The 57,671-nt window shown below is 62.5% G+C and carries 48 protein-coding genes and 2 riboswitches (2 of these 50 cut by a window edge); of the genes, 30 read left to right on the top strand and 18 right to left on the bottom strand.

The features are described 5' to 3' along the window. On the bottom strand, positions 1-986 hold the 5' portion of the coding sequence (locus LQK83_RS09050) for an efflux RND transporter periplasmic adaptor subunit (RefSeq protein WP_230837073.1). 109 nt of this gene lie to the left of the window's left edge; 986 of the gene's 1,095 nt are visible here — the first part of the coding sequence; it begins with the start codon at positions 984-986; its stop codon lies off the left edge, out of view. Between the two features lie 272 nt (positions 987-1,258). Next, a riboswitch (TPP riboswitch) is annotated at positions 1,259-1,389 on the top strand. Positions 1,390-1,479: 90 nt separating this feature from the next. On the opposite strand from LQK83_RS09050, the gene thiC reads away from it, so the two are divergent. From thiC to LQK83_RS09020, 6 genes are all read left to right on the top strand, one after another. Next, positions 1,480-3,288 carry a phosphomethylpyrimidine synthase ThiC gene (gene thiC, locus LQK83_RS09045; protein ID WP_230837072.1) on the top strand — a complete coding sequence of 603 codons (1,809 nt, stop codon included), beginning with the start codon at positions 1,480-1,482 and terminating at the stop codon, positions 3,286-3,288. 193 nt (positions 3,289-3,481) lie between these two features. Beyond that, on the top strand, positions 3,482-4,450 hold the full coding sequence (gene thiO, locus LQK83_RS09040; RefSeq protein ID WP_230837071.1) for a glycine oxidase ThiO: 969 nt from the start codon (positions 3,482-3,484) through the stop codon (positions 4,448-4,450). Beyond that, positions 4,447-4,644 (top strand): sulfur carrier protein ThiS, encoded by a 198-nt coding sequence (gene thiS / locus LQK83_RS09035; RefSeq protein WP_230837070.1) that lies wholly within the window; start codon positions 4,447-4,449, stop codon positions 4,642-4,644. Before thiO ends, thiS begins: the two co-directional genes overlap by 4 nt. 1 nt (position 4,645) lies before the next feature. Beyond that, complete coding sequence (locus LQK83_RS09030; protein ID WP_230837069.1) at positions 4,646-5,419, top strand: thiazole synthase; 774 nt, start codon at positions 4,646-4,648, stop codon at positions 5,417-5,419. Beyond that, entirely contained in the window at positions 5,416-6,021 is a 606-nt protein-coding gene (locus LQK83_RS09025) for a thiamine phosphate synthase (RefSeq protein ID WP_230837068.1), read from the top strand. Before LQK83_RS09030 ends, LQK83_RS09025 begins: the two co-directional genes overlap by 4 nt. Continuing rightward, positions 6,018-6,836, top strand: a complete 819-nt coding sequence (locus LQK83_RS09020; RefSeq protein ID WP_330166271.1) for a hydroxymethylpyrimidine/phosphomethylpyrimidine kinase — start codon at positions 6,018-6,020, stop codon at positions 6,834-6,836. The genes LQK83_RS09025 and LQK83_RS09020 overlap by 4 nt, the downstream gene beginning before the upstream one ends. On the opposite strand, the gene LQK83_RS09015 is transcribed toward LQK83_RS09020, so the two are convergent. Next, a complete protein-coding gene (locus tag LQK83_RS09015; RefSeq protein WP_230837067.1) occupies positions 6,791-7,291 on the bottom strand; it encodes a gluconokinase in 501 nt (166 codons plus the stop codon). The genes LQK83_RS09020 and LQK83_RS09015 overlap by 46 nt on opposite strands. Before the next feature lies 1 nt (position 7,292). Continuing rightward, positions 7,293-8,057 carry an SDR family oxidoreductase gene (locus tag LQK83_RS09010; RefSeq protein WP_230837066.1) on the bottom strand — a complete coding sequence of 255 codons (765 nt, stop codon included), beginning with the start codon at positions 8,055-8,057 and terminating at the stop codon, positions 7,293-7,295. Between the two features lie 154 nt (positions 8,058-8,211). Between LQK83_RS09010 and LQK83_RS09005 the strand changes: the two genes are divergently transcribed. The 5 genes from LQK83_RS09005 (at position 8,212) to LQK83_RS08985 (ending at position 13,800) form a co-directional block, all read left to right on the top strand. Continuing rightward, positions 8,212-9,138, top strand: a complete 927-nt coding sequence (locus LQK83_RS09005; protein ID WP_230837065.1) for an SMP-30/gluconolactonase/LRE family protein — start codon at positions 8,212-8,214, stop codon at positions 9,136-9,138. A 146-nt stretch (positions 9,139-9,284) separates the two neighbouring features. Continuing rightward, the gene (locus LQK83_RS09000; RefSeq protein ID WP_230837064.1) at positions 9,285-11,036 is read left to right on the top strand and encodes an alkaline phosphatase; all 1,752 of its coding nucleotides are present in this window, start codon (positions 9,285-9,287) and stop codon (positions 11,034-11,036) included. Between the two features lie 285 nt (positions 11,037-11,321). Further along, a complete protein-coding gene (locus LQK83_RS08995) occupies positions 11,322-11,789 on the top strand; it encodes a hypothetical protein (protein WP_442966726.1) in 468 nt (155 codons plus the stop codon). A gap of 8 nt (positions 11,790-11,797) precedes the next feature. Next, a complete protein-coding gene (locus LQK83_RS08990) occupies positions 11,798-12,481 on the top strand; it encodes an ABC transporter ATP-binding protein (RefSeq protein WP_230837063.1) in 684 nt (227 codons plus the stop codon). Then, the gene (locus LQK83_RS08985; RefSeq protein ID WP_230837062.1) at positions 12,478-13,800 is read left to right on the top strand and encodes an ABC transporter permease; all 1,323 of its coding nucleotides are present in this window, start codon (positions 12,478-12,480) and stop codon (positions 13,798-13,800) included. Before LQK83_RS08990 ends, LQK83_RS08985 begins: the two co-directional genes overlap by 4 nt. Positions 13,801-13,815: 15 nt before the next feature. Here LQK83_RS08985 and LQK83_RS08980 read toward each other — a convergent pair whose 3' ends face one another. The 4 genes from LQK83_RS08980 to amaB form a co-directional block, all read right to left on the bottom strand. Further along, positions 13,816-15,342 (bottom strand): bifunctional aminoglycoside phosphotransferase/ATP-binding protein, encoded by a 1,527-nt coding sequence (locus LQK83_RS08980; RefSeq protein WP_230837061.1) that lies wholly within the window; start codon positions 15,340-15,342, stop codon positions 13,816-13,818. Positions 15,343-15,478: 136 nt separating this feature from the next. Next, the gene (gene ribB / locus LQK83_RS08975) at positions 15,479-16,135 is read right to left on the bottom strand and encodes a 3,4-dihydroxy-2-butanone-4-phosphate synthase (RefSeq protein ID WP_230837060.1); all 657 of its coding nucleotides are present in this window, start codon (positions 16,133-16,135) and stop codon (positions 15,479-15,481) included. A 129-nt stretch (positions 16,136-16,264) separates the two neighbouring features. Continuing rightward, positions 16,265-16,416: riboswitch (FMN riboswitch) on the bottom strand. A gap of 117 nt (positions 16,417-16,533) precedes the next feature. Further along, complete coding sequence (locus LQK83_RS08970) at positions 16,534-17,820, bottom strand: NAD(P)/FAD-dependent oxidoreductase (RefSeq protein ID WP_230837059.1); 1,287 nt, start codon at positions 17,818-17,820, stop codon at positions 16,534-16,536. Next, a complete protein-coding gene (gene amaB, locus LQK83_RS08965; protein ID WP_230837058.1) occupies positions 17,810-19,309 on the bottom strand; it encodes an L-piperidine-6-carboxylate dehydrogenase in 1,500 nt (499 codons plus the stop codon). Before amaB ends, LQK83_RS08970 begins: the two co-directional genes overlap by 11 nt. A gap of 142 nt (positions 19,310-19,451) precedes the next feature. Here amaB and LQK83_RS08960 point away from each other — a divergent pair, with 142 nt between their 5' ends. Beyond that, the gene (locus LQK83_RS08960; RefSeq protein WP_230837057.1) at positions 19,452-20,336 is read left to right on the top strand and encodes a LysR substrate-binding domain-containing protein; all 885 of its coding nucleotides are present in this window, start codon (positions 19,452-19,454) and stop codon (positions 20,334-20,336) included. A 6-nt stretch (positions 20,337-20,342) separates the two neighbouring features. Here LQK83_RS08960 and LQK83_RS08955 read toward each other — a convergent pair whose 3' ends face one another. Next, entirely contained in the window at positions 20,343-20,780 is a 438-nt protein-coding gene (locus LQK83_RS08955; RefSeq protein WP_230837056.1) for a response regulator, read from the bottom strand. Further along, positions 20,777-22,267 (bottom strand): sensor histidine kinase, encoded by a 1,491-nt coding sequence (locus tag LQK83_RS08950; RefSeq protein WP_230837055.1) that lies wholly within the window; start codon positions 22,265-22,267, stop codon positions 20,777-20,779. The genes LQK83_RS08955 and LQK83_RS08950 overlap by 4 nt, the downstream gene beginning before the upstream one ends. Positions 22,268-22,617: 350 nt before the next feature. On the opposite strand from LQK83_RS08950, the gene LQK83_RS08945 reads away from it, so the two are divergent. The 8 genes from LQK83_RS08945 to LQK83_RS08910 all read left to right on the top strand — a co-directional run bounded on the left by LQK83_RS08945 (position 22,618) and on the right by LQK83_RS08910 (position 29,424). Beyond that, the gene (locus LQK83_RS08945; protein WP_230837054.1) at positions 22,618-22,956 is read left to right on the top strand and encodes a DUF883 family protein; all 339 of its coding nucleotides are present in this window, start codon (positions 22,618-22,620) and stop codon (positions 22,954-22,956) included. Positions 22,957-22,960: 4 nt separating this feature from the next. Then, positions 22,961-23,389, top strand: a complete 429-nt coding sequence (locus tag LQK83_RS08940) for a hypothetical protein (protein ID WP_230837053.1) — start codon at positions 22,961-22,963, stop codon at positions 23,387-23,389. A gap of 143 nt (positions 23,390-23,532) precedes the next feature. Beyond that, positions 23,533-24,330 carry a response regulator gene (locus LQK83_RS08935; RefSeq protein WP_230837052.1) on the top strand — a complete coding sequence of 266 codons (798 nt, stop codon included), beginning with the start codon at positions 23,533-23,535 and terminating at the stop codon, positions 24,328-24,330. A gap of 92 nt (positions 24,331-24,422) precedes the next feature. Further along, complete coding sequence (locus LQK83_RS08930) at positions 24,423-25,412, top strand: sensor histidine kinase (protein ID WP_230837051.1); 990 nt, start codon at positions 24,423-24,425, stop codon at positions 25,410-25,412. Positions 25,413-25,510: 98 nt separating this feature from the next. Beyond that, on the top strand, positions 25,511-26,509 hold the full coding sequence (locus LQK83_RS08925; RefSeq protein WP_230837050.1) for a zinc-binding metallopeptidase family protein: 999 nt from the start codon (positions 25,511-25,513) through the stop codon (positions 26,507-26,509). A 174-nt stretch (positions 26,510-26,683) separates the two neighbouring features. Then, positions 26,684-26,869: a hypothetical protein gene (locus LQK83_RS08920; RefSeq protein ID WP_230837049.1), complete on the top strand. Its 186-nt coding sequence runs from the start codon at positions 26,684-26,686 to the stop codon at positions 26,867-26,869. Beyond that, positions 26,866-27,087, top strand: coding sequence for a hypothetical protein (locus tag LQK83_RS08915; RefSeq protein ID WP_230837048.1), 222 nt, complete (start codon positions 26,866-26,868; stop codon positions 27,085-27,087). Before LQK83_RS08920 ends, LQK83_RS08915 begins: the two co-directional genes overlap by 4 nt. A 117-nt stretch (positions 27,088-27,204) precedes the next feature. After that, positions 27,205-29,424: a cation:proton antiporter domain-containing protein gene (locus LQK83_RS08910; protein WP_230837047.1), complete on the top strand. Its 2,220-nt coding sequence runs from the start codon at positions 27,205-27,207 to the stop codon at positions 29,422-29,424. Between the two features lie 70 nt (positions 29,425-29,494). Here LQK83_RS08910 and LQK83_RS08905 read toward each other — a convergent pair whose 3' ends face one another. Continuing rightward, positions 29,495-29,662, bottom strand: coding sequence for a DUF1328 domain-containing protein (locus LQK83_RS08905; protein WP_230837046.1), 168 nt, complete (start codon positions 29,660-29,662; stop codon positions 29,495-29,497). A 167-nt stretch (positions 29,663-29,829) separates the two neighbouring features. Here LQK83_RS08905 and LQK83_RS08900 point away from each other — a divergent pair, with 167 nt between their 5' ends. Further along, positions 29,830-30,042 (top strand): NepR family anti-sigma factor, encoded by a 213-nt coding sequence (locus LQK83_RS08900; RefSeq protein WP_230837045.1) that lies wholly within the window; start codon positions 29,830-29,832, stop codon positions 30,040-30,042. A 3-nt stretch (positions 30,043-30,045) separates the two neighbouring features. Beyond that, positions 30,046-30,609, top strand: a complete 564-nt coding sequence (locus tag LQK83_RS08895; RefSeq protein ID WP_230837044.1) for a sigma-70 family RNA polymerase sigma factor — start codon at positions 30,046-30,048, stop codon at positions 30,607-30,609. Positions 30,610-30,612: 3 nt separating this feature from the next. Here LQK83_RS08895 and LQK83_RS08890 read toward each other — a convergent pair whose 3' ends face one another. Continuing rightward, a complete protein-coding gene (locus LQK83_RS08890) occupies positions 30,613-31,020 on the bottom strand; it encodes a hypothetical protein (RefSeq protein ID WP_230837043.1) in 408 nt (135 codons plus the stop codon). Between the two features lie 176 nt (positions 31,021-31,196). Between LQK83_RS08890 and LQK83_RS08885 the strand changes: the two genes are divergently transcribed. Further along, the gene (locus LQK83_RS08885) at positions 31,197-31,946 is read left to right on the top strand and encodes a Crp/Fnr family transcriptional regulator (protein ID WP_442966725.1); all 750 of its coding nucleotides are present in this window, start codon (positions 31,197-31,199) and stop codon (positions 31,944-31,946) included. Positions 31,947-32,073: 127 nt separating this feature from the next. Further along, complete coding sequence (locus tag LQK83_RS08880) at positions 32,074-32,625, top strand: PRC-barrel domain-containing protein (protein WP_230837041.1); 552 nt, start codon at positions 32,074-32,076, stop codon at positions 32,623-32,625. Positions 32,626-32,694: 69 nt separating this feature from the next. Here LQK83_RS08880 and LQK83_RS08875 read toward each other — a convergent pair whose 3' ends face one another. After that, positions 32,695-33,741 (bottom strand): sensor histidine kinase, encoded by a 1,047-nt coding sequence (locus LQK83_RS08875; protein WP_230837040.1) that lies wholly within the window; start codon positions 33,739-33,741, stop codon positions 32,695-32,697. A gap of 300 nt (positions 33,742-34,041) precedes the next feature. On the opposite strand from LQK83_RS08875, the gene LQK83_RS08870 reads away from it, so the two are divergent. After that, the gene (locus tag LQK83_RS08870; protein WP_230837039.1) at positions 34,042-41,775 is read left to right on the top strand and encodes a hypothetical protein; all 7,734 of its coding nucleotides are present in this window, start codon (positions 34,042-34,044) and stop codon (positions 41,773-41,775) included. A 297-nt stretch (positions 41,776-42,072) separates the two neighbouring features. Here the strand turns inward: LQK83_RS08870 and putA are convergent, their stop codons facing one another. Next, positions 42,073-45,744 carry a trifunctional transcriptional regulator/proline dehydrogenase/L-glutamate gamma-semialdehyde dehydrogenase gene (putA, locus tag LQK83_RS08865; protein ID WP_230837038.1) on the bottom strand — a complete coding sequence of 1,224 codons (3,672 nt, stop codon included), beginning with the start codon at positions 45,742-45,744 and terminating at the stop codon, positions 42,073-42,075. 203 nt (positions 45,745-45,947) lie between these two features. On the opposite strand from putA, the gene LQK83_RS08860 reads away from it, so the two are divergent. Together LQK83_RS08860 and LQK83_RS08855 are read left to right on the top strand one after the other, a co-directional pair. Then, positions 45,948-46,421 (top strand): Lrp/AsnC family transcriptional regulator, encoded by a 474-nt coding sequence (locus LQK83_RS08860; protein WP_230837037.1) that lies wholly within the window; start codon positions 45,948-45,950, stop codon positions 46,419-46,421. Between the two features lie 354 nt (positions 46,422-46,775). Beyond that, positions 46,776-47,798: an LLM class flavin-dependent oxidoreductase gene (locus tag LQK83_RS08855; protein ID WP_230837036.1), complete on the top strand. Its 1,023-nt coding sequence runs from the start codon at positions 46,776-46,778 to the stop codon at positions 47,796-47,798. A 66-nt stretch (positions 47,799-47,864) separates the two neighbouring features. On the opposite strand, the gene LQK83_RS08850 is transcribed toward LQK83_RS08855, so the two are convergent. The 3 genes from LQK83_RS08850 to LQK83_RS08840 form a co-directional block, all read right to left on the bottom strand. Then, positions 47,865-48,344: an SRPBCC family protein gene (locus LQK83_RS08850; RefSeq protein ID WP_230837035.1), complete on the bottom strand. Its 480-nt coding sequence runs from the start codon at positions 48,342-48,344 to the stop codon at positions 47,865-47,867. 1 nt (position 48,345) lies between these two features. Further along, positions 48,346-48,684, bottom strand: coding sequence for an ArsR/SmtB family transcription factor (locus tag LQK83_RS08845; RefSeq protein WP_230837034.1), 339 nt, complete (start codon positions 48,682-48,684; stop codon positions 48,346-48,348). 81 nt (positions 48,685-48,765) lie between these two features. After that, on the bottom strand, positions 48,766-49,746 hold the full coding sequence (locus LQK83_RS08840; protein WP_230837033.1) for a LysR family transcriptional regulator: 981 nt from the start codon (positions 49,744-49,746) through the stop codon (positions 48,766-48,768). Between the two features lie 281 nt (positions 49,747-50,027). On the opposite strand from LQK83_RS08840, the gene speB reads away from it, so the two are divergent. Continuing rightward, on the top strand, positions 50,028-51,068 hold the full coding sequence (gene speB / locus LQK83_RS08835) for an agmatinase (protein ID WP_230837032.1): 1,041 nt from the start codon (positions 50,028-50,030) through the stop codon (positions 51,066-51,068). 78 nt (positions 51,069-51,146) lie between these two features. Here speB and LQK83_RS08830 read toward each other — a convergent pair whose 3' ends face one another. Further along, a complete protein-coding gene (locus LQK83_RS08830) occupies positions 51,147-53,564 on the bottom strand; it encodes an aminotransferase class III-fold pyridoxal phosphate-dependent enzyme (protein ID WP_230837031.1) in 2,418 nt (805 codons plus the stop codon). Between the two features lie 441 nt (positions 53,565-54,005). On the opposite strand from LQK83_RS08830, the gene LQK83_RS08825 reads away from it, so the two are divergent. Continuing rightward, positions 54,006-55,760 (top strand): type I secretion system permease/ATPase, encoded by a 1,755-nt coding sequence (locus LQK83_RS08825; RefSeq protein WP_230837313.1) that lies wholly within the window; start codon positions 54,006-54,008, stop codon positions 55,758-55,760. Further along, positions 55,757-57,085, top strand: coding sequence for an HlyD family type I secretion periplasmic adaptor subunit (locus LQK83_RS08820; RefSeq protein ID WP_230837030.1), 1,329 nt, complete (start codon positions 55,757-55,759; stop codon positions 57,083-57,085). Before LQK83_RS08825 ends, LQK83_RS08820 begins: the two co-directional genes overlap by 4 nt. Before the next feature lie 79 nt (positions 57,086-57,164). Here the strand turns inward: LQK83_RS08820 and LQK83_RS08815 are convergent, their stop codons facing one another. Continuing rightward, on the bottom strand, positions 57,165-57,671 hold the 3' end of the coding sequence (locus LQK83_RS08815; protein ID WP_230837029.1) for an SfnB family sulfur acquisition oxidoreductase. It continues 741 nt past the right edge of the window; the window shows 507 of its 1,248 coding nt (coding positions 742-1,248); its start codon lies beyond the right edge, outside the window; it ends in the stop codon at positions 57,165-57,167.

The raw sequence follows: 57,671 nt of genomic DNA, 5'->3' as shown, positions 1-57,671 counted from the left end.
TGACCGATATACTGAACAAGCCTAACCTTCCGCGGAAGTGTCTGGTTTGTGGCCGGATCGACAACCCAGACAACCGGCGCGTCATCCGCGCGCCCGAGCGCGCTGTAAGGCAGAAGGAACCCCGATACCGGAAGCGTACTGCCCGACCCTGCGACCACGGCCCCGAGCGTCATGGCCGGTGGCGGATCAATGATATCGGCCTTGATGGTCACCGTGCCCGTCGGGACATTCACCGTCGGCGATATTTCCGCAACCTGGACTTTGGCCTTCACCGAAGGTTCGGCCACCAGAAAGATTTCCGCCCTCTTGATCTCGCCGGTCTCCATCAGGGCGTCGGAAACGTCGAACACGGCCTGCTTGGCTGTCCCAACAGCAAGCGTTACGACAGCCTGACCCGGCTGGACAACCTGGCCTATCTCCATATTGACCGCCGTTATCACCCCGTCGGAGCCTGCCTTGAGTTCCGCATAGGAGAGATTGTCCTGCGCGACCTGCAACTGGCTTTGCGCGATGTTCAATTGAGCCTTTGCCACATCCACAGACTTGGTCGCCTGATCATAGGTCGAGCGTGTGGTAAAGCCCTTGTCGAGCAATGATTTCTGCCGCGCGAGATCGGATGTCGCGAGATCGAGCGTCGCCTTGGCCGAGGCAACGCCGGCATTTGCGGCGGTAATGTTGGCTTCCAGTTCCGCCGTACCGAGCCGCGCGAGAACCTGCCCCGCCTTGACCGTGTCTCCCGTTTGAACCAGACGATCAACCACCGTGCCGCCAACCCTGAAGGCCAGATCACTGCTGGTAGCGGCGGCAATATTGCCGGTAACGTGAAGCGGACGCGATACATCCTGCCTGTGCACCCGCTGAACGACGACCTGCTGGACGAAATCGGCTCCGTCCGCGGCCATGGCGGGTGCTCCCTCCACGACGGAAGACAGGAGCAACACCAAACCGAGCGCATAAGCGGAACTGTTTCTGGCTTTCTTATCCATCAAGACTTCTCCGGCGCGAGGCATCGAATCGCGTTTTACCCTTGTTAGCGTATTTCTATATCGACGGTTTGAAGACACACACTCGAAATTGCAACCGGACCGCCCAAAGGCAATTCCAGCGGCTAAGTATAGCTAAAACTACATAGAAGCAAGTCCGCATCGCCAAAGCTCCGCTGCGTCTACTGCGGCAGGTATTCCCTCGGTCTCGCACCCTCCGCGCCTGCCTCTGCAGAAGCCGCTTGACGCCTTCCGTCAAACCACCCTAACATAAACGCATTCACCAGGGGGGTCCCGCAAGGGGCTGAGATTCTGCTGGGCAATTCCTTCTAAGGAAAAGCAGCGCAGTGACCCGTTGAACCTGATCCAGTTCATACTGGCGTAGGGACGGTGCAAGCGCTGCGATAGACGGATTCCATCCCGGATTCCGCTTTGCGTCTTTACATCATTCCGGCTTCGAACTGGGTCTCCAATGTCAAACCTTGGAGCCTCAAGAATGAATATTGCCGCAACCAATCTCACCCCCGTCGTCACGCAAGGGGCGCTCCCCGCCTCGCAAAAGGTCTTCCACGCGGGTGAAATCCACCCCTGCGTCCAGGTGCCGATGCGCGAAATCTCAGTTCATCCGACCGCCGGCGAGCCGCCGGTAACGGTCTACGATTCTTCCGGTGCCTATACCGATCCCGCGCAGGTGATCGACATCGAGAAAGGTCTCCCGCGTCTGCGCGAAACCTGGATTGCCGCGCGCGGCGATACGGAAAGCTATGACGGTCGCGTCGTGAAGCCTGAGGATAACGGCTTTGCGCAAGGCGAACGGTTGACGCCGGAATTTCCGAACCTGCCGAAGCCACGCCGGGCGCTCGCCGGCAAGGCCGTCACGCAGATGGCCTATGCGCGCGCCGGCATCGTCACGCCGGAAATGGAATTCGCCGCCATCCGCGAGAACCTGGGCCGCAAGGCGGCCATTGCGTCTCACGGCGGCGAGAATTTCGGCGCGGCGATCCCGGATTTCGTCACACCCGAATTCGTTCGCGAGGAGATCGCGCGCGGACGCGCCATCATCCCCTCCAACATCAACCACCCGGAAGCCGAGCCGATGATCATCGGCCGCAATTTCCTGGTCAAGATCAACGCCAATATCGGCAATTCCGCCGTCACCTCCTCCATGGCGGAGGAAGTCGAGAAAATGGTCTGGGCGACGCGCTGGGGTGCCGACACGGTCATGGACCTCTCCACCGGCCGCAACATCCACAATATCCGCGAATGGATCATCCGCAATTCGCCCGTGCCGATCGGCACCGTGCCGCTCTATCAGGCGCTGGAAAAGGTGAACGGCATCGCCGAGGACCTCTCCTGGGAGGTCTTCCGCGACACGCTGATCGAACAGGCCGAACAGGGTGTGGACTATTTCACCATTCATGCCGGCGTGCGGCTCGCCTATATCCCGCTGACCGTGCAGCGGGTGACGGGCATCGTCTCGCGCGGCGGCTCGATCATGGCCAAGTGGTGTCTGGCGCATCATCGCGAAAGCTTCCTCTATGAGCATTTCGAGGAAATCTGCGACATCTGCAGAGCCTACGATGTCTCCTTCTCGCTCGGCGACGGTCTGCGCCCCGGCTCGCTGGCCGATGCCAATGACGCGGCGCAGTTCGCCGAACTGGAAACGCTGGGCGAGCTGACGCAGATCGCTTGGGGCCGGGATTGCCAGGTGATGATCGAAGGCCCCGGCCATGTGCCGATGCACAAGATCAAGGAGAATATGGACAAGCAGCTTGAGCATTGCGGCGAGGCCCCGTTCTACACGCTCGGGCCGCTGACAACCGATATCGCCCCGGGCTACGACCATATCACCTCGGCCATCGGCGCCGCGATGATCGGCTGGTTCGGCACGGCGATGCTCTGCTACGTCACGCCGAAGGAGCATCTCGGCCTCCCCGACCGCAACGACGTGAAGACCGGCGTCATCACCTACAAGATCGCAGCGCATGCCGCCGATCTTGCCAAGGGCCATCCGGGCGCAAGGCTGCGGGACGACGCGCTGTCGCGCGCACGCTTCGAGTTCCGCTGGGAGGACCAGTTCAACCTCTCGCTTGACCCAGAAACCGCGCGCTCCATGCATGACGAAACGCTTCCCAAGGAAGCCCACAAGGTCGCTCATTTCTGCTCCATGTGCGGCCCGAAATTCTGCTCCATGCGGATTTCCCACGATATCCGCGCCGAGGCGCAGAAGGAGGGCATGGAGGCGATGGCGGCCAAATTCCGCGAGGGCGGGGACTTGTACATGCCGGTGGAGGGTGAGGCGTGATGTACCTGCGTCTGACGCAAGTCCCCCTCTGGCTGCCGCCATCTCCCCCACAAGGGGGGAGACGGTCAAAGGCGCGGCCTCACCCTACATTGAGCGCGGCAACAAGGATTGTGGCACAGCGCCCGCTCTCCCTCCCCCTTGTGGGGAGGGTTGGGGAGGGGCGATCCTTGCTCAGGTCCGAAAGGGTCGCGGCATGACCATCCTCGTCAAAGGCGCAGGCGTCGCGGGGCTCACCGCCGCCTTCGCCCTCGCCCGCAAAGGTCATCCCGTCACCCTCCTCGACCCCAAAGCTCCCGGCGTGGCCGCATCCCACTATGCCGGCGGCATGCTCGCGCCTTGGTGCGAGGGCGAGACGGCACCGGAGGTGGTAGTGGAGGCCGGAGCGCAAGCGATCGGCTGGTGGGAGTGCGCGCTGCCCGGGCTGGTGGAGCGCAAGGGAACGCTGGTCGTCGCCCCACCGCGCGACCAGAGCGAGCTGGAGCGCTTCGCCCGCCGCACACACCGCCATGAGTGGGTGGACGAGGCAGGCATTGCCGAGCTCGAACCGGCGCTGGCTGGCCGCTTTCGCCGCGCCCTGTTCTTCCGGGATGAGGCGCATCTCGATCCGCGCAAAGCGCTGGCGGGGCTCTTTGAGGCGCTGGTCAGTATGGGCGCAAAATTCCTGCATGAGGCAGATGACCGAGCCTTCTGCCACATCATCGACTGTACCGGCCGCGCCGCCATCGTCCCCCGCTCGCAGCTTCGCGGCGTGCGCGGCGAGATGCTTTACCTGACAACACAAGACCTCACCCTCTCCCGCCCCGTCCGGCTGCTGCATCCGCGCATCCCGCTTTACGTCGTCCCGCGCGGCGACGGGCGTTTCATGGTGGGCGCGACGATGATCGAGAGCGAGCATGACGGGCCGATCTCGGTGCGCTCGCTGATGGAACTGCTGAACGCCGCCTATACGCTCCACCCCACCTTCGGCGAGGCGGAGGTGATCGAAACCGGAACCAGCATCCGCCCCGCCTATGCCGACAACATCCCGCGCATCACCGGCTCCGGCCGGCATCTTGCGATCAACGGAATGTACCGCCACGGCTTCCTCATGGCCCCAGCGCTGGCTCAGGAGCTCGCCGCCCGGTTTGAGGCGGAGCCGCAACGAAGGAGTGCAACCGCATGAAACTCATCATCAATGGCGAGCAGCAGGAGGTCGAGGCCGGTACGCTCGCCGCCCTCCTCACGGCCCTCGACTACGAAGGCGACTGGCTGGCGACCGCTCTCAATGGCGATCTCGTGTCGCGCGGCGAGCGCGCCCGGACCGTCCTGAACGACGGCGACCGGATCGAAATCCTCGCCCCGAAACAGGGAGGCTGACATGCTGACGCTTTACGGAACCGAACTTTCCTCCCGCCTGCTGCTCGGCACGGCGCGCTACCCCTCGCCCGCCATCATGGAAGAGGCAATCCGCGCGTCTGGCGCGCAAATCGTCACCGTGTCGCTCCGCCGCGAGACGGCGGGCGGCGGGCGCGGCGGACAGTTCTTTGAAGTGATCCGCAGTCTCGGCGTTCATGTCCTGCCCAACACAGCCGGCTGCCATACGGCGAAGGAGGCTGTACTGACCGCCCGGATGGCGCGCGATCTCTTCGCGACCGACTGGGTGAAGCTCGAGGTCATCGGCCATCACGACACGCTGCAGCCGGATGTCTTCGCGCTGGTCGAGGCCGCGCAAGAACTCTGCGCGGATGGCTTCAAGGTCTTTCCCTACACGACCGCCGATCTCGTCGTCGCCGAAAAGCTGCTGGAGGCCGGTTGCGAGGTGCTGATGCCCTGGGCCTCCCCCATCGGTTCGGCGCGCGGGCTGGTCGATCCGGCATCGCTTGTCTCGATGCGGGGGCATTTTCCCGACGTTCCGCTGATTGTCGATGCAGGTCTCGGCCGACCATCGCATGCGGCGCAGGCGATGGAGCTTGGTTACGACGCCGTGCTTCTCAACACCGCCGTCGCGGGTGCTGCCGACCCCGTCGCCATGGCCCGCGCCTTCGCGTCAGCAATCGACGCCGGCCACGCTGGCTACCACGCCGGCCTGCTGGAGCCGCGCGACATGGCTGTCCCCTCCACCCCCGTCATCGGAAAGGCCGTGTTCGCATGAAGCTCGACCCGTTCTATCTCATCCTCGACAGCGCCGACTGGATCGAGCGGCTGGTGCCGCTCGGCGTGAAGCTCGTGCAATTGCGCATGAAGGATCAGCCGGAAGAGGTGCTGCGCGCCCATATCCGACGGGCAAAAGCCGTTTGCGCCAAGCATGACTGCCAGTTGATCGTCAACGACTACTGGCAGATTGCCATCGAAGAAGGTTGCGATTTTGTCCATCTCGGGCAGGAGGATCTGGTCGAAGCCGATGTCGCCGCCATCCGCGCCGCCGGGCTGAAGCTCGGGCTTTCCACACATGACGAGGCGGAACTGGAAACCGCGCTCGCTGCAAAACCGGATTATGTAGCGCTCGGGCCCATCTATCCGACCATTCTCAAGCAGATGAAATGGGACCCGCAGGGGCTGGAACGCATCCGCGTCTGGAAGAACAAGGTTGCGCCCTTGCCGCTCGTCGCCATTGGCGGGCTGAGGCCGGAGCGGCTGGACGGCGTGTTCGCGCAAGGCGCCGACAGCGCCGCCGTCGTGACCGACATCACGCTGAATGCCGATCCGGAAGCCCGCACGCGGGAGTGGATTGCGAAGACGGATCGCTGGCGATGAGCGGGCCGAAGGTTCTCATCGTCGCCGGCTCGGATTCCTCCGGCGGGGCCGGCATCGTGCGCGATGTCGAGACGGTGACGGCTTTCGGGCTCAAGGCCGCCATCGCAGTAACGGCGGTGACAGCGCAGTCCGACCGGCGCGTCTTGGCGGTGCAGGCGATGGAACCGGGGCTTGTCGCCGCGCAGATCGACGCGGCGCTGGAAGGCGGCGAGGTTCGCGCTGTGAAGATCGGGATGCTCGCTACTGCCGAAATCGTCGCTGCGGTCGCGGAGGTGCTGGAACAGCACCCGAGCCTCCTCGTCGTCCTCGACCCGGTTCTCGCCTCCACCTCCGGCAAAATCCTGCTGGAGCCGGACGGCAGGCGCCTGATGATCGAGCGCCTGCTGCCGCGTGCCGACCTGGTGACACCGAACCTACCCGAACTGGCATTGTTGACGGGCGCCAGGGATTTCGCGCGATCTGTCGAGGTGCTTCTGCAACTCGGCATCCGCGCCGCGCTGATCAAGGGCGGCCATGCGGAAGATATGGAACACCAGTCAGACCTGCGGCTGCGGTCTGCGCATCCATTGGATGCCCGCATTTGCAGAGACCTTCTGGTTCGCCCCAACCAACCGAGCCTTTCCTTTGATAGCCCCCGCCTTCCCGGTAAGCTGCGCGGCACAGGCTGCATGCTCGCCTCGGCGATTGCCTGCGGTCTCGCGACCGGACGCGATCTGGAGGCAGCAATCCGGGTGGCGAAGGCCTATGTCACGCAGGCTTTTCGGGAAGGTCAGCGCGCGGTGATCAGCGCCGCCACCCGCTCCAGCGCGGGATGAAGCGGCTCGGCGCAATCGACGGGGATCGCGTTTTCATCCGGACCGGGCGCTTCCAGCGTGGCAAGCTGGCTGTCCAGCAGCGACGCCGGCATGAAATGACCGGGGCGATGCTGCATGCGAGACAGAAGCAACTCGCGGCTGCCGTGGAGATGAACGAAGATGACGTCGTCGCCCGCCTCGCGTCGCAGCATGTCGCGATAGACCCGCTTCAGCGACGAGCAAGAGGCGATCGCCCCACCTTGAGGGGCAGCCAACGCCTGCCCGACGCGGACCAGCCACGGCCAGCGGTCCTCGTCGGTGAGCGGCGTTCCGCCCGCCATTTTCGCAACGTTTTCGGGCGGATGCAGCGCATCGCCCTCGATGAAGGGCAGGCCGAGACGATGCGCCAGCGCCTCGCCCATCGAGGACTTGCCGCAACCGCTCACGCCCATGACGACAATCCGCAGCCCCGTCATGTCAAAGGCTCGCCGTGATGCCGCCATCGACATGCAGCGTCTCGCCGTTGACGAAGGACGAGGCCCTGGAGGCCAGGAAGACAGCCGCGCCGATCAGTTCCTCGACATCACCCCAGCGTCCCGCTGGCGTGCGCTTTTCAAGCCAGGCATTGAATTCGGCATTGTCCATCAGCGCCTGATTGAGCGGTGTCCGGAAATAGCCTGGGGCAATCGCATTTACCTGCAGGCCGTAGCGCGCCCAGTCCGTGCACATGCCCTTCGTCAGGTTCTTCACCGCCCCCTTGGTCGCCGTATAGGGCGCGATCGAGGGCCGCGCGAGCTCGCTCTGCACCGAGGCGATGTTGATGATCTTGCCCGCGCCGCGCTTGATCATGAAGCGGGCAACCGCCTGGCCGACGAGGAAGACGCTCGTGACATTCGTCTTGAACAGAAGTTCGAACTTGTCGGCCGGAAAGTCTTCCAGCGGCGTGCGATACTGCATGCCGGCATTGTTGATCAGGATATCGATCGGGCCGATCTCTGCCTCGATCCTGTCGACACCGGCCTCCACCGCAGGTTTGTCGGTCACATCGAACACGGCAGGCTTTGCATCAAATCCCTGTTCGGTCAGCCCCTTGCAGGCCTCTTCGACCCGACCCGCATCGCGGCCGTTGAGAATGACGGAGGCACCCTGGCGGGCAAGTCCGGCGGCGAGCGCCAGACCGATGCCCTGGCTCGACCCGGTGATGAGCGCGCGGCGTCCGGAAAGATCAAACAGGTCCGACATAGTTACCTCCCTCCGGGTTCCACCCCTGGCATTGACGCGGAGAGGCCGGGGCCCGAATCCGCCAAGTACATTCCAGCCCCGACGATGGCTTTTTGTTGTCGATCCGTCTATCACTTCGTCCACGGGTGGAGCGACAAAATCAGGGAGGCGTGTCATGGCCGGAGCGATCGAAGGAGCGGGTTTCGAGATTCTCGATGCGCGCTTCAAGGACTGCATCATCGGCAGCGCCCATGTGGAGCGCCTTTGGACCGGCGGCCGCTGGCTGGAGGGCCCGGCGTGGTTTGCCGCCGGCCGCTATCTCGTCTTTTCCGACATTCCCGAAAACCGCATGATGCGCTTCGACGAGACGAGCGGCGCGGTCAGCACCTTTCGCCAGCCGTCCAACAATTGCAACGGCAACACGGTCGACAATGTCGGTCGGCTGGTCACCTGCGAGCACCTGACCCGGCGCGTGACGCGGACAGAGTTTGACGGCTCAATCACGGTGCTCGCCGACCGTTTCGAGGGCAAGCGGTTCAACTCGCCGAATGATGCTGTCGTGAAATCGGACGGGACGATCTGGTTCACCGATCCGAGCTACGGCATCATAAGCGATTACGAAGGGGAACGAGCGGAAGAAGAAATCGGCGGCTGCCATGTCTATCGTCACGACCCTGCGACCGGTGTGACGCTGCGGGTGCTGAACGATTTCGTGAAGCCGAACGGCCTTGCTTTCTCGCCGGATGAAAACCTGCTCTATGTCGCCGACACCGGCGCCTCGCATCTCGAAGATGGCCCCCGCCACATCCGGAAATTCGCCGTGGGACCACAATACGCCCTCACCGATCTCGGTGTCTTCGCCACATGTACGGCCGGTCTTTTCGACGGCTTCCGCCTCGACCGCGCCGGGCGCATCTGGACCTCCGCCGGCGATGGCGTGCACTGTTACGATCCGGACGGCACGCTGATCGGGAAAATCCGCCTGCCCGAGATCGTCTCCAACGTGACCTTCGGCGGCCCGAAGCGCAATCGCCTGTTCATCACGGCGACCACGTCGCTCTACGCGGTTTACCTGACGGTGAACGGCTGCAAACTCGGCTGAGCATAATTCGATCAGAGTAATGTTATAGTATTACTTAGAATAAACATAAAAACGCGCAGTCGCGGGACTGTTTTTCAGCGTTTTCATGCAAGTGTCATATGGCCCCTTTAACCGCTTTGCTGTGAAACAGCGTACAGGAGGGACCCATGCGCAAGCTTCTCACCACACTCGCCGCAGCAACCATGCTGGCCGGCGCCGCTCAGGCCGCCACCGTTTACCCGCTCAGCCGGGCAACGATTCTCGTCGGCTCGCCGTTCGACTTCAAGGTCGAGTTCAACTCTGTCGTGAAGCCGGAAGACGTCAAGATCACCGTCAACGGCCAGGATTACACGACCGTTCTCGGCAAGGGGGATTTCGTCGCCGAAGAGAAGGGCAAGGACGACAAGGTCCTCGGCTCTGCCGTGATCCTGCGCAACGCCAAGATCACCAAGCCCGGCAAGTATGACGTCGCCGTCACCGCCGGCAACGAAACCAAGACTGTCACCTGGGACGTCTTTGAAACCTCTGCCCTGCCGAAGGCCAAGAACATCATCTTCATGCTCGGCGACGGCATGTCCGTCGCGCATCGCACCGGTGCCCGCCTGATGTCTAAGGGGATGACGGAAGGCAAGGCAAACGGTCGTCTCGCCATGGACGATCTCGACCACATGGCCTTCATCGGCACCTCGTCGACCAACGCCATCGCCACGGACTCGGCCAACACCATGTCGGCCTACATGACCGGCCACAAGACGGCCATCAATGCGCTCGGTGTCTACGCCGACCGTACGCCTTCAAGCCTTGACGACCCGAAGGTCGAAAACATCGCCGAAGCCGTTCGCCGCACGACCAAGAAGTCGATCGGTATCGTTGCCTTGTCCGAACTGGAAGACGCAACGCCGGCCGCTGTCGTCTCTCACACCCGCCGCCGCGCCGACAAGGCCGAAATCGTCGGCATGATGTTCGACGTCAAGCCGGATGTCGTTCTCGGTGGTGGCTCGGCCTACTTCCTGTCCAAGGATGTTCCGGGTTCCAAGCGCAAGGACGACAAGGACTATATCAAGCTGTTCAAGGATGCCGGCTACACGCTGGCCACCGACAAGGACGAGCTGCAGACCGCTGCCGGCACCAATACCGGCAAGATCCTCGGCCTCTTCCACACCGGCAACATGGATTATGCCGTTGACCGCATGCAGCTGAAGAAGGGCACCGTCGACAAGTTCCCGAAGCAGCCCGGCCTCGTCGACATGACCAAGGTTGCGCTGGACAACCTGTCGAAGAACCCGGAAGGCTTCTTCCTCATGATCGAAGGTTCCGACATCGACAAGGCGAGCCACCCGCTCGACTGGGACCGCGCGATCTTCGACACGGTCGAATTCGACCATGCCGTCGCCGTTGCCCGCGACTTCCAGAAGACGCACCCCGACACGCTGATCGTCGTTACCGGCGACCACACCCACGGCGTTTCGATCATCGGCACGATCGATGACACGAAGGAAGCGACCGAAGGCCGCGAGCGCGTCGGCACCTATGAAAAGGCCGGCTTCCCGAACTACGAGGACAAGGATGGCGACGGCTATCCGGACTCGATCGCCGTCACCAAGCACCTCGCCGTCTTCGGCAATAACGGCCCGGACCATTACGAGACCTTCAAGCCGAAGCTTGACGGCCCGTTCGAGCCGGCCGTGAAGAACGACAAGGGCCAGTATGTCGCCAACCCGGCCTACAAGGACATTCCGGGTGCCGTTCTCGTTGAAGGCAACCTGCCGCGCGACGAAGACACCGGCGTTCACGCCGTTGACGACGTTGTCCTGCAATCGGCAGGCCCCGGCGCCGAAGGCTTCAAGGGCTATATGGAAGAAAGCGACGTCTACAAGGTGCTCGCCGATACCTTTGCCATGGGCGCGCCCGCGAAGTAATCTTCGAGCGGACAGGGTAAAAGGCACACCTGCCGTGTCTTCGCCACCCCCTCATCCGCCTGCCGGCACCTTCTCCCCGATGGGGAGAAGAGATCATGCCGCAACGTCTCGGCCCCCTCGCCCCGCCGGGGAGAGGTCCGCCGAGCGAAGCGGAGGCGGGGTGAGGGGAAAGCCCCGCACGCAGTTGGACAATGTCCTCTGTGATGCAGTTCCACCAATGCAGATCCCGGACAGAACACGTTCGGGATTAGCCTAACCAATGGACGTTAGTCTCGGGAGGTTTCGATGAAACTCCACACCTCAAACGGATACGCCAACCGGCGTGCGTTCGTCAGTATGACGGTTGCAGGCGCACTGTCCGTGATCGCAAGACCAGCGGCAGCTGCCGAACCGATCTCCTTCGGTCAGCTCTACAGCAAGTTCGGCGTCCTCGGCCTCGAATATTCCGACAGGATCAAGGCGCTCGCCGGCAAGCCGGTCTCCATGGAAGGCTTCATGGCGCCGCCGCTCAAGGCCGAAGCCAATTTCTTCGTGCTCACCGAAATCCCGATGGCGCTCTGCCCGTTCTGCTCGTCGGATGCCGACTGGCCGGACAATATCGTTGTCATCTATCTCGGCGGCAAACAGACATTCCTGCCCGGGGGCACCCGCATTTCGGTCGATGGCACGCTGGAACTCGGCTCATGGACCGACCCGGACACGGGTTTCTTAAGCCGCCTGCGCATCCGCGACGCACGCTTCCGCGCGGCTTGAGGACCATCATGCTAGACCTTTCCATCGAGGCGGTAGAAGTCACCTTCCCAGGCCTTGCCACCCCCGCGCTTTCCATCGACAGCTTTCATCTTCCCGCCGGCGGCCATCTCGCCGTCACCGGCGCTTCAGGCTCCGGCAAGAGCACACTGGTCAATATCCTGACCGGGCTCGAACGCCTGAAGAAGGGGACGATCCGCTGGGGCGGCACCGACATTGCCAGCCTCTCCGAAAGCCGACGCGACCGCTGGCGCGGCGAGACGATCGGCCTCGTCATGCAGGATTTCCATCTCTTCGAGGGGCTTTCGGCGCTCGACAACATTCTTCTTCCCGCGCGCCTCGCCCGCGTCGCGAATGCCGCGACAGTGGAGCGCGCGCGGGAACTCCTAACTATTGTGGGCCTCTCCCGCCCGGAGCAGAAGGTCGAGACCATGTCGCGCGGCGAAATGCAGCGCGTGGCTGTGGCGCGCGCCATCGTGCGCAAACCCGCCGTCATCATCGCCGACGAACCGACCGCCAGCCTCGACAGCGAGAGCGGCGCGCAGGTCGCCGAACTCATCGTGACGCTGGCGGAGCGCGAGGGTTCGACCCTCATGGTCGTTTCGCATGATCCGGCGCTGATCGAACGCTTCGACAATCGCATCCGCCTTGTCGGCGGCCGTATCGCCCAGGCAGACGCGCAGGTGGCCGCATGATCCGCTTCATTCTCGCCGATCTCAACCGCTTCCGCCTCGGCGCCTTCTTCATCGCCGCCATCGTGGCGCTCGCCGTGGCTCTCGGCGTCGCCGTGACGCTCCAGGAGCGCGCGCTACGCCTCGGCTCGGCCCGCGCGGCGGAGAAATTCGACCTGATCGTGGGTGCCGCCGGCTCGGAGACGCAGCTTGTCCTTTCTTCCGTTTTCCTGCAGCCCTCGGCGCTGCCGCTGATGACAGGCAAGGTTTTGAGCGATCTGGAAGCCGATCCGCGCGTTGCCTGGGCAGCCCCCATCGGTTTCGGCGATTTCTTCGGCACGTCGCCCATCGTCGGAACGACCACAACACTGGTGAAGAACCTTTCCGCCGGCGTCTCCGAAGGCGCGATCTTCGCCCGCGAGGGCGAGGCGGTCATCGGCGCGGACGTGAAGCTGCCGATGGGTTCGACGGTGAAGCCGATGCATGGCACGCTCGGCGAAGGCGGACATACGCATACGGAACTCGCCTATACCGTTGTCGGCCGGTTGAAGCCGACGGGCAGCGCCTGGGACAAGGCGATCCTCGTTCCGATCCGGGCCGTGTGGGACATCCACGGCCTCGGCCACCATCACGATGATGGCGACGCGGACGAGCATGACCACGATCATGCGGCCGCAGGCGCTGACGCCGCGAAGCCCGCTGACGCCAAAGAGCCCGCCGGTCATGACGACCACGATGGCCACGACGAACACGAGCACCACGCCATCGATCCCAACCAGGCGATCAACGAGCAATGGCAGGGCGAATTGCCGGACCTGCCGGCTGTGGTCGTGAAGCCGAAATCGATTGCCGATGCCTACAAGCTGCGCCAGCAATATCGCAAGGACGCCACGCTTGCAGTCTTCCCCGGCGAGGTCCTGACGACGCTCTATGCGACGCTTGGCGATGTGAAACAGGTGCTCTCGGCCGTCGCCGCTGGCGCGCAATTGCTGGTGGGCGCGGCGCTGATCCTCGTCATCGTCATGCATATCGGCCAGCGCCGCAAGCAGATTGGCGCGCTGCGCGCCTTCGGGGCGCCGCGCGAAGCGGTCTTCGGCATCGTCTGGCTGGAACTCTTCGGGCTCGTCGCCACAGGCATCATGGCTGGCCTCGTCCTCGGCTATCTCGCCGCCCGCGTGATTGCAGCGCGGCTTGCCGCCGACAGCGGCTTCCACATGCCGGTCGGCTTCGCACCGGAGGACATGACGAGCATCAGCATTCTGCTGATCGCCTCGGCCCTGCTCTGCGCGCTCCCCGCCATCATCGCCTATCGCCAGCCGCCGGCCAGCGCCTTGCGAGGATAATCTGCCGGGCGCGACCTAGCGCGGACCACGCAAAGCAAGCCGTATGATCTCGTCGATCAGGGCATCGACCGGGCGCGTGGCATCCACGATTTGCCACGTTAGTTCGCCGGCACCCTTGGCGAGCTGCTTTTCCAGCACATCCGGCGTCGCATCCGACTGGCCGCTCGGTCGGGCCGCGACCCGCGCCCGCAACACGTCCGCCGGCGCATCAAGCCAGATGCCGGTGAAGGGCACGCCTGCATCCCGCGCGGCCTGTTCGATCGCCGCGCGACGCTCGGCACGATCGTGGACGGCATCGGCCACGACACATGCCCCCGCCTGCAGCACCGCGCCGGCGCGGCGCGCCATCTCCGCATAAACCCGCGCGGACATTTCAGGACTGTAGGTGGACGCATCGAGCCGGGTTTCCGGCGAAACGCCGTGCAGCGCCTTGCGCACGCGGTCGCTCTCGATCAGCCGCGCGCCGGGGGGCGGTCCAAGATGCGCCGCCAGCCCATCCGCCACGGTCGACTTGCCCGAGCCGCTGAAACCGCCGATGGCGATCAGGCGGGGCGAAGCTCGCTGAAGCGTCTCTATCGCGAGATCGTAATAGGAGCGTGCCGAGGCCGACAAGCGCTCATCACCACCCGCCTCCTCGGCCTGCGTCGCCGTTACATGGGCGCGCACGGCCGCGCGCAGCGCCGTGAAGAACGGCAGGAGCGCAAAGCCCTCCTCCTCGCCCGCCGCATCGCAATAGCGGTTGGCGACGAGGTTCGCGTGATCCTTCAGGCCACGATGCCAGAGGTCCATGACGAGAAAGGCGAGATCGTAGAGAACGTCGATGGTCGCGATGCGGTCGTTGAAATCGATGCAGTCGAAGAGACGCGGCTTGCCGTCGAGCAGGCAGAGATTGCGCAGATGCAGATCGCCGTGGCAGAGGCGGATCTTGCCGCCTTTGGCGCGGCGGTCGAGATGCGCGGCGATGTCGTCCAGACGCAAGCGGAACAGATGGTCGATGGCCGTCTGTTCTTCACCCGAAAAGACCGTGCTCGTGGCAAAGCCCGCCTTGTTGATGTCGAGCACACCACGGATATTGGCCGCCCCGCCCTCTTCGACGACCGGCGCACCGGCATGAAACGCAGCCACCATCCGCGCAACATCCGTCATCAGCGCGGGCGTCAGCTCGCCCTCCATTGCCATGCGGTCGAACAGCGCCGACTGGTCGAAACGCTTCATTTCGACCACGGCATCGACCACCTCGCCCGGCCCGGCAAAGGACAGGCGGCCATCGGCGGTTCGGTAGATTTGCCGGACACCGAGATAGAGCTCCGCCGTCGTGCGCGCATTGAGCATCCGCTCCTTCTCGCAGGCTGCGACCCGAAGCGCGGGCGTGGAGAAATCGACATAGGGAAGTTTCACCGCGCGCTTCATCTTGAAGGCGCGGTCGGCGACGAGAAAGATGCGCGAGATATGGGTTTCCATCACTTCGACAGGACCGGAGAGCCCGTAGGATGTAGCGTCTCTCAGGAATGAGGTGACGGCCTTCTGATCGTCGGTAATCATGCATCCTCCGCTCGCAAGCCCGATAGGTTAACGGGTCTTGCGGTCGGAAATCTGGCAGAGGGAGGATGGGGGCGCCATGACACATGTCAAGCCCGGCAAATCCTGCCGGGCTTGGACAAGGACTATTCAGTCGAGATCAGACGGCTTCGAGCAGGTCTTCGTCATTGGCCGTCGCCGAGATGAGGTTCTTCGCCTTGATATAGGCGACGAGGTCCTCGATGGCGATCAGCTTCAGACCGTGCTTCTCAGCGAAGATTTCGAGGTCCGGCAGGCGGGCCATCGTGCCGTCATCCTTGGCGATCTCACAGATCACGCCCGAGGGCTTGAGACCAGCGAGCTTGCACAGATCGATCGCAGCTTCCGTGTGACCTGGACGGCGCAGAACGCCTTCCGGCACGGCGCGAAGCGGGAAAATATGGCCCGGGCGGGCGAAGTCGGCCGGCTTTACCGTCTCGTCCACCAGCGCCTGAATGGTCGCGGCGCGGTCGGCGGCGGAAATGCCGGTCGAGGTGCCGGGAATGTAATCGACCGAGACGGTGAAGGCCGTCTGCATCGATTCCGTATTGCGCGGCACCATCGGCGGCAGGTCGAGCGCGTCGAGGCGTTCGCCCGTCATCGGCACACAGATGAGGCCGCGCGCATGGTTCATCATGAAGGCGATCTTTTCCGGCGTCGCGTGCTCGGACGCGAAGAGGATGTCGCCTTCGTTTTCACGGTCATGGTCGTCCACGACGACGATCATCTCGCCGCGTGCGATGGCCGATACCGCGTCTTCGATTTTAGCAAAAGTCATTTCAATGCCTTTCAAGGGTTATGCCGAAACCGGCAATCTCAAACGATCCCTCTTTCGAGCGAACGCACGAATATCCCTTGGGCGAATAGCAACGGTCACACCTCGACTGATAGCAGTCGAAGGCTTCCGCGCGATCCTCTTCCATCCGGACTATACCGTCGGCTCCGGCATCTCACCGGATCTGCTGACCTTCCGCCACTGGCGTAACGGAAGCGCTCGCGGGCTCCAGGATTTCTCCCGATACCGCCGGTGGGGAATTTCACCCCGCCCTGAGAACATGACAAAGATAAGACGGACTTATCGGCTTTTGCAAGTACTCACGGCGCGTAAAATCGTTTCAACCTTGAAATAGGATACTCAAAGTCTTAACCGCCGCGCAAAATACGTTTTCAGCCTGTTCAGCTGGCAGCAGCCCGGATGGGCAGCGCATGCGTCAGCGTCGCGCCAAATTCGTAATACGCCGCCCGCGCCGAGGCGAACCGCTCGCTGTGGCTTTGCACGGGCTTGGCGGGCAAGGTATCCGGATTGTTCTCCAGAAGTGCAATGGCCGCCTGCGTACCGAACACGGTCCCCGGACCAATGCCGCGGCCGGAGTAACCGAAACTGGCATAAGCATTCGGACCAAACGCGACAATCTTCGGAACATGATCGCTGGTCATGGCGATTCGGCCGCGCCAGCTGTGCTCGAAAGGCAGATCGCCAATCTCGGGAAACAGCGCCTTCAGTTTGCGCCGCGCCCAGCTGGCATGGAAAGGCGCACCAAGTCCTTCGCTGTCACCCATGCCGCCGACGATCATCCGGCCGGCATGATCGGTGCGGAAGGAGGACATGACGAGTGCCGTGTCCCAGCAGCCCTCTCCGCCAGCCAGGATCTTCTCGCGCGCGACGGCCGGCATCGGAACGGTCGCGAACTGGCAATAGCCGACCGGAATGAATTCCGGCTTGAACGGCGTTTCGATCCCGAGGTGGTAGGCATTGGTGCCGATCAGCAGCGATTTCGCAGTGACCACGCGGCCGTTGCAGCTTGCCACCCAGTGATCGCCTGCCCGCGCCAGCGCTGTGACCGGCGAGCGTTCGAAAATCGCGGCCCCTGCAGCCTTCGCGGCGCGGGCAAGGCCGCGCGCATAGGAGAGCGGCTGGATCGTGCCAGCGCGCGGATCGAACAACGCGCCGTGATAGACATTGGTGCCGGTCCGCTTTGCCGCCTCGCTCGCGTCCAGCAATTGCAGCGGCGCACCGTGGCGGTTGCCCTGGCGAAAACGCTCGGAGAGGTCCTTGAAGCCCTCGTCCGAATGGGCGAGATGCAGCGTGCCCTTGCGGGTCGCCTCGCACTCGATGCCCTCGCGCTCGATCAGGCCGTAGACGCGACCCGGCGCTTCGCCGAGGTCGCGGATGAGCCGCGTGCCGTCCGCTTCTCCCATCTGCGCAATGATCTCGTCCGGCGGCAGCCAGAGGCCGGCGTTCGCCAGCCCCACATTGCGGCCCGAGCCGCCGTGACCGACGGTTTCGGCCTCCAGAAGAGCGACCGAAGCACCGCGCCGCGCCGCTTCCAGTGCCGCCGAATTGCCGGTAAAGCCGCCGCCGATCACCAGGAGATCGACGGAAAGATCACGATCGAGCGGCGTGGCCGAGAAGGTTTCCCGGCTGCTTGCCCGCCACAGATTGGAGCCGCGGTCAGATGTCAAATTTCACTCCCTGGGCCAGTGGCAGTTTGGAGGAATAGTTGATGGTCGAGGTCTGGCGGCGCATGTAGCCCTTCCAGGCATCGGAGCCGCTCTCGCGCCCGCCGCCGGTTTCCTTCTCGCCACCGAAGGCCCCGCCGATTTCGGCACCGGACGGACCGATATTGACGTTCGCAATGCCGCAATCCGAGCCGGAGGCGGACAGGAATGTCTCGGCTTCGCGGATGTTCAGCGTGAAGATGCAGGACGACAGGCCCTGCGGCACATCGTTCTGTAGCGCGATCGCCTCGTCCAGTTCGTCATAGGTCAGAACATAGAGGATCGGCGCAAAGGTCTCGGTCTTCACGGTCGCGGATTGCGAAGGCATCTCGACGAGTGCCGGCGCAGCATAGGCGCCAGCCGGAACGCCAGACGTCACGACGTCGCCGCCATGCACCTTGCCGCCTTCGGCCTTCGCATTGGAAAGCGCCGCCTGCATCGCATCCAGCGCGCCCTTTTCGACCAGCGGGCCGATCAGAACGCCCGCCTCGCGCGGATCGCCGATCTTCAGCGACGAATAGGCCTTGGCGAGACGCGCGACGAGATCGTCCTTGATCGAGCGATGCACGATGAGGCGGCGCAACGACGTGCAGCGCTGACCGGCCGTCCCGACGGCCGAAAAGACGATGGCGCGGACGGCCATGTCGAGATCGGCGGACGGGGCGACGATCATCGCATTGTTGCCGCCGAGTTCGAGGATCGGGCGGCCGAAGCGCGCCATGACCTTCGGGCCGACGATATGGCCCATGCGGGTCGAGCCGGTGGCCGAAATGATCGGCACGTCGCGCGAGGCGACCAGCGCCTCACCGACCGCCGCGCCGCCGATGACGAGCTGGCAGAGGCCTTCCGGCGCATCAGAACCGAAGCGCTCGATGGCGCGCATCATGATCTTGTGCGTGGCAATCGCCGTCAGTGGTGTCTTTTCAGACGGCTTCCAGATCACCGGATCGCCGCAGACGAGCGCGAGTGCGGCATTCCAGCTCCACACGGCGACGGGGAAGTTGAAGGCAGAGATGACGCCGCAGGTACCCATCGGATGCCAGGTCTCGGTCATCTTGTGGCCGGGACGTTCAGAGGCGATCGTCAGGCCGTAAAGCTGGCGGGAAAGACCGACGGCGAAATCGCAGATGTCGATCATTTCCTGAACTTCGCCAAGGCCTTCCGAGGTGATCTTGCCGGCTTCAAGTGTTACGAGAGCACCGAGTTCGGCCTTGGCCGCACGCAGTTCCTCGCCGAGCAGACGGACGAGTTCACCACGACGCGGCGCCGGTACGTCGCGCCACGCCTTGAAGGCGGCGACCGAGCGGGCGATCACGCCCTGCATGTCGTCGGCGCTCGTTTCATGCACGCGGGCGATTTCCGCCCCGTCGATCGGCGAACGAACGGCGAGCGTTCCGCCCGAGAGTTCCGCCGGGGTCAAGCCGCAACCTTTAAGAATGTCCTGATGCGTCATCCGCTGTCTCCATTTATGCGCGCCCGGCGGGCATTGAGGCCTCGGCCCGAACGTCGCGTGATTTTCCATTTTTGACAGGATAGCGCGAACTACACTATGAAATGAGCGAAGAATTGGAACATTGGTTGGAGAAGAACTCACAATGCTGGCCCCGCGACGCTTCCTCCCATCGATCAGTTCGCTGCTAGCGCTGGAGGCCGTGGATCGCCTGGGCTCGGCAACGGCCGCGGCGGAGGAACTAGCGCTGACGCATTCGGCGGTCAGCCGGCAATTGAAGGTTCTGGAGGAACAGATTGGCGTGACGCTCTTGCGCCGGGTGGGCAAGGGTCTGGCGCTGACCCCGTCCGGAGCAGACTATGCCCGCTCGGTGCGAGACTGCCTCAACGATCTCGCTCGCGCGAGCCTCAAGATCCGCGCCGGCGGGGCGCGCAGCAGTCTCAATCTGGCGGTGCTCCCTGCCTTCGGCATGCACTGGCTTGCGCCGCGGCTGAAGGCGTTTTCGGCGCAGCATCCGGATGTGACCGCCAACCTCACGACGCGGCTCTCGCCCTTTGATTTCGCACGCGAGAAATTCGATGCCGCGATCCATTATGGCGGGCAGGACTGGCAGGGCGTCGACTATCTGGAACTGTCACGCGAACGCGTGATCCCGGCGGCAAGTCCGGAGCTTCTGGGCAACGGACCGAAGACGGCGGAGGAACTGCTCTCCATGCCGCTTCTTCATCTGGAAAGCCGCCCGGGCGCGTGGGAAGAATGGTTTTCGGCGCAAGGTGCCGAGGCGGACCGGCTACGCGGCATGCTCTTTGATCAGTTCACTGCCATGGCGGAAGCAGCAGCCCTGGGCTTTGGCGTGGCGCTTCTGCCGGAATATCTCGCGGAGAGCGAATTCCAGCGCGACCGCCTTCGTCCGGCCTTTGCGGACTATCTTCCGCTTGCGGGGCGCTATTATCTCGTCTGGCCGAACGGCCAGCCGCCCAGCCGCCCCCTCGCCTCGCTCATCGCCTTCCTGAAGGAACTGGCCGGCTGAACAGGCTCACGGAACTTCGATCACCGAGAAAAACAGGCCAAGCTGCCGGATGGCGTTGGCAAAGCCTTCATAGTCGACCGGCTTGGTGATGTAGACATTGGCGCCGAGATCATAGCAGCGCTGGATTTCCCGCTCGTCGTCGGTCGTGGTCAGGATGACCACAGGCAGCCGCTTGGTAAAGGGATTCTCCTTGATGTGCTGGAGGATTTCGGTCCCCGACATGTCAGGAAGGTTCAGGTCCAGCAAAATCAGCAGATATCGGTCGGCCGAGACGGTGCCGCTCATGTCCTTGCCGAGGATAAATTCGAGCGCTTCGGTGCCATTCGTGAAGGCGACGATATCGTTGCTCACACCGGCGCGGCGGACATTCTTTTCGATGAGGCGCGCATGCCCGTCATCATCCTCGACCATGACGATCGTGACTTCTCTACCGTTGGCTTTCATGCCGAAAGGCTCCTTAATGCATGAGTTAGATCGATGGGCGTGGTCAGGATGAAGGCCGAGCCTTCGCCGGGGACCGAGCGGACATCGATTTCCCCGCCGAGATTGCGGGCAAGCGAGCGGACATGGGCCAGACCAATCCCTTCGCCCACCTGATCCTGCGGACCCGCCCGCCGGAAAAGTTCGAAGACGCGCTCCAGATCGTCCGGCTCGATGCCACGGCCATTGTCCTCAACGATGATATCGACGAGACGCCCGCGCCGAACGGCTTCAATCCTGAGCCGCAAAGGCCGGTCAGGGCTGCGATACTTGATGGCGTTATCGACCAGATTGGCAAGGATCTGCTCGATCGACATCCGGTCGCTGAACAGCTTGAAGGGCGGCAGCGCGAGATTGACCTCGCCGCCGATCTCATCGATGCGATGCTGCTGGCTCGCCACGCAGCCGGAGGCGATGTCACGCAAATCCATGGTTTCCGGCTTGAGCTGGCGCCTGCCGTCGCGCGATATCTTCAGGATCGCGTTGATCAGGCCGTCCATACGCGATGTCGACGAGCGGATGAAGGCAAGCGCTTCGGGCATATCTTCGGTGACCGCCGTGCGCGCATCGAGCACCTGCTGCTGCGAAAGCGGCACGCCATCGGCCAGCACATAGGCGCTGACGTCCTTCAGCGACATGTCCAGCTCGCTGGCGAAGCCCATGATGTTGACGAGCGGTGCGCGCAGATCGTGGGTGACGATGTAGGCGTAACGCTGAATTTCCTGGTTGGCCCGCACCACATCCTGCGTCCGCTCGGCGACCCGCTGCTCCAGCTCTTCGTTCAGCGTGATCAACTCGCGGCGCGCCTCTGTCAAGGACCGGACATGCCGCATGATGATGTAGATAGCGCCCCCCAGAACCACCAGAATGGCAATAAAGGCGGCAATGATAATGAATTGCAGGCGATCGGAAAAAACCGCATGCTTGCCGACATTGGCCTGAATCGCGGCATCCGAGGCGCCGATAATCATCTGCATCCGATCGCGGATCTGCGTCATGAGCTCCTGGCCCCCGCCTTCGCTCACGGTCCGGCGGGCGGCATCAAGATCGCCTTTCTGCGCCAGGTCGACCGTGGACTCCAGCTCCCGCAGCTTCTCGTCGATCGGGCCGTAAAGCCCGGACATGTCATGGGGATGATCGTTCAGATCCGAAACCGCAGCCGTCAGCCTCTTCTCCGCAGCTCCGATCTGCTGAACGGCATCCTCATATGGCTTCAGAAACCCCGGATTCAGCGTCAGGAGGTAGCCGCGCTGACCCGTCTCGGCATCCTGCAGCAATCGCAGGAGATCGGAGGCGCGGGTACGCACCGTTCGCTCCTGGACCAGCCTGTCGAAGGTCTTCTGCGTCTGAGCAATCAAAACGATCGCAGACAGCACCACCGAGACCAGAAGGGCTGACCCGCAAAACAGCATGATCAGCGAGTTTCGCACAAAGGGTTTGTTAATCGTCATGAGGGAACTCGAAGAAAGATCGGATCAGGGGCGAAGGTGATAAAAACGGAAAAAGCCGCGCCTTTTCGAGGCGCGGCAGAGTTAGGCCGTCATGAGGGGACTTGGGGGGCAGGCGACGACCGAAATAGGGGCTGAAAACGCAGTCAGTATACTCCGTAAATTCCATTGTCCGTTGCTTCGCAGGCTTGGCACACCAGGCGCCTTCTGCGAACTTCGACAGATAAACGCAGAATGTGATCCGTAGTTCCCTGTGCCCGAAAAAATGTTTTGCTGCCGTTTTTTTCTTTTCGGAACTTTCATGTCGGAGTGGCGTTAATGGCCCGGACAACCGAAACAAAAGGAGTTTTCGAATGGCAACCGCGACCTCGATCTTGAAGGATGCAAGCAAGGAAGCCCGTGCGAATGCTGATGACCTGGAAGCACGCGTGGAGCAGTTGACTGCTCAGCTGGCCGAACTGGCAAAGAGCGTCGCAGGCTATGGCAACGGTACGCTGGACACGCTTGCCCAGGAAGCCCGTCGCATGAAGGATGACGTGGCCGACCGCTCCGTGGCCATCGCATCGGCCGCCAAGGATACGGTTCTAGCCGCAGAAGGCGATCTCGAACAGCGTATCCGCGAACGCCCGCTGACCGCGATCGGCATTGCCGCCGGCCTCGGCTTCCTGGCAGCTCTCCTGACCAAGCGGTGAACGCGTGGAGCACCTGATCAGCCAGATCGCACAGGCCGCCGCGCGCGGCCTGGAGCCCTCCACAGGACGGATTCAGCGAAGCGTTGTCGGTGCCGCCGTCACTGCGATTTTCGCGATTCTTGCCCTTCTTTCGCTGTTTGCAACCGCCTGGTTTGCAATCTTCGAACGTCAGGGACCCGTCGTCGCCAGCGCTTACATGACGCTGGCCGCGATCGTCGTGGCTTTGCTGGCTTGGGGCGTGGTGGCGATCCTGAACAGGCGCGCTCAACGGCTTTGGGAGGAAGAGCGGCGCAGGGTTGCGGCGGCCAGCGCGAGCCGGAGCAGCGCCTTTCTCGCCATGACCGAGCTGCCCGGGCTGGTGAAGGCAAGCCCCGTCGTCACCATCCTGTCGGTGGCGGGTATTGCCTATGCGTTGATGAAGTCGCGGCGATAACCCGTCGCGACTTTTACGTCTCTTTCGCCCGGTTGTTTCCGGGGCTAAACCCTTTGTGTATTTTTTTCAGCCAGCACGGAACCAACGCGCACGGCCTGCGTTATAAACGGGTAGAGTGCAGCCTGACTCCATGGAGTGACTATATGTCCTTGACCGCCCGCGTCGCGATCCACCTTCCTCTTCTGAGACGTTTTGCCCGTGCAGTAACCGGTTCGCAGACCTCCGGCGACGCATATGTGGCCGCCATGCTCGAGTCGCTGATTGCCGATATCTCGATCATGCCGAAGCTGGATGACGACAAGACCGCCGTTTACAAGCTTTTCATCAGCGTGTTCGATCGTCTGGATGTATCGCCCAAGCCCATAGAGACACCGTTCGCCTGGGAAAAACGCGCCGTCAACAATCTCCTCAACCTTCCTAAGCGCGAACGCATCGCGTTCCTGCTCGTTGCACTGGAAGGCTTCACCAGCGCTGCGGCAGCAGAGGTTCTGAACGTGAGCGAGGCGGAGTTCAGCCGCCTGATCGACGAAGCCTCGCGCCAGATCTCGCAACAGGTCGTCACCGAAGTCATGATCATCGAGGACGAGCCGCTGATTGCGCTCGACATCGAGCAGATGGTGGAAGAACTCGGCCACACGGTGATCGGGATCGCCCGGACGCATAGCGAGGCGGTGAAGCTGTACGCGGAAACGAAGCCGAAACTGGTGCTCGCCGATATACAGCTGGCCGATGGCAGCTCCGGTATCGACGCTGTCAACGATATCCTCGAATCCGATAGCAGCATACCGGTGATCTTCATTACCGCGTTCCCGGAGCGACTGCTGACGGGCGAGCGGCCTGAGCCTGCCTTCCTGGTAACGAAGCCTTTCAACCCCGACATGGTGAAGGCGCTGATCAGCCAGGCCCTGTTCTTCAACGAAAGACAGAGAGAAGCAGCCTGAGGCTGCTAATCTGTTCCAGGGATCAAGGTCCTGTCGGCGTCGCGCATGTCGTGGTGACATGCGGCTGCCTGCCGAAATCGGGGTAAAGAATCGTGAAGCGATTGTCATGGATTGAACCGGGAGAGATCGATGCGCTCGGGCGCGATTTCTTCATCCATGCGCTCGTCGATATGGGGGCTTGCTATCTTCTCTATGACGAAACGGGCCTTTGCATTTGCATCACCAGCCTCCCTCCCCGATGGCGGACCACGCTGACCCGGCGACCGAACGACGAAGACCTTTTCGGCGAAGAAATCGCCGCGCGCCTCGAAGCCTGCCGCGCAACGCTGCTCGAGCCCGGAGATCAGGCCGACATCGAGATCTGGCTTCCTGACGAAAGCATATACGAATTCCGCAGCCGCAAGGTCGCTATCCCCGGGCGGGGCAATTATGTCATCATGTCGATCTCCGACCGGACCGAGGAGCGGCAACGCGCCAAGACGCTTCATTCGCTGCTGCTTGAAGTGAGCCACCGTTCCAAGAACCTGCTGGCGATCGTTCAGGGCATTGCTTCCCACACCGCCCGCTTCACGGGCAGCCTTGAGGATTTTCTGGGGAAATTTCGCGGCCGGCTTTATGCGCTGGCGCAATCGCAGGATCTGGTCACGGCATCCAGCTGGCGCGGCGCCGATTTCAATGAGCTGGCGAAGGCGCAGATAAGCCGTTATATCGCGGGTAACCCCGACTCCATCACGCTGGAAAGCGACACGATCAACCTGTCGCCCAATGCCGCAACCCATCTGGGGCTGGCGCTGCACGAACTGGTCGTCAACGCTATTACCAACAGTGATATTCTCTCCCAGGCACATAGCGTCCAGATTCGGTGTCATCGGCTCGAGACGCCGGAAGGGCAGAAGATAAAATTTCTCTGGATCGAGCAGCTCCGGCCCGGGCCGGCAGAGCCATCCGACTGGAGCCAGCACTTTGCCAGCACGGTCCTGCAACGGATCGTCCCGGCCGCCCTGGGCGGCTATGCCGTCAACCGCGTCGAAGATACCAGCATAAGCTACGAACTGACATTCCCCTTCGAAAGCCGCGCCTGAGCGTGTCGGAAAAATACAACGGGCAGACCGAGACGCAGTGGGAACGACATGCCCTTCGTGATCGTTCTCGTGGGAAATCCTTTGAAAGGCATTGGCTGATGAACCGTTTCACCTGCGAAAACTGCACCTCGACCGTCCATTTCGACAATGTTCTCTGCCTGACCTGCGGCTTCTCGCTGGGTTTCGAAAAGAACGCTCTGATTATGCGCGCCTTCAGCGAAACGCCGCCGGAAGGGCTCACGGTCTGCGCCAACGCCGCCGCCTGCGGCTGCAACTGGTTCGCGCCGGCGATGGAGGGGCCCAGCTTCTGTTTTGCCTGTTCGCTCAACCAGATGGTACCGGATCTTTCCAATCCGGCGCATGTGGAACGCTGGACGAAACTGGAGGCGGCAAAGCGGCATTTTCTCTACGGCATATTGAAACTGGCGCTGCCGATCGTCACACGCGCCGATGATCCGGATGAGGGCCTGGGCTTCGATCTTCTGGCCGATGCCCCGGATGTCGGTCATGTCATGACCGGCCATGAGAACGGTCTGATCACCATCAACATCGCCGAGGCCAGTGCGGCCGAGCGCGAGGCCGCCCGCGAGGCCATGGGAGAGGCGCTGAGAACCCTGATCGGCCACTACCGGCATGAATCGGGGCATTACTACTGGAATCTCCTGATCCGCGACGGTGGCAAGCTGGAAGAGGCGCGGGCCGTCTTCGGCGATGAAAGCCTCGATTACGGTGAGGCGCTGGAGACGCATTACGCCACTGGCGCGCCGCCCGACTGGCAGCAGAATTTTGTCAGCGCCTACGCCTCCAGCCACCCTTGGGAAGACTTTGCCGAAACCTGGGCGCATTACCTGCACATCGTCGACGGGCTCGAGACGGCCTATGCCTACCATGTGCTCCCCGAAAGCCCGGACTGGCACTTCGAGCCAGGGGCCGATCTCCCGCTCAACCGGATCATCGCGGCCTGGGTCGAACTGACGATCGGCATCAATGCGATCAACCGTAGCCTAGGTCAGCCGGACCTCTATCCCTTCGTCTTTTCGGAGAAGGTGATCGAGAAACTGGACTTCGTCCATCGGCTGGCTGTCTCGAAATCGTAAAACCTGGAACAAATTTCCGCCTTAAACGTTAAACCTCCACAGACGTTGGAGGCGGACATGAGCAGCTTCGCAGCAATACTGGTACTGGTCGCTTGCCCTGTAAATTCGACACATTGCATTTCTGAACCCGTTCGTATCTCGACTTACGAACGCGCGCAGGAATGTGAAAAGAACATGCCTTTGGAGATACGCAAGCTGAAGACTCCGGGCATGCGCATTCTCGGTTCGTGCAACACGTTCGACGCGAGCCTGATGGCCAAGATGAAGCCGATCGATGTGACGAACAGGATCGTGCCCAACAAGCCGAAAGCCGGCGATGACTTGCGGACGGCTGTCGGCTTCCAGGAAAAGATCAGATGAAGCGCCATGCGGGGGACGGAACCATGCGCATTTCTTGGGACAAGGATGACGGGACGAAGGATCAGGTAGCATGGCAGACCGATTGGTCTGCCGCCGCTGGTGATCTGGAGGACGGCTTGCCGCTTCATTCCGGCAGGGCGCTGACCTGGCTTTCGGCCGTTCAGGGGATAATCCAGTTTCTGGGCATCTTGCTGATCATCTACGCATGCCTGCGCTAGCGCCCTGTCGACAGGCGCCCCGTTGGCAAAGCCAATTTTTGAAAGATTTCCGGGCATTCAGCTCAAGGCTAGTGCTGCCGGGATCGCTTCAGTTCCAGTGAAATGAGATAAGTCCACATGCAAGGCGCCGCAGCTCATTCGGAAGCCCTCTTTCTTTTCCAGATCGTACTTCTCGTTGTTGTCGGCAGGCTTTTCGGCGAGTTGATGGTGCGCATCGGCCAGCCCTCGATCATGGGCCAGATCATCGGCGGCATCCTGCTCGGCCCCTCCGTGCTCGGGTTTTTCGCGCCGGGGGTCGAGGCAGCGATCTTTCCGCAGGTCGACGCGCAAAAGAGCATGACGGAGGCCGTGGCCCAGCTTGGCATCCTCTTCCTTTTGCTCCTTGCCGGCATGGAAACGGATCTCGGCCTTGCCATGCGGCTACGGCGATCAGCGGCCAGCATTTCGCTGGCCGGCATCATCGTTCCCTTCACCTGCGGCTTCCTGCTGGGCGAATTCATGCCGCAGCATCTGGTGCCCAACCCTGACCAGCGTATCGTCATGTCGCTGTTCATGGGCACGGCGCTAGCCATTTCCTCGGTCAAGATCGTGGCGACCGTGGTCCGGGAAATGGACTTCCTGCGACGAAACATCGGACAGCTGATCGTCGCCTCTGCCATCATCGATGACACAATCGGCTGGGTCGTCATTGCCTTCACCTTCAGTCTGGCGAAATCCGGAACGGTCGATCTCACCTCAATCGGCACAAGCGTCCTCGGTACGCTGGTCTTCATGATCGTCAGCTTTACTCTTGGCCGGCGGCTTGTGTTCGAGGTGATCCGCATCACCAATGACAACTTCAAGAGCGACCTGCCGGTGCTCTCCGCAATCATCGCCATCATGGGCGTGATGGCGATGATGACGGACATGATCGGCGTTCACACCGTGCTCGGCGCCTTCGTGGCCGGCATCCTCGTCGGCGAGTCGCCGATCCTGACCAAACAGATCGACACGCAGTTGCGCGGGCTGACGACGGCCCTTTTCATGCCCGTCTTCTTCGGCCTGACCGGCCTGAAGACCGATATCGGTGTGCTTTTCGAGCGCGATGCGCTGCTTTTGACGCTCGGCCTGATCGTCGTTGCCAGCGTTGGCAAGTTCGGCGGCGCCTTTGTCGGCGCGCGTCTTTCGGGGTTGTCGCGCGCCGAGGCGCTGGCGCTCGGCTCCGGCATGAATGCGCGCGGCTCGACGGAAGTGATCATCGCGACCATCGGCCTGAGCGTGGGTGTTCTCAACGAGCAGCTTTTTTCGGCCATCGTCGCCATGGCGCTCGTGACCACCATGGCCATGCCCGCCACGCTGCGTTGGGCGCTGCAACGGCTGCCAATGCACAAGGACGAGGAACACCGCCTTCTCAAGGAAGACTTCGAGGCGACGAGCTTTCTCAACCGCTTCGAGCGACCGCTTGTTGCCGTGGATCTTTCACCTGGCAGCGAACTGGCCGGACGGCTGGCCGCCGGATTTGCACAGTCGAGAAAGACCCCCCTGACCGTGCTGAACGTGTCGGAGGATGACGACCGGTCTTCGCCCGGGACAGCAGCAGAAGACGGTGCCGAAGGCGAAACATCATCGCCCGATCTGCGTGAACGCGCAGAGACGTTCGCAACCCGCCTTCGCGAACGAAGCACCCGCCTCGGCGAGGCAGGCGAGGACGCGCCGAAACCTGAAGCCATCCATGTCACCACGCGTCATCGCGACGGAGCAGAGATCGGTGAAGTCCTCAAGGACAGCGCCGAAAAAGGCCACGATCTTCTCTTCGTCGGGCTCGATCCGGTCAGCAGCGAGAGCGGCGGCTTCTCAAGACGTGTGTCCGACCTCGTTTCGGCTTTCGCCAGCACGGTCGCCATCGTTGTATCCCGCGAGGGACGAACACCGGTTGCCGACAACCAGCTGCGCATATTGATCCCCATCAGCGATACCGAACGGTCGATCCGCGCCGTCGAATTCGGATGCGCACTGGCCGGATCGTCCGGCGCTGCCGTGTCCGTGATCTATATTCTGGAGCCGGGCGAAACCCAGCAGAGGCCGCGGTTCGGTCGTGAGGAGACAGCCCATGCAGCAGCTTTCGAAAGGGTGGACGAGATCGCCGCACAAACCGGGATCAAGATTTCAAAGACCCTGCAGGAAGGAAACTCGGCAGAGGTCGCGGTTCTGAGACATGCACGTCGGGGCCGTTATAATCTTCTGGTGGTCGGCGTCAGCCGCAGAACCGGGGAGCGACTGAGCTACGGCCGCATCGCTGACAATCTTCTCGACACGGCGGACCGTTCGATCGTGTTCGTTGAGACTGAACAGTCGTGAGTGACGACCGACATCAAAAAGCCCGGCGGGGAGCCGGGCTTTCAGGCATATCAATCTGCGTTTCCTGGCCTCATCGCGCCCGTCGGAAGCCGCCGAAGATCAGCGATGCCAGGAACAGGATCAGGAATACGAAGAACAGGATTTTCGCGATACCGACCGAAGCGCCAGCGATTCCACCGAAGCCAAGTGCACCGGCGATGATGGCCACGACCAGAAACATAAGTGCGTAATAGAGCATGAGACTTCTCCCTTGTTTGTCGGGATCATAACGCTCGCTGAACGGAGAGGTTCCATTGGCGTTCAGACATTTGCGTCAAGAGTATGAATTATGCAAAATGTCACCCAAGCGCGGGAACCTTTTGCCGAGCCTCTCGTTTACGCGCTGTCGTCCACTAAGCGGTACTGATGATGAACAAGTCGAATGCTGAAAATTCACCGAAGCGGCTGAATGGCGGATTACCGCCAGCGGACGTCGTTCAGGATGGGATCGCGCTGCGCTTGCGGGAACTCTATTCCACGATTGAGAATGAGGGTATCCCGGATAATCTCCTTCATCTTCTGGAAAAGCTGGACGAAGCCGAGCGGGCCCAAACCGGTACGCAGAAACCCGAGGTTTAATTTATGGCTGAGACCGAGAGTCATCAGTTGCAGTTCAAGCGCGAGCTGCTGAAAACACTTCCCAGCCTGCGCGCCTTCGCCATTTCACTGACCGGAACCTATGACAAGGCGGACGACCTTGTTCAGGAAGCGGTGGTGCGCGCGTGGTCGCGGCAGGAAAGCTTCGAACTCGGCACCAATATGAAGGCCTGGCTTTTCACCATCCTTCGAAACGAATTCTACTCGCAGATGCGCAAGCGCGGCCGCGAAATCTCGGATGCTGAAGGCGCTTACACCGCACAGATGGCAGTTCATCCCAATCAGGTCGGTTCGATCGACATGAAGGACTTCATTGCAGCCCTCAACAAGCTGGCGGAAGACCAGCGAGAAGCGATCGTTCTCGTCTGCGCATCAGGCTTTTCCTATGAGGAGGCCGCCAATATCTGCGGCTGCGCTGTGGGAACGATCAAAAGCCGAATAAACCGCGCCCGAGGACGCCTGCAGGAGCTGCTGGGCGTTGATGGTGAAGGCGATTACGGCCCGGAACCGCATATTGCGGCGGTGCTGCGCCACACGGTTTCCGTATGAGCCTTAGATGGGTTCCCGCCTCAAAAGAAAACCTGAAACGAAATCGCGCAGTTCCGCCTCGTTGAACGGTTTCTTGATCATTGGAATAGAGGGAAAGGTAAGCGACACATCCGCCAGATCGTTCACGGCAGACAGAAGAACGAGTTCTGCCCCGGCCTGACGGACGAGAAAAGCGTAATGGGTGTCTTCCTTCTGGTTTCCGGTATATTCCAGAATGACCATATGGAAGGAAGCCTCTGAAAGAACTTCCGAAAGCCGATCACGCCGGCAGAATTCTACATGGCAATCAAAGACTTCCGAGATAATTCTCTCGGCCTCCAAAGCAATGAATATCTGATCCTCGGCGATAAGGATCGCAGGTCTTATGTCTGACATGACGGCTATCCGTTTATCTCTGTCGAGGCTCTGCAACGAGCTTGGGGGTGGCCAGAATCACACGTGACGGAGAAACGCTGCTGGCGGCGAATATGCAAATGACGCCAGATGCGTTTTTTAGTCATTTAAAAAAGACATATTAGCGCAGCGGGAATGCAGGCAGACATCAAAGCTTCATCTCCCCTCGCAAAGGAAAGGCGGAGGGTGTTGGCATGGATGGCCTGGCAAATTCGGCTATGATCAAGTGCGAAGCGTGCGCCCTGCGGCGCATGAGCGGATTCCGTTCCATGAACAACGAGGAAGCGAAGCTCATCGCCGATTTCAAGTCGGGCGAAATGCGCTGCGATTCCGGGATGAACCTGATTTCCGAGGGGACATTCAGCCCTCACCTCTACACCGTTCTTGAGGGCTGGGGCTTCCGCTACAAGTCGCTTCAGGACGGGCGGCGTCAGATCCTCAACTATCTCGTCCCGGGCGACCTGATCGGCCTGCAGGGCGCTCTCCTGCAGGAAATGGATCATAGCGTCGAAGCGCTCACCCCGATGCGGCTTTGCGTTTTCGAACGCAGCCGCTTCCTGACGATTTTCGAAAAATCGGCCGATCTTGCCTTCGACGTGACCTGGATCGCCTCGCGCGAGGAACGCATCCTCGACGGGCACATGCTGAGCCTAGGCCAGCGCACCGCGCTTGAGCGCGCAGCCTATCTCCTCGTCTTCCTCTATTTTCGCGGCTTGCGGGCCGGTCTTCTCAAACCGGAAAATGCGCTGCTTCCGCTCAACCAGAACCTGATTGCCGACACGCTTGGCCTGTCTCTGGTGCACACCAACAAGACGTTGAAGCGTCTGGCGCAAAAGAAAATGATCGTCTGGCGCGGCCGCGCCTGCGAAATCCTCGATCCGGAGGGCCTGTCCGCACTTGCAGAATGGGAACCGCCGGCCGCAGGGGCGCGCCCACTGATCTGATTATCTCCGCGTAGTTTATAATAAACTTTCGGAACCACTTCCTTTTGCAGACGTTCCGTTGATGTGACCGGTCAGGAAGACAACCGCTGCCTGATCCAAACGACAACAAACGCAAAGGAGACATCCGATGTTCAAGACCCTGATTGCATCGACCTTTCTCGCGGCCTCCATCGCCGTCCCCGCCATGTGTGCCGAAACCGGCACGACCATGAACAAGAACGGCGCAGCCACCACAACGCAGGGCGCTGCAGGAACAAATACCGAAGCCGGTATGCCCATGTATGGTCAGAACGTCGCCGCCTCCAACATCATCGGCGCATCGGTGATGGACGCGAGCAACGCCAGCATCGGCAAGATCGACGACCTCATTCTGAGCGGTCAGGGCCAGGTGACGAACTACGTCGTGGATGTCGGCGGCTTCCTGGGCATTGGCTCGAAGCGGGTTTCGCTGACGCCGTCCGACGTGACCATCACGGCAGACGCCAACGGCAACCTTCAGGCCAAGACGCAGCTTACGAAGGACGCGCTCAACGCGCTCCCGACCTACACAAAGCCTGAAGTTCCTGCCGCCAAGTCCAACAACAGCGGCATGACCGGTACGGCGCCGGCCAATGGAACGGGCGCGACCGGGACAACCGGTGCTGGCGGCACGACGACCGCTCCGGCAGCCAAGCCGTAATCCAGAAAGGTCGGCGCCTCATGCGCCGGCCTTTTCTTTTCATTCTGTCTTATTGGCGTGGTTCAGTTCTCAGTTTTCGAGAGACACCAGAACTTCGGCAATGGTCCCCTTCGGGGTATGCGGATACTGAATCCCATTGCCGATCGACTCGGCCATCGAGCGGACAATGCGCGTTCCAAGTCCGGTCTTCGATGTGCCCGGTTTCGCCTCAGAGGAGGACGACAGACCCGCGCCGTCGTCTTCAACAGCAAGCCGCGCCCTGCCCTCCTCATGCCGCTTGAAGAAAATGCGGATTTCGCCCTTCTCGTCCTCGGCATAGGCATATTTGAGCGCGTTGGTCGCAAGTTCCGTCACGATCATGCCCACCGAAACCGCCTTGTCCGCCGTCAGCTCGATGTCGTCGAGATCGACCGAAATCTGCAGTCGCGACTGCACCCCGCCAATCGTGTCAGACAGATCGCCGACGAGAGCTGCTATATAGGGCTTCATGTCGACAGAACTGATCTTGTCGTTCGAATAAAGGCTGCGATGCATGCCCGCGATGGCGGAAATTCGGTTCTGAGTCTCCTGCAGTACCTGACGCGTCTCTTCATGCTGGGCGGAGCTGGCCTGAAGGCGCAGAAGACTGGCCACCAAGGCAAGGCTGTTGGCCACGCGGTGATTCATCTCGGCCAGAAGCGCTTCCGCCCGCTCCTTGGCGCGACGCGTTTCCTCATCCGCCTGCTCCTTGGCCTTTCGCAGCCGGGAGTTTGCGACCGTGTTGACCACCGCATCGGCCAGCAGGGACAGGAAATCCTCGCTCGCGTTCTTGATGACATAGTCTGAAGCCCCGTTCTTGAGGGCTTCAACCGCGATCCGCGCCTCGCTGGAGCCCGTCACATAGACAACTGGCGTCGCAATGCCGAGTTCACGGAACCGGCCGAGAATCTGCAGGCCGGTCATGTTGGCGAGATAGTGATCGAGAACAACAACATCAAACGACTCGGACTGCAGTCTTTCGACCGCCTGGTTCGCATCGTGTACGTGGACGACGTTATGGTTAGAACGCCCCAGATTGCGCTTGACCAGATGCGCAAGCGAAACGTCGTCGTCGATATAGAGTACGCGCGTCTCCATCTTTACTCATCATGCTACGGGATAGTCGTTGTGTCCGGCAATTCGTCACAGTGTTATCGTGCCACGGAATTTCTGCAAAGGCTAAAACGCGCTACACAAGGTTTTTTTTGCGCAATATCAAAAAACTAAAGTGGAGCCGGACCCGCCAGCGCGCCCCACCGCGACGGTTGTGCACAGGCGCCATTTCCGGGCCTCTGGACGCCCCTCCGACAGCTTCATGCAAGCCAGCCTGAATAGGGTCTCAGCATGCTTAGCGACAAATGACTTGTCGAAGACGATGGATGGACACCGGGCCAAAGCATGACCTCGACCGCCTCTTCCCTGACCGCCGGCCAGATCAGAACCATGACCACGTCCGCCGTGGCAGCGTGGACAACGGAAGACATCGCCTCCCTTTCGACCCAGCAGATCAGCTTTCTGTCTTCCGCCCAGATCGCGGCCCTCGACACTGAGGATGTGAACGTCCTTTCGTCCGGCCAGCTTCAGGCGATCACCACCAGCGCGATTGTGGGGCTCAGCCTCGACCAGCTCGCCGTTCTTGATGTCAACGACATCGAGACGCTGACGCAGGGTCAGGTATCGTCGCTGACCACCAACCAGCTGGCGGGCCTCAGCACGACTCAGATCCAGGCCTTCACCTCCAGCCAGGTGGCCAGCCTGACGTCGCGGCAGGTCGCAGCGCTGACGCCCGATGACATTGCCGTTTTCTCGACAGCCGATATCAGCGCCCTGCCCTGGACAGTCATCGGCGCCCTGAAGACCGATGCCATAGCCCGGTTGAGCAGTGCACAGATCAACGCACTCTCCACGGCGGCGCTGGCCTCTCTGACACCCGCCCAGGTCGCCACCCTCTCGCCCCAGCAGGCCGCGGCCCTGACCTCGTTGCAGATCGCAGCCTTGCCGGCGGCACAGCTCAACATGCTGTCGTCCGGCGCGATTGCTGCGCTTTCGACCGGCCAGATCGCATCGATCAGCACCCAGATGATCGATGGCATGTCGCCCGGGGTGCTGGCCGCCATGTCCACGGATCAGATCGCCGCGCTGACCGTGCAGCAGATCCGGCTGCTCAATGCGGGACAGGTCTCCGCACTCGGCACCGATGATGTCGCAACCTTTACCACCGACAAGATTGCGGCCCTGTCGAGCAGGGCGCTTTCAGGCCTGACCACGTCCGTTGTCAGCTCCTTGTCCGGCGATCAGATCTCCGCCATATCCTTTTTCTCGATCAGCGGGCTGAGCTCCCAGCAGATCGCAGCCCTGTCGGCGGACCAGGTGGCAAACCTGAACTCTCTTCAGGTCGGATCGATGGTCACGGCCCAGTTCACGGCGCTTGGCACGGATGACATTCAGCGTTTTTCCGACGATGAGATCGCCGCCATCAATCCGGATGCCGTGTCAGGGCTCTCCCCTGCACTGATCGCGGCACTGTCGACCGATCAGGTCGCCGCCTTGTCGACCAATGCGTTTGCCCGTCTCCAGCCGGGGCAGATCTCGGCGCTGACATCCGGCCAGATCCAGGCCCTGAGCGGCGATCAGATCTGGTCGCTGGGCTCGAATCAGATTGCCGCCTTCTCCACCGCGCAGATAGCAACCTTCGGCACGGGCCAGATTGCCGCCATGAGCGGATCAGCGCTGACGGGCCTAACGACTGCACAATTGCAGGCGCTTTCCACGACACAGGTCGCGGCCTTCAATCCGCTGCAGATTCGCGGCTTCACGTCTACCCAGATGGGGGCGCTCGGAACCAATGATGTCGCCGCGCTGTCCCCGCAGGCCATCGCCTCGTTGAGCCCGGCGGCACTGTCCGGCATGACCACGGATGCTGTCGCCATTCTGTCTACGGGCCAGGTCGCCGCGCTTTCGCTCTTCGGCCTGACGGGTCTCGGCCCGACCCAGGTCGCGGCCATGAGCACCACCCAATTTGCCGCCCTGACGTCCACCCAGCTCAGCGTCCTGAATCCGGCCCAGCTCTCCGCCATGAGCACCGGCGATATCGCGACCCTGACAAGCGATCGCATGGCAGCGCTGGGGACCGCCGCGATCAGCGGCTTGACAACCGCCCAGATCGCCTCGCTCACGCCCGGGCAGGTTGGCGCGCTGACGATCTTTCACGTCGTCAATCTGACATCCGCGCAGCTCTCGGCCTTTAGCGCTCAGACCATCGGCGCGCTGGACAGCTCCAAGATTGCGGCGCTGTCCAGCAATGCGGTGATCGGCCTTTCCAGCAGTGCAATGGCCGCGCTGACGACTGATCAGGTCGCCGCTCTCAACACCCGCGCGATCAGCGCGTTGGGAACGAACCAGATTGCGGCCATGTCGTCGACCCAGATCGGCGCTCTTTCGCCGAGCCAGGTTGCAGTCCTCTCTTATGCGCAGCTGGCGACGCTGGGCACGGACGACATAGCCGCCATGTCCACCGCCGATATCGCCGCGCTGCCGGCGGCGAATATCGCCGGGCTGTCGATCGATGCCATCGCCGCCATGTCGACTGCCCAGGTCGCTGCGCTGAGCTCCGATTCAGTGGCGCAGCTCTTGCCTGTCCAGGTTTCCACCCTGAGCTCGAGCCAGCTGCAGGCGATGTCGACTGCCCAGATGGCCGCCTTTACCGACAGCCGGATCTCGGTCCTGACGACCGACAAGATCGCCATGCTGTCGACGGACAAGATTGCGGCGCTGAGCGCGCTGGCAATTTCCGGTCTGACCCAGGATCAGCTGGCGGTTCTTTCCACCGCGCAGACGCAGGCGTTGACCTCGCAGCAAGTGCGGGCGCTGTCGTCGGGGCAACTGGGCGCCATTTCGGCCGACGGCATCGCGACGTTTTCGACGGCGGACATTGGCGCCATCCTGGCAGCCAGCGTCTCCGGGCTGACGACAGATCAGATCGCCATCTTGTCCTCCGCCCAGATCTCGTCCCTGACCACGGCGGCGATCAGCGCTCTGGGAAGCGCCCAGTTCAACGCCCTTTCGAGCACCCAGGTCGGGGCCCTGACGGCCGGCCAGATCGCTGTCATGTCGACGGATCAGTTTGCATCGCTCGATTCGAGCGACATCGTCACCTTCTCCACCGACGATATTGCCGCCATCCCGACGGCGGCAATCCCGATGATCTCCACGGACTCGATCGCGGCACTTTCGACGGCACAGGTTGCGGCCATCAGCCAGGTCGCCATCGGACGCCTGTCCACGGATCAGATCGCTGCCCTGAGCACGGATCAGGTTGCCGCGCTGACAACCAACCAGCTTGCCATGCTGACCGCCGTCCAGGCCGGCGCGTTGTCGGCTGGAGACATCAGCGTCCTGTCGCCGACGCAGATTTCGTCCATTGCAACATTCGGCATCAGCGGTTTGTCGTCGGATCAGATTTCGGCGCTGACCAGCAGCCAGATCGCCGCGCTGACCACGAGACAGATCGCCGCCCTCGCCTCCGCGCAGGTCACGGCGCTGGGCATAGACGACCTCGGCCTATTGTCGACCGCACAGATGGCCGCGCTGAGCCCCACCGGTATCGCAGGTCTCTCGAGCGCGCAGATCAGCTCCTTGAGCACGAACCAGGTCGCGGCATTCATTCCGACGCAAGTCGGGGCGATGAGCTCGAACCAGCTGTCGGCCCTTGGCTCCGATGCTCTTGCAACCTTCTCGACCAAGGACATGGCAGCGATCACGTCGGGCGCCATCGTCGGCCTGTCGACGAATGTTCTGGTCACCCTTTCGAGTGCCCAGATCGCTGCATTGAACCCTCTGACCGTCGCCGGCCTTGCCACGGCACAGGTCAGTGCATTGACAAGTGGTCAGCTTTCGGCGCTGCAAACCCGTCAGCTGGGGTTCCTGCGCTCCGACCAGATCGCCGTTCTGACCTCCGACGATCTTGCCGCGCTTTCCACCGGCCAGATCGCCGCCATCAATTACAAGGCGATGGCCGGCTTCTCGACCAATCAGATGCTGGCGCTGAGCACCGCGCAACTGGAGGCCCTGACCTCGCCGCAGGTCGGCGCGCTGTCCTCAGATCAATTGTCGGTTCTGGATTCGACCGCATTGGCGACCTTCTCCACCAGAGACATGGCGGCCATTACCTCGACGGCCATTGGCGGCATCAACACGGCGGCTCTCGCCTCGCTTTCGGCCGCGCAAATCGCCGCCATCAGCACGAGCAGCATTGCCGCGCTCTCGACCGCCCAGATCGTCAGCATGAACACGGTGGAGATGGAGGCTCTGGTCTCGACCCAGGTGGCGGCGCTGACCTCCTCACAGCTCGCCGTACTGGATGCGGCGGCGATCGCGACCTTCTCGAGCAGGGATCTGGCGGCGATCGGCTCCGATGCCATCTCGGCGCTTTCCACGGCTGCGATTGCCGGTCTGACGCTTTCCCAGATCGCCTCCTTCAGCTCTGACGGCATCAGGGGTCTCTCGACCCGACAGGTCGCCTCGCTGACCACGGCGCAAATTCAGGCCATGACGACGACGCAGGTCGCCGCCTTCACCTCGCGGCAGGTCGCCGTCCTTTCGACGGCCGACATTGCCGTTCTTTCGACCGGGCAGATCTCCGTGCTGGCCCCGGCCGGCCTTGCCGGCCTGACGACCCAGCAGATCGGAGTCATGACCACGGCGCAGATGGCGGCTCTGACACCGGACCAGATCGCTGCGATGAACTCGACGCAGATGTCGGTTCTGTCGACAGGCGCGCTCGCGACCTTCTCCTCGCGGGACATGGCAGCCATCACCCCGGCCGCGATCCGCGGTCTTTCCACCGACACGATCGCCCAGCTTGCGACCGGTCAGCTCGCCTATCTGACGACGGCCGCCTTTGCCGGACTGTCGACCCGCCAGGTCGCCGCACTGACCACCGCCCAGATCCAGGCGCTGACGCCCATTCAGGTCACGGCGCTCAGCTCCGCCCAGCTGGCCGCCATGAATACATCCGCCGTTTCGACCTTCTCGACGCAGAGCATGGCGTCGCTCTCTTCTGCCGCCGTGCCCGGTTTCTCGACGGCTGTGATTGCGGCTCTGTCCACGCGTCAGATCGCCGCGTTGAATTCCACGGCCGTTCCCGGTCTGACGACGCAGCAGGTCGATGCGCTGAGTTCGACGCAGGTCGCCGCACTGACCAACGCCCAAGTCAGCACGCTGACTTCGGCGCAGGTCTCCGCGATCGGCTCGGCGGACGTCGCAGCGCTCACGCCTGAACAGATCGCCTCGATCAGCTCCACAGGCATCGCCGGACTGACGACAGCGCAGATCGTTGCTCTCAGCACCGGCCAGATCAACGGCCTGACCACGCAGCATTTTGCAACGCTGACGTCGAAGCAGCTCTCCGCCTTTGGAACGGCTGCAATTGCGGCAGTCGCACTGGAAGACATCGCCGCCATCAGCTCCGCCGGCATTTCGGGCCTGAGCACAGCAGCAATTGCGGCGCTCTCGCAGGACCAGGCCGCCGCCATCAACACGGCCGCCATCGCCGGTCTGACGACGGCCCAGATGGGCGCCTTCAGCAGCGCGCAATTCCAGGCCATGTCGACCGGCCAGTTCGCAGCGCTGACCTCGCGCCAGATCGACTCGCTCGGCACCGGCTCGGTTGCTTCGCTCACAGCGGACCAGATCGCCTCGCTCAGCTCCACAGGCATCTCTGGGCTCTCGACCGCGCAGATCGCGTCCTTGACGACCGACCAGATCGCCGCCCTGACGTCTGCCCAGATCGGCGCGCTGACATCCACGCAGGTTGCCGTGCTGCAAACCAGCAGTTTCGCCGCCATGTCGACAAACGATATCGCGGCCCTGTCGTCGATGGCCGTCGCGGGCATTTCAACCACTGTACTGGCCGCCCTGCCGACAGAGCAGATCGCAGCAATTTCGACCGCGGCGCTTCCCGGGCTGACGACGGCGCAGATCGCCACGCTCAGCACCAACCAGATCGCAGCGCTGACCACCGCGCAGGCCGCCGCGTTGACATCGCGCCAGCTTTCGACGCTTTCGCTCGGCGATATCGCCGCGCTCACCACCGATCAGGTTGCAGTTCTGGCCACCGCCAGCATCAACGGGCTGACCACCGACCAGATTGCAGCGCTGACCACCGCGCAGGCCGAGGCGCTGACCTCCAGCCAGATCGCGGCGCTGAGCTCGCGCCAGATCGCCTCCCTCGGTTCGCAGGATCTCGCCGTCTTCTCCACGGCTGATCTTGCCGCCATCACAGCCAATGGCGTGGCAGGGCTTTCGCCGTCCGTGATCGCCAGCCTCACCAACGATCAGATTTCTGCCCTGAGCCCCGCAACCATCGGCGCTTTGTCGACCGCGCAAACGGGCGTCCTGACGAACGATCAGCTCAATGCGCTGAGCACTGCGCAGGTCGCGGCATTCACGGCGAAGCAGATTTCCGTCCTTCCGACATCCGCCATCGCGGCCCTGACCACGGCACAGACAGTGGCACTGTCCACCGCCGCCATATCCGGGCTCTCGACCGCGCAGGTCGCCGCGATGTCCCCGGATCAGATCAATGCGCTGTCATCCGTCCAGATCGGCGCGCTGACCTCGGATCAGCTCGCCGTGATCAGTTCCTCCAATTTCGATCTTCTGAGCACCGGCGATATCGCCGCCATCAGTTCGACCGCAATTTCCGGCCTTTCGACAGCCATCATTTCGTCGCTGACGCGCGAGCAGGTGGCCGCCATCAGCGTCTCGGCCATCGCCGGCCTGTCCACCGCCCAGATCGCGGCACTGAACACCGATCAGGCAGATGCGCTGACCAGCACGCAGATCGGCGCACTGAGCTCTCGCCAGCTCTCGGTCCTGTCCTCCGACGAGGTCAACACATTTACGACGGCAGAAATGGCAGCGATCAGTGCTGCCGGAATTGCCGGCCTGTCCAGCAGCGCACTTGCCGCACTCACCACCTCGCAGATCGCGGCGCTGAGCACGGCCGGTGTCTCGGGAATGACGACGGCCCAGATCGCCTTGCTCTCCACAGACCAGGTTCATGCGCTGACCAACACACAGGTTGCCGCGCTCACCTCAACACAGGTGGCGGCGCTGACGTCCGCCGATATCGCGGTGCTGACGACAGCCCAGATTGCGGCCTTCAGCCCGACCGGGGTCGGCGGCCTGACCAGCACCCAGCTTGCCGCGATGCGCGTGGATCAGTTCGAGTCCTTCTCCTCGAGCCAGATCGCGGCGCTGACGTCGCAAGCGTTGCTGGGTCTCACCACGGCCGATCTTCAGACGCTGTCGACGGCAGAACTGGCCTCGATCAGCTCCGCCGGGATCGCCGGTTTGCCGGCCGCCTATATCGCCTCGCTTTCAGCCGCCGAGATTGCGGCGCTTGGAACGAAGGGCGTGTCCGGCCTGACATCGGCGCAGGTCGCCGCCATGAGCGCCGCGCAGATCGACGCGTTCTCTACGGCCCAGCTCGGCGCCCTGAGCGCCGATGGCCTCGCCGGGTTCTCGACGGGCGATTTTGCCGTCCTGACTGACAGCGAAATCGGGCTTCTCAGTCCCTCGGCCTTCAAGGGTCTTTCCACGGCGATCGTCAACGGTCTCTCCACCAGCCGGATCGCCGCGCTTTCCACTAGCCAGGTCGCAGCCCTCACCTATAATCAGGTCGTTTCTCTCAGTACGGCACAGGTTCAGGCACTGACGACGAGCCAGCTGGGCGCGCTGAACGCCCTGCAGGCGGCAGCGCTTGGCACGGATGATGTCGCCCAGTTCTCCACGCAGGCGATCCAGGCGCTCAGCAGCGGCGCGATTTCCGGTCTCGGCACCCAGGTCATTGCAGCGCTGACAACCACACAGGCCGATGCCCTGACCTCCGGCCAGATCAGTGGGCTGACCTCGCAGCAGGTGGCAGCCCTCACGCAGGCTTCTCTGGCGACCTTCACCTCCGACGATATCGCTGCGCTGAACTCGAGCGGTGTAAAAGGTCTTTCGACCTCCGACATCAAGGCGCTGACAAACGCCCAGCTCGGCGCACTGGTCGATACGCAGATGGGCAATCTCAACCCAGATCAGGTCGCAGCCGCCATTTCTGCCTATCTGAGCAGAAATTCGTAAAAGCGTCTCGGTCGAACCACGTGAGACGCCGCGATCATAGCTGATCGCGGCAGTGCGTCGCTATTTCCGAACATGTTTGAAATTGTTGTGCCCCGAGGCCCAACAGTCCCTGGCTTGTACTCCTCTGCCCGAGGAGGGGTGACAGGAACCTTACAACAATCCTCGTCTCGACACTCGGGGGAAAAAAGGGCCGGCAGTCCGATGGGGGAGCCGCATCCCGGCCTCCTGCGATGATCGGTGACTCACCCCAAGGCGGATTCTAGCCATCACTGATGCACCAGCCATCTAACATGCTAGTTATCCTATGGCCATCAAACTGGCATTCCCGCCGGCCGCTGCCGTATTGACCGAGGTGGACACCTCTTCCAGCAGCCAGTTCAGGCAGATGGCCTCGGCATCCGACAGGAGTTCCCCGGTCGTTCCGGCCTGAACCAGAACCAGCGGACCCGACAGGCCGGCAATCTTCTGGTTCACCGCCTGAACCCGCTCCCCATCGCCCTCGATCAGCGCGCCGGCAAAGGGACCGGCGGCATTCCAGTCGAAGGCCCAGCCGGTGCGCGACGCCACCGATGCCGGCAGAGTACCGAACTGCGCCTTGAGGCCTGAAGCCTCATCGACAACCGCAGAATTGCCCGTTGCGAGAACCGCGGCCAGCTGACGTTTCAGGCCCTCAAGCGTCAGAGGAACAAGAAGAATCTTCCCGCGCGGATGCAGACCATAGACGTTGCGCTCGCCGACCGGGCCCTGCAGCTCGGTTGCAAGACCCAGCGCCGAACGCTCGGCCAGTTCACGCGCGGCCTCTGCGCCTTCATGATCCTGCCGCTCATCGAGCCAGCGGACGAAATCGCCGAGCGCCGGATCGGTATGCACCGAATGATGCTGCGGCGGCACGGGAGCCTTCTGCACCAGACGTCCGAGATAGAGCGGCCCGCCAGCCTTGGGACCCGTGCCGGAAAGACCGCGACCGCCAAACGGCTGGACGCCGACGACTGCGCCAATGACGTTGCGGTTGACATAGATATTGCCGACCCGCACGCGGCTCGTCACATGCGCGATGGTCTCGTCAAGGCGGGTATGCAGGCCGAAGGTCAGGCCGTAGCCGGTGGCGTTGATCTCGTCGATCAGCCGGTCGAGATCGGCGCGGCGATAGCGGATGACATGGAGCACGGGGCCAAAGACCTCACGCTTCAGTTCCTTCAGCGACGGCATCTCTATGATCGTCGGCGCGACGAAGGTTCCCTTGCGCGTTTCCGCCGGAAGCGCCACCTGCTCGACGGACAGACCGAGCCCGCGCATACGTTCGATATGCGCCTCAATGACGCCCTTGGCCTCACTATTGATAACTGGCCCGATATCCGTGCTCAGCTTGTCCGTGCGACCCAGCGTCAGTTCGGCGAGCGCGCCCTTCAGCATGTGGAGGACGCGGTCTGCCACATCTTCCTGAAGGCAGAGGATGCGCAGTGCCGAGCAACGCTGTCCGGCGCTGTCAAAGGCGGATGCGATGACATCGCCGACGACCTGTTCGGCCAGCGCCGAGGAATCGACGATCATGGCATTCTGCCCGCCGGTTTCGGCTATCAGCGGGATCGGCTTGCCGCTCGCGGAAACGCGCTCTGCAAGCTGGGCCTGGATCAGCCGCGCGACTTCCGTCGAGCCGGTGAACATGACACCCGCCACCTCCGGCGCGCCGACAAGAGCAGCCCCCACCCGGCCATCGCCGGGCACGAATTGTAGCGCCCCGCGCGGAACGCCCGCCTCATGCAGGATCTTCACCGCCTCATGCGCGATGATCGGCGTTTCTTCAGCCGGCTTTGCCAGAACCGGATTGCCGGCAACGAGCGCCGCTGCCACCTGTCCGGTGAAGATCGCCAGCGGGAAGTTCCATGGGCTGATGCACACGACGGGGCCGAGCGGCAGATGCGCCGCGCCGAGCGTCTTGCGGGCCTGATCGGCATAATAACGCAGGAAATCAATGGCCTCGCGGACCTCGCCGATGGCATTGGCAGCCGACTTCCCGGCCTCGCGCATGGCAATCCCCATCAGCAGCTCGATCTTGCCCTGCATGAGATCGGCGGCGCGGTCAAGGCAGGCCGCGCGCTCAGCGGGCGGCGTTTGCGCCCATGCGGCCGCATGGTCTGCGGCGACCCGAACGAGACGGGAAGCCTCGCCTGCGTCGAGTTCGGTGACCTGCCCGACGACATCGCCATGATCCGCCGGGTTCATGACGGGACGGCTCTCGCCCGATGCGTCGCCTTCCGCGACCAGCGGCCCGACATCCCACGTCTGTCCGGCACTGGCCTGAAGAACGGCCGCAAGTTCGGCCAACTGCGCCTCGTTCGACAGATCAAGCCCTGCCGAATTGCAGCGACTTGATCCATAAATGTCAGAAGGCATCGCGATCTGGTCATGTGGAGCACCCGGAACAGGCATAGCCTCAACCACATCAACCGGATCGGCCACGAGATCTGCCACCGAAACATTCTCATCGGAGATGCGATTGACGAAGGACGAGTTCGCGCCGTTTTCCAGAAGACGGCGGACGAGATAGGCGAGCAGCGTCTCGTGCGTACCCACCGGCGCATAGATACGCGCCGGGCGGTCCAGCTTGCCCTTGCCGACGACCTCTTCGTAAAGCGGTTCACCCATGCCATGCAGGCACTGGAACTCGTATTTGCCGGTCTCGAAGTCCGGGCCGGCGAGATGATAGATCGTCGCCAGCGTCTGCGCGTTGTGGGTCGCAAATTGCGGGAAGACCGCGTCCGGCGCACCGAGCAGCTTGCGGGCGCAGGCGATGTAGGACACGTCGGTATGGACCTTGCGGGTGAAGACCGGGAAACCTTCCAGACCGTCCAGCTGCGCGCGCTTGATCTCGGCATCCCAATAGGCGCCCTTGACGAGGCGCACCATCATGCGCCGGCCCGAGCGGCGGGCAAGATCGATAATATAATCAAGGACAAAGGGGCAGCGCTTGCCATAGGCTTGCACGACGAAGCCGAGTCCGTTCCAGCCGGCCAAAGCCGGATCGAGGCTCAGAGACTCCAACAGATCGAGCGAGAGTTCCAGCCGGTCCGCTTCCTCGGCGTCGATGTTCAGACCGATATCATAGCCCTTTGCGATCAGCGCCAGCGCGCGGACCTTCGGCAGCAACTCACCCATCACCCGCTCCGCCTTGGCGCGAGCATAGCGCGGATGCAGCGCCGAGAGCTTGATGGAAATGCCGGGGCCATCGTAGATGCCTCGTCCGGCAGAGGCCTTGCCGATGGCGTGGATGGCGTTTTCATAGTCGCGATAATAGCGCTCGGCATCCGACGCCGTGGTCGCCGCCTCGCCCAGCATGTCGTAGGAATAGCGGAAGCCTTGCGCTTCCATGGCGCGGGCGCGCTCCAGCGCCTCGTCGATCGTCTCGCCGGTGACGAATTGCTCGCCCATCATGCGCATCGCCATATCCACGCCGCGGCGGATCACCGGCTCGCCCGCGCGGGCGATAAGCCGGGTGAGCGCTGCCGAGAGACGACGATCGCTGACTGTCGAGGTGAGCTTGCCGGTGACGACGAGGCCCCAGGTCGCGGCATTGACGAAGAGCGAGCGCCCGCCGCCGAGATGCGATTTCCAGTCGCCGGTGGCGATCTTGTCGCGGATCAGCGCATCGCGTGTGTCGGTATCGGGAATACGCAGCAGCGCTTCCGCCAGGCACATCAGCGCCACGCCTTCCTGCGAGGAAAGAGAATATTCATGCACCAGCCCTTCGACGCCCGTGCCCCGATGCTTGGCGCGCAGCGCCTTGATCAGCGCCGTCGCCGTCTCCGCCACCTGCCCCTTCATCGTGTCCGACAGCTTCGCGGCGGCCAAGAGCGGCGCCATGCACTCCAGCTCCGGCCGCCGATAGGCGGCGGTGATGGCGGCGCGAAGCGCGCTCTGCGGGCGGATGGCAGGGGCGAAGGCGGCAAAGGGCGATGGCGAAACGGGCATGATGATCCTTCCTTGAACGATCAGCGGAAAGGCGTTTTCAGGCGGATGGTTTCACGGCTCGGCGAGCCTTGCAAGACCATCCCGCCCCACCACACTTTCACCGCGGGACAGGTCTTGCTGATAGCATGAGGCCACTTGATCGCGCCGACCAAAGAAGGCTATCATGTTAGCCAATTTCTCCAAAAATTTTGGAATTTTCACGCATGAAGCCTAGAGAAGATGCCCATCATGGTGATCTTGACAAGATCGACCTGAAAATCCTCGAGATTGTCGCGGATGACGGGCGCATCTCGATCACCGATCTTGCCAGCGCCGTCGGCCTCTCCAAGACGCCCTGCCAGCTCCGGTTGAAACGGCTGGTTTCGGACGGCTATATTGACGGCTTCCGGGCGGTCATCAACCCGCAGAAAATGGGCCTCGATCACATCGCATTTGCAGAAGTGAAGCTGACCAATACAAGCGAAGAGGCGCTGCGAAGCTTCAACGAGGCGGTGAAGAAGATCCGCGAGGTGGAGGAGTGCCACATGATCGCCGGCCGCTTCGATTATCTCCTGAAGGTCCGCACCCGCGATATCGGACGTTACCGCCGCGTTCTCGGCGAGCTGATCTCGACGCTGCCTTACGTCGCCAGCACATCGACCAATGTGACGATGGAAGCGGTGAAGGAGAGCTGGTGAGGCGGCAACGCCCGCCTCCCGACAGCGATGACCAGTTTTAAACAGAAGCGCTTTTGGACCTGGCGCCCCCTCATCCGGCCCTTCGGGCCACCTTCTCCCCGGCGGGGAGAAGCGGGAATGCGCCGCAGCGCCGAAGACCTCCTCGCCCCTCCGGGGGAGAGAGGTCCGCCGAGCGATAGCGGAGGCGGGGTGAGGGGGAAGCCGCAACGTAAAAGAGACATTATCGTCTCCAGTTAGCGAACACAATGAACGCATCGTTCACCGCTCAAAGCGGGACTTTGGCCGCGACAGCCATTATGTAAGGTCCAACGACAGTCCGTATCGGACTCCAGAATTTGTGAAGGACCCTGTCCCATGAAGAAAATCGGTTTCCTCTCCTTTGGCCATTGGACGCCCTCGCCGCAGTCCGGGACGCGCTCGGCCCGTGACAATCTGCTGCAGTCGATTGATCTTGCCGTTGCGGCGGAAGAGCTCGGCGCGGATGGCGCCTATTTCCGTGTCCACCATTTTGCCCGCCAGCATGCCTCGCCCTTCCCGCTTCTGGCCGCCGTCGGTGCGCGCACCAAGTCGATCGAGATCGGCACGGGCGTCATAGACATGCGCTATGAAAACCCGCTCTACATGGCGGAAGATGCGGGCGCTGCCGACCTGATTTCCGGCGGCCGTCTCCAGCTGGGCATCAGCCGCGGCTCACCCGAACAGGTGATCGAGGGCTGGCGCTATTTCGGCTATCAGCCGGAAGAAGGCCAGACGGATGCGGACATGGGCCGCCGCCACGCTGAGGTCTTTCTGGAAGTGCTGAAGGGCGAAGGCTTTGCCGAGCCGAACCCGCGCCCGATGTTCCCCAACCCGCCCGGCCTGCTGCGCATCGAGCCGCATTCGGAAGGCCTGCGGGAGCGCATCTGGTGGGGTGCAGGCTCCGACGCAACGGCCCGCTGGGCCGCCCAGCTCGGCATGAACCTGCAGAGCTCGACGCTCAAGAACGACGAAACGGGCGAGCCCTTCCACATCCAGCAGGCCAAGCAGATCCGCGCCTATCGCGAAGCCTGGAAGGAAGCCGGCCATACGCGGACACCACGCGTCTCCGTCAGCCGCTCGATCTTCGCGCTCACAGACGACCGCGACCGCGCCTATTTCGGCCGTGGCGGCAAGGAGCAGGATTCGGTCGGCTATATCGACGACAGCACGCGGGCGATCTTCGGCCGCTCCTACGCTGCCGAACCGGACGCGCTGATCAAGGAACTGGCTGCCGACGAGGGCATTGCAGAGGCCGATACACTGTTGCTGACCGTGCCGAACCAGCTTGGCGTCGACTACAATGCCCATGTGATCGAGTCGATCCTGAAGCACGTCGCCCCGGCTCTCGGCTGGCGCTAAAAGAAATAAAGAGGCCGCGTCGGCGTTACCGGCGCGGTCTTTTCTGACCCGTTTTCCGGGCGACAGTCAGCGGTCCAGCCAGCCTGCAAGTTTGTCGAGCGTCTGCTGGCCATAGACCACCGCCCCGAAGCCAATGACAAACTTCCGGCGTTCGGGCGTTGGATGCAATTGGCGCATCGTCAGGACCGTCTTTCCATCGGATTGTTCGTCGAAGGTCACGGTCACGCGGAAGCGCCCGGGGTCGTCGCTGTCCGCCGCTCCATGAACCATGACGATCCGCTCGTTGGGCACGATTTCCAGAAATCGTATGAGGTTGGGAAAGCGTTGTGCCTTGCCCTCGAACTCGCCGACCATATCGAAGCGCCAGATGCCGCCCTCGCGGATATCTGCCTCGTAGGTCTCGATGCTGAGGCCTGACGGCCCATACCAGGTCGACAGCGCCTTCGCGTCCATCCAAGCGGCAAACACCTTGTCGCGCGGGTGGTTCAGTACGCGAACCAGCACGATCTCGCGGTCCAGCGACCATGTTTCCAATGGATCAGACATATCAGCTCTCTCCCTTTTGCTTCTCGTTCAGATAGGCGTCGAGACGATCCAGCCGCGCCGACCAGCGCTCCCGCTCCGCCATCATCCACTCCGCCGCTTCGTCGAAACGCTGGGGCACCAGCCGGCACCAGCGGCTGCGCCCACGCTTTTCACTCGCAATGAGTCCGCATTCCTCCAGCACCTTGAGATGCTGGGTGAAGGACGGTAGCGCCATGTCGAACGGTTCGGCCAGCACCGAAACGGGCAACTCCCCTTGAGCAAGGCGAGACACAACCCCGCGCCGGGTGGGGTCGCTGAGTGCGTGAAATGCGAGATCGAGGGCATCTGATTGGTTAGGCATATGCCTTAGTATGACCGCACAAGGTCGCCGTCAAGAAAATTTAGGCAGTCACCTAAGCTTTGGTGGAAACGAAAGCCGTCGTCAGCTTGCGCCCGACCCCTTGTTCAAAGCAGCCGGTGCCTTTCTGGCGTTCTGCTCGGCCATGAGCTTCGAGATGGTGTCGACGAAAAGCTTGACCGTCGGACGACTTTTCCAGTCTTCGGTGGTCGCCACCTGGAACTTTGCCTTGTAGGAAAACAGATTGGGCCGAATGAGCCGGATACGACCCGTTTGAACGAATTGCGCGGCATAGTGATCCGGCAGATAGCCAAGGAAGCATCCCGAAAGAATGAGAAAGGCCTCAGCTTCCATGTTCGACACGGTGGCATGGGGATTGGCGATGGCAAAGATCTTGATATCGCGCGCGGCCCAGTAACTGCGCCCGATGATGCGATGCAGCCGCACTTCGTCAATGCCGATGCTTTCGTCAGGCACCGAGAACAGCGGGTGCGCCGCCCCGCAGTAGAAATTGTGCGTTTCCTCGTAAAGATCGATATAGGCGAGGCCGAGCGCCATGCGCGGAAAACTGCCGACCGCAATATCGAGCTTGCGCGCTACGAGATCGCGCAACAACTCGCCGGGCGAACGGATTTCCATGTTGAATTGCAGCGCCGGGGCGGCCTCGACCACTCTGGAGATGGCGGCAGCGATCGGAGAGGCGGGATCGGAAATGATGTTGTCCAACAGCCCCAGAGAAAGAATGCCGCCAAGATTGGACCGGAAACCCGCGACCTTGCGGCTGAACTGGTCCAGGGAGCCGGTCAGACGCTGGCACTCGTCGTAAATCATGCGGCCGCTCTCGGTCAGCTGGAACCCGCCGCGCCCGCGCTTGCACAGCGTGACCCCGAGCCTTTGCTCGAGTGCGACGATCTTCTCCGAGATGGTGGAGAGGGAGAGATTGAGTTCGGTCTGTGCGGCCGACAGCCCTCCCGCCTCAACGACCCGCATGAAAATCCGGATGAGCCGGATATCAACATTGTCGATCGAGATCGCGTTTCTGCCAACAGTATCCGTCTTTTGCATCCCAGTTCCCGCAACACGCCTTTCATCCGACGCTAAGCGGCACCCTGACAAAGTCAAGCCGGCGTCCTGAGCGTGACGCCGGCTATGTGCCAGAGCGGTCATCTTGGGGCAAGCGCACCGCGCGTGGCACCAGGTCGCGCGGCGCATTTCCGTCAACCAATGACCGGCGATGGAACCCATCCGATACAGTGGGAGATGTCCGCGCTTTACTTCGTAACATTCCGAAGGAATGCGGCTTCAACCGTGATTAAGGTACGGTCAAACAGGCAGGAGACTTCCCGATGACGGACCAGGCGCATCTTGATGCACTTCGCAAGAAATATGGCAATGCGGCCGGCGGCGACATTTTCGACCCGCTTTTCAAGCAGGTGGCGGAAGCGCAGTTTTCGGGCGGCGACAAGCGCAAATGGCCATTTGCCGGCATTCCGACGTTCCTTGATGCACCCGCCATGCCGGATGCAGCAAGCTCCGATGATTTCGGAGGTCTCGACATCGCGCTGCTCGGCGTTCCGATGGATCTCGGCGTCACCAATCGTAACGGCACCCGCTTCGGCCCCCGCGCCTTGCGCACCATCGAGCGCATCGGGCCTTATGACCATGTCCTGAAGGTCTCGCCCCTGACACAGGCGAAGATTGCCGATATCGGCGATGTACCGCTGACGAGCCGCTTCGATCTCGCCCAGTGCCATGCCGATATCGAGGCCTTCTATCGCCGTCTCGTCGGCGCGGGTGTGCGACCGCTCAGCGTCGGCGGCGATCATTCGATCACCTCCTCTATCCTCAAGGCTGTCGGCGCCAGGGAACCTGTCGGCCTCATCCATATCGATGCGCATTGCGACACGTCCGGGCCTTATGAGGGCACGAAGTTCCAGCATGGCGGCCCGTTCCGCCTCGCCGTTCTCGACGGCGTCCTTGATCCGCGCCGCACGATCCAGATCGGCATCCGTGGCCCTGCCGAATATCTCTGGGAATTCTCCTACGAGAGCGGCATGACCGTGGTCCATGCCGAAGAGGTCAACGAGCACTCCCTGCCGCAAATCATCGCCAAGGCGCGCGAACTCGTCGGCGGCGGCCCGACCTATGTCTCCTTCGACATCGACAGCGTGGATCCGGGCTTTGCCCCGGGCACCGGCACGCCGGAAGTCGGCGGACTGATGCCCCGCGAGGTCCTGCAGCTTCTCCGCGGTCTCGACGGGCTGAACATCGTCGGCGGTGACGTGGTCGAGGTGGCACCGCAATATGACTCCACCACCAACACCGCCCAGATCGCCGCGCAGGTCCTGCACACGATCCTCTGCCTGATGGTGAATTCGGGCAAATAATGACTCCGGAAAAAAGAACCGGCGAAGCGCAAGCCTCGCCGGTTCTTTCTTTTCATGTCTCGATACGTTTGGGTCCGGTCAGACGGCAACGGAACGCAGGTCTGCCGGCACCTCGCCGAGCGCTCGATCCAGCGCTTCCACGCAGCGCACGGCATCGGCGACACTGAAAACCAACGGCGGCCGGATCTTGATGATGTTGCCATGCGGTCCTGTCGAGGAGACGAGAACGCCGAGCGTCTTCATCCGCTCGCGCACCCAGCGCGCGGCAAATTTCGCCGGCCCCCTGGTCGTGCGGTCCGTCACCAGCTCGACGCCGAGGAACAGCCCGCGGCCCTGAATGTGGCCGATGATCTCGTGGCGCTGCATCAGGGCATCGAGTTCCTTCAGCAGCCAGGCGCCGCTGCGCGCGGCATTGCCCTGCAGGTCCTCGCCGATCAGAACATCGAGGCAGGCATTGGCGACCGCCGCCGAGACGGTATTGCCGCCGAACGTATTGAAATAGCCGGTCTGCTTCTGCAGCACCTCGGCGATCTCGCGGCGGGTGGCGACAGCCGCGACCGGATGCCCGTTGCCCATCGGCTTGCCCATGGTGACGATGTCGGGTTGGACACCGAAGGCCTCGAAACCCCACATATGCGTGCCCGAGCGCGCAAAACCCATCTGGACCTCGTCCGCGATCACCAGCGCGCCTGCCGTCTTCGCCGCCTGGTAAGCCAGCGGCATGTAATCCGGCGGCGGCACCAGCGCACCATTGGCGTCGAAGATGGAATCGATCATCAGCGCCGCCATGCCCGGACCATCGGCGGCGAGCTTCCGGGCGGCCTGCGTCACGTGGTCGGCATATTTAGCCCCGGCGTCGTTGACGTCCTGCCGGTAAAGCCCGCGATAGAGGTTCGGCGGCGGTACGGTCGCCACCCAGTTCGGCTTGTCCTTGATGTCGTAGTCGATCAGCGACAGCGGCGCGACGGTGGTCGTATTGCCGTGATAGCTGTTCTCGGTGATCACGACACCTTCGTTGCCCGAGATCAGGCGGGCCATGCGCACGGCCAGATCATTGGCCTCCGAGCCGGTGCAGACGAAGACCAGCGTATCGAGATGTGCCGGCAGCGTCGCCGACAGCCGCTCGCCAAGCCGCACGATTTCGGGATGCAGGTAGCGCGAATTGGTGTTGAGTGCGGCTGCCTGCCGCATCAATGCGTCGAGCACGTAAGGATGGCAATGTCCGACATTGGCGACATTGTTGTAGCAGTCGAGATATTCATTTCCGGCTGCATCGTAAACCATGCAGCCGCGGCCGCGCACCAGTTCCAGCGGCTCGTTATAGAACATGTAGGTCTTGCCGAGCACGGCCTGACGACGCTCCACCAGCGCCGGTGTCGGCGCGGTGGGCGAAGCGGCAACGGGCTGGCTGACCGGCACGACCGAGGGCATGACGCCCTTAATGAAATCGGCGTCAGAAACGGCCTTAATCTTGAGAACCGCCTGAATATAGAGCGCCTGCAGCGCGTCGAGATCGGCATCGTCCCGCCCGTGAACGGTCTTCTGGTAGGACACGAGCCCGACCTGCAGCAAAAGGCGCGCCAGCACGAGGCTTCTGAGGATGACGAGATCGTCCTGCTCCAGCGGCATGAAGCGCTGATAACCGCGCACGAGGCAATGGGCGGCAAAGACCGGATCGGGCGTCCAATGGATGAGCGAGGCGATGGAAACGGCAAGATCCTGCGCCACCGGCCCGAAGATCATGTCGCCGAAATCGATGACACCTTCGACTGTTAGCGAGGGGTCGAACTTCACGAGGACGTTGGACTCATGGAAGTCGTTATAGATGACCTGCGCGCGCAGCTTCGGCAGCCGGTTCGTCAGCACCTCGGAAATCTGCGGCAGCAGATCGTTCAGCAAGGGGGCCAGCGAAGCCGGCATATGTGCATGCAGGGCCGGCGAGAAGAGAAGGCCGCTGCGAATATCCCAGGGCATGACGCTGGAAGCGCCGCGCCCGGCAAAGCCCTGAAGCGCGCGGGCCAGCCGCCCGTTCGCGCGGCCCAATGCAACGAGATCTTCGGCACCCAGCGAGCGACCGGTTTCCCGGACCTGATCGAACAGAATTTCACCCTTCACGAAGGTGAGTACACGCAGCACATGGCTCGCGCCTGCTTCGTCGAGAATATGCGACATCGCTTCGCCGGCAAGCGTCCGGCGCAAGCGCGGCACCGGATAGTCCGCATCGACACGGGCGATATGTTCCAGCGCTTCCGTCTGGAAGAGAAGGCTTTCCAGGGGCTCGGTCGGCGCGGCGATCTTGACCACGAAGGAAGCGCCGTCTTCGGTGGCGAGGCGGAAGTTCTGCTCGCGTTCGCCACCCAGTTTCTGCCACGCGCCGCTCAAGCCGTAGACTTGCGCCACGCGCTTTTCGATCAGTTCGAGCGGCAGGTTCGGCGCCTTGATCCCGGCAAGCATCGCCTCAAGGATCGGGTCCATCATCATCTGCTGCGCGTTCAATTCCTAACCTCACGAACTGGCAAAAAGGGGACAAATCCGCCGGCACCTGCAGCACATGACACCGGGAAACCGCCCCTCCCCGCCACCTGCCATCTACGAACTCGGTATTCTCACATGCCGGTCTGCCTTGGCAAAGGGGGACAGACACGGAGTTTACTTCGGCAATTTCAGAACTATCGGATGGGCGTAGGACGCCAGCGAAGGTCGTCGTCAGGTGCGCATGATTATCGGCGTACGCTTGTCAGAACCGGAGCAGCAGCGAGCCTCCGGCGAAGTACTTCCGCATAACCCCGATCATTGAAGAACAAAGCGCTAGCCACGATAACCCTTCCCCGGTCACGTTCACCCTAAAACCACGCCCTGCCCGTCCGTTTACGGCGATGCGTTGGCAAGCCCGTACTGTTCGTGATAACAGAAACTATTGAGGAGTATCAGGTGCTCATGCGTAGCGTTCAGGGGGAGAGCGCACCGCCGGTCAGTCTATCCGCGGTGCTCAAGGGAACGAAGTCGATCTTGACGGCGGTTGCGCTTTTGAGCGGCGTGATCAACGTTCTCGCCTTGACCGGCTCGTTTTTCATGTTGCAGGTCTATGATCGCGTCATCCCGAGCAAGAGCCTGCCGACGCTGGTCGGGCTGGTCGTTCTTGCCGGCACGCTTTATGCCTTTTACGGACTTCTCGAACTGATCCGCGGCCGTTTGCTGATCCGGCTCGGCTGGCTCGCCGACCGCCGGATGAGCGGCCCGATCTTCGATGCGACCATGCGCCTGCCGCTCAAGGCAAGGCTGGACGGCGACGGACTGCAGACGCTGCGCGATCTCGATCAGGTTCGCTCTTTCATGTCCGGCATGGGCCCGGCGGCCTTTTTCGACCTGCCCTGGATGCCGGTCTATATCGGCATCAGCTTCCTCTTTCATCCCTGGATCGGCGTCTTCGCACTCGCATGCGCCATTCTGCTTTCCGCACTGGCGCTCGTGGCCGAGATGCGCGCCAAGGGCCCGGTCGCTGCCGTCTCCCGCAAGGCGGCGGAGCGCCAGGCGACGGCCCAGACAATCCGGCAGAATATCGAAGTTCTCTGGGCCATGGGCTTTTACGGGCGACTGGCGGCGCGCTGGCACCGCGCCAATGACGACTATCTCGCCGAACAGGCTTCGGCGAGCGACAAGAGCGGCGGCCTGAGCTCCGTCTCCAAGATCATGCGCATGCTCGCGCAGTCGGGCATGCTGGCGCTGGGCGCGGCCCTCGTGCTCGACCAGCAGACGACCGGCGGCATCATGATCGCCAGCTCCATCCTGCTCAGCCGCTCGCTTGCACCGGTTGAACAGGCCATCGCCCACTGGAAGGGTTTTGTCAGCGCGAGACAGAGCTGGGCGCGGCTGAAGAAGGTCGCCAGCATTGCCGCCGTGCAGACGCCGACCGTCGCCCTGCCCGCGCCTTCCGAGGCCATGATGGTCAGGGGCGTGACGATCGTTGCCCCGGGCGGCAATATGCCCATCGTGCGCGAGGCGAGCTTCGCGCTGAAGGCCGGCGACGGGCTTGGCATCATCGGTCCGAGCGCCTCGGGCAAGTCCACGCTACTGCGGGCTCTTGTCGGCATCTGGACGCCGGTGCGCGGTGATGTGCGGCTGGACGGCGCGACGCTCGACCAGTGGCCGCTTGCCGAGCGCGGCCGCCATATCGGTTTCCTGCCGCAATCCGTCTCGCTTTTCGACGGCACGATTGCCGACAATATCGCCCGCTTCGATCCGCAAAAGAGTTCCGAGGCCGTGCTGAAGGCCGCACAGGCGGCCGGCGTCCACGAGATGATCGTGCAGATGCCGGAGGGCTATGACACGCAGATCGGCGATCAGGGCGCGTTTCTGTCAGCAGGCCAGCGCCAGCGTATCGGCCTTGCCCGCGCGCTGTACGGCGACCCCTTCCTCGTCGTTCTGGACGAGCCCAATTCCAACCTCGACGCCGAGGGGGAGGCCGCGCTGACGGCCGCCATTGCCGGTGTGCGCAGCCGCGGCGGGATCGCCATCATCGTCGCCCATCGCCCCAATGCGCTCCTCGCGGTGGACAAGGTCATGGCCATGGGCGGCGGGCGCATCCAGGCCTTCGGCCCCAAGGAAGAGGTGCTGCAGCAGGTCACGCGTCCGGTCATGCCGGCGTCTGCCAGACCCGTGCGCCTCATTGCCAATCAGGACGATGCGCCATGACAGTCGTCACGCCCGACGAGACCTCTCCGCCCCTTAGGCAGCCGGCCACCCGCGGCCTGGTCATGGCAGCCTATCTGACGCTCTTCCTGCTTGTCGTCTGCCTTGGCGGAATGGCCGCCACCATCACGCTTTCGGGCGCGGTGGTGACCTCGGGCCGCCTTGTCGTTGCCTCCTATCCCAAGCCCGTCCAGCATCTGAAGGGCGGCACCGTGGCCGCGCTTTTCGTCGCCAACGGCGATGGCGTGAAGGCCAACCAGCTGCTGATCAGGCTCGACGACACGCAGACGCGCGCCAATCTCGGGATTGTCGAAACGCGATTGAAGGAGCTCAAGGTGCGCGCCGTGCGCCTGCTCGCTGAAGAAAGCGGCACTTCCGCACTGGCCTTTCCGCCGGCGTTGAGCGAGGCTGCCGCGCACGATCCGGAAATGGCCAGGCTCATCGACGGCGAAACCCGTCTCTTCGAGGCACGCCGGCTGTCGCAGACCCGCCGCAAGGACCAGCTTGACCAGCGCATCGCCCAGCTCGGCCAGCAGATCGAAGGTCTCAATGCGCAGATCGAGGGCAAGCGCAAGGAAGCCGCCCTTGTCGACAAGGAGGCCTCCGGCGTCGGTCAGCTTGTCGGCCAGCAACTTCTCTCCGTGACGCGGCTGCATGACCTGCAGAGCCAGTCAGCCCGCCTTGAAGGCGAGTTGGGCGGGCTGCTCTCCTCCGTCGCCGAGGCCAAAGGCAAGATCACGGAGACCGAGCTTCAGCGCCTGCAGGTCGATGACGACGTCAAAAGCCAGTCGGCCTCGGATCTGCGTGAAGCGCAGAGCCAGATCGCCGAATATGAAGAGCGCGCCATCGCCGCGCGCGACGATCTCGCCCATATCGAGATTCGCGCACCGCAGGATGGCATCGTTCAGGACCTGACCGTCCATACATCCGGCGCGGTCATCTCGCCCGGCACCCCGATCATGACGATCGTGCCGGTGCAGGACAATTTGCTGGCGGAGGTACGCATTGCCCCGCAGGACATCGACCAGATCTATGAAGGCCAGACGGCAACCATGCGCTTTTCGGCCTTCAACCAGCGCACAACGCCGGAGATCGACGGCCGCGTCGTTCAGATTTCGCCCGACCTCACCATCGACCAGAAAACCGGTACGGGCTTCTACCTCGTCCGCGTTGCGCCGGAGGCGAGCGAAATCCCGAAGCTGGGCGCCGTCAAGCTGCTGCCGGGCATGCCCGTCGAAGCCTTTGTCAAAACCGGCGACCGGACGATCCTGTCCTACCTCATGAAGCCGGCCACAGACCAGATCGCCAGGGCGTTTCGCGGGGATTGAATCGAAGATCAACCCTCGCCGAAACGACGAAAAGGGCGACCAAAGGCCGCCCTCTCCCTGATAAATCCCTGCGATACAATCAGCTCCAGGCATGGAATGGCGGCTTTTCGCCATTGAGGAAGTATTTGCCGAGGATCGAATATTTCCACCGGACCGGATCATGCAGCGTGTGGACGCGCGCATTGCGCCAATGTCGGTCCAGATTGTGCTCGGCCAGCGTGGAGCGGGTGCCTGCCAGCTCGAACAGCTTGTTCGTCGCCTCGATGGCGATCTCGGTCGAGAGGATCTTAGCTTCAGCCGTCACGATCTGGGCATGCGCCACCGTTTCGGCATTCCGCTCGGCAATTGCCCTGTCGATGGCAAGGCCGGCCTTTTCGAGAAGCGCCTGCGCCGCGTGAAGGCGAAGCTGGAGGCTGCCGATTGCCTGGATCGTGTAGGGATCGTCGTAAGCATGGTCGAGACCGGAATCCACCCAGGCGCGCGATTTGGTGCGCACGAAATCGATCGTTTCCTTGATCGCGGCGGAGGCAATGCCGGTATCGACCGCCACCTGGATGATCTGGAAGATCGCCCCGTCGGCCGAGGG

It is taken from the genome of Rhizobium sp. C1 (assembly GCF_021026335.1).
GTDB lineage: Bacteria > Pseudomonadota > Alphaproteobacteria > Rhizobiales > Rhizobiaceae > Ensifer_A.
Note: the sequence above shows the minus strand (reverse complement) of the source record. Positions and strands in the feature narration are given on the sequence as shown.

What these genes read in the sequence shown, in the direction of transcription:
- LQK83_RS08870 (WP_230837039.1), top strand. Translation starts at nt 34,042, where the DNA reads ATGACCTCGACCGCCTCTTCCCTGACCGCCGGCCAGATCAGAACCATG.
- LQK83_RS08900 (WP_230837045.1), top strand. Translation starts at nt 29,830, where the DNA reads ATGATGAACAAGTCGAATGCTGAAAATTCACCGAAGCGGCTGAATGGC.
- putA (WP_230837038.1), bottom strand. Translation starts at nt 45,744, where the DNA reads ATGCCCGTTTCGCCATCGCCCTTTGCCGCCTTCGCCCCTGCCATCCGC.
- thiS (WP_230837070.1), top strand. Translation starts at nt 4,447, where the DNA reads ATGAAACTCATCATCAATGGCGAGCAGCAGGAGGTCGAGGCCGGTACG.
- LQK83_RS08825 (WP_230837313.1), top strand. Translation starts at nt 54,006, where the DNA reads ATGCGTAGCGTTCAGGGGGAGAGCGCACCGCCGGTCAGTCTATCCGCG.
- LQK83_RS08895 (WP_230837044.1), top strand. Translation starts at nt 30,046, where the DNA reads ATGGCTGAGACCGAGAGTCATCAGTTGCAGTTCAAGCGCGAGCTGCTG.
- LQK83_RS08855 (WP_230837036.1), top strand. Translation starts at nt 46,776, where the DNA reads ATGAAGAAAATCGGTTTCCTCTCCTTTGGCCATTGGACGCCCTCGCCG.
- amaB (WP_230837058.1), bottom strand. Translation starts at nt 19,309, where the DNA reads ATGACGCATCAGGACATTCTTAAAGGTTGCGGCTTGACCCCGGCGGAA.
- LQK83_RS09025 (WP_230837068.1), top strand. Translation starts at nt 5,416, where the DNA reads ATGAAGCTCGACCCGTTCTATCTCATCCTCGACAGCGCCGACTGGATC.
- LQK83_RS08875 (WP_230837040.1), bottom strand. Translation starts at nt 33,741, where the DNA reads ATGGAGACGCGCGTACTCTATATCGACGACGACGTTTCGCTTGCGCAT.
- LQK83_RS08910 (WP_230837047.1), top strand. Translation starts at nt 27,205, where the DNA reads ATGCAAGGCGCCGCAGCTCATTCGGAAGCCCTCTTTCTTTTCCAGATC.
- LQK83_RS08885 (WP_442966725.1), top strand. Translation starts at nt 31,197, where the DNA reads ATGGATGGCCTGGCAAATTCGGCTATGATCAAGTGCGAAGCGTGCGCC.
- LQK83_RS08920 (WP_230837049.1), top strand. Translation starts at nt 26,684, where the DNA reads ATGCCTTTGGAGATACGCAAGCTGAAGACTCCGGGCATGCGCATTCTC.
- LQK83_RS08995 (WP_442966726.1), top strand. Translation starts at nt 11,322, where the DNA reads ATGAAACTCCACACCTCAAACGGATACGCCAACCGGCGTGCGTTCGTC.
- LQK83_RS08905 (WP_230837046.1), bottom strand. Translation starts at nt 29,662, where the DNA reads ATGCTCTATTACGCACTTATGTTTCTGGTCGTGGCCATCATCGCCGGT.
- LQK83_RS08880 (WP_230837041.1), top strand. Translation starts at nt 32,074, where the DNA reads ATGTTCAAGACCCTGATTGCATCGACCTTTCTCGCGGCCTCCATCGCC.
- LQK83_RS09005 (WP_230837065.1), top strand. Translation starts at nt 8,212, where the DNA reads ATGGCCGGAGCGATCGAAGGAGCGGGTTTCGAGATTCTCGATGCGCGC.
- ribB (WP_230837060.1), bottom strand. Translation starts at nt 16,135, where the DNA reads ATGACTTTTGCTAAAATCGAAGACGCGGTATCGGCCATCGCACGCGGC.
- LQK83_RS09000 (WP_230837064.1), top strand. Translation starts at nt 9,285, where the DNA reads ATGCGCAAGCTTCTCACCACACTCGCCGCAGCAACCATGCTGGCCGGC.
- LQK83_RS08960 (WP_230837057.1), top strand. Translation starts at nt 19,452, where the DNA reads ATGCTGGCCCCGCGACGCTTCCTCCCATCGATCAGTTCGCTGCTAGCG.
- LQK83_RS09020 (WP_330166271.1), top strand. Translation starts at nt 6,018, where the DNA reads ATGAGCGGGCCGAAGGTTCTCATCGTCGCCGGCTCGGATTCCTCCGGC.
- LQK83_RS08990 (WP_230837063.1), top strand. Translation starts at nt 11,798, where the DNA reads ATGCTAGACCTTTCCATCGAGGCGGTAGAAGTCACCTTCCCAGGCCTT.
- LQK83_RS08915 (WP_230837048.1), top strand. Translation starts at nt 26,866, where the DNA reads ATGAAGCGCCATGCGGGGGACGGAACCATGCGCATTTCTTGGGACAAG.
- LQK83_RS09010 (WP_230837066.1), bottom strand. Translation starts at nt 8,057, where the DNA reads ATGTCGGACCTGTTTGATCTTTCCGGACGCCGCGCGCTCATCACCGGG.
- LQK83_RS08980 (WP_230837061.1), bottom strand. Translation starts at nt 15,342, where the DNA reads ATGATTACCGACGATCAGAAGGCCGTCACCTCATTCCTGAGAGACGCT.
- LQK83_RS09015 (WP_230837067.1), bottom strand. Translation starts at nt 7,291, where the DNA reads ATGACGGGGCTGCGGATTGTCGTCATGGGCGTGAGCGGTTGCGGCAAG.
- LQK83_RS08845 (WP_230837034.1), bottom strand. Translation starts at nt 48,684, where the DNA reads ATGCCTAACCAATCAGATGCCCTCGATCTCGCATTTCACGCACTCAGC.
- LQK83_RS08840 (WP_230837033.1), bottom strand. Translation starts at nt 49,746, where the DNA reads ATGCAAAAGACGGATACTGTTGGCAGAAACGCGATCTCGATCGACAAT.
- LQK83_RS08985 (WP_230837062.1), top strand. Translation starts at nt 12,478, where the DNA reads ATGATCCGCTTCATTCTCGCCGATCTCAACCGCTTCCGCCTCGGCGCC.
- LQK83_RS08850 (WP_230837035.1), bottom strand. Translation starts at nt 48,344, where the DNA reads ATGTCTGATCCATTGGAAACATGGTCGCTGGACCGCGAGATCGTGCTG.
- LQK83_RS08950 (WP_230837055.1), bottom strand. Translation starts at nt 22,267, where the DNA reads ATGACGATTAACAAACCCTTTGTGCGAAACTCGCTGATCATGCTGTTT.
- speB (WP_230837032.1), top strand. Translation starts at nt 50,028, where the DNA reads ATGACGGACCAGGCGCATCTTGATGCACTTCGCAAGAAATATGGCAAT.
- LQK83_RS08820 (WP_230837030.1), top strand. Translation starts at nt 55,757, where the DNA reads ATGACAGTCGTCACGCCCGACGAGACCTCTCCGCCCCTTAGGCAGCCG.
- LQK83_RS08945 (WP_230837054.1), top strand. Translation starts at nt 22,618, where the DNA reads ATGGCAACCGCGACCTCGATCTTGAAGGATGCAAGCAAGGAAGCCCGT.
- LQK83_RS08935 (WP_230837052.1), top strand. Translation starts at nt 23,533, where the DNA reads ATGTCCTTGACCGCCCGCGTCGCGATCCACCTTCCTCTTCTGAGACGT.
- LQK83_RS08925 (WP_230837050.1), top strand. Translation starts at nt 25,511, where the DNA reads ATGAACCGTTTCACCTGCGAAAACTGCACCTCGACCGTCCATTTCGAC.
- thiC (WP_230837072.1), top strand. Translation starts at nt 1,480, where the DNA reads ATGAATATTGCCGCAACCAATCTCACCCCCGTCGTCACGCAAGGGGCG.
- LQK83_RS09030 (WP_230837069.1), top strand. Translation starts at nt 4,646, where the DNA reads ATGCTGACGCTTTACGGAACCGAACTTTCCTCCCGCCTGCTGCTCGGC.
- thiO (WP_230837071.1), top strand. Translation starts at nt 3,482, where the DNA reads ATGACCATCCTCGTCAAAGGCGCAGGCGTCGCGGGGCTCACCGCCGCC.
- LQK83_RS08860 (WP_230837037.1), top strand. Translation starts at nt 45,948, where the DNA reads ATGAAGCCTAGAGAAGATGCCCATCATGGTGATCTTGACAAGATCGAC.
- LQK83_RS08955 (WP_230837056.1), bottom strand. Translation starts at nt 20,780, where the DNA reads ATGAAAGCCAACGGTAGAGAAGTCACGATCGTCATGGTCGAGGATGAT.